Origin of the sequence: Syntrophus sp. (in: bacteria), assembly GCF_040768185.1 — a bacterium.
Classification (GTDB): domain Bacteria; phylum Desulfobacterota; class Syntrophia; order Syntrophales; family Syntrophaceae; genus Syntrophus; species Syntrophus buswellii.
Genome location: NZ_JAXGNC010000001.1, coordinates 288,358 through 345,015, shown reverse-complemented (window position 1 = coordinate 345,015; position 56,658 = coordinate 288,358). Strand labels below are relative to the sequence as shown.

General features: G+C 52.0%; 57 protein-coding genes and 1 tRNA gene (2 of these 58 cut by a window edge). 32 read left to right on the top strand and 26 right to left on the bottom strand.

The genetic code is table 11. From position 1 onward, the window contains the following. From AB3175_RS01655 to AB3175_RS01620, 8 genes are all read left to right on the top strand, one after another. Positions 1–561, top strand: the 3' portion of a protein-coding gene (locus tag AB3175_RS01655; protein WP_367359194.1) for a flagellar hook-basal body protein. The gene continues 156 nt to the left of window position 1, outside the view; only the last 561 of its 717 coding nucleotides appear in the window; its start codon lies off the left edge, out of view; the stop codon is at positions 559–561. A gap of 24 nt (positions 562–585) precedes the next feature. Beyond that, complete coding sequence (gene flgG, locus AB3175_RS01650) at positions 586–1,368, top strand: flagellar basal-body rod protein FlgG (RefSeq protein WP_367359193.1); 783 nt, start codon at positions 586–588, stop codon at positions 1,366–1,368. Between the two features lie 4 nt (positions 1,369–1,372). Continuing rightward, a complete protein-coding gene (gene flgA / locus AB3175_RS01645; RefSeq protein ID WP_367359192.1) occupies positions 1,373–2,110 on the top strand; it encodes a flagellar basal body P-ring formation chaperone FlgA in 738 nt (245 codons plus the stop codon). A 248-nt stretch (positions 2,111–2,358) separates the two neighbouring features. Then, a complete protein-coding gene (locus AB3175_RS01640; RefSeq protein WP_367359191.1) occupies positions 2,359–2,883 on the top strand; it encodes a flagellar basal body L-ring protein FlgH in 525 nt (174 codons plus the stop codon). Between the two features lie 69 nt (positions 2,884–2,952). Continuing rightward, complete coding sequence (locus AB3175_RS01635; protein WP_367359190.1) at positions 2,953–4,113, top strand: flagellar basal body P-ring protein FlgI; 1,161 nt, start codon at positions 2,953–2,955, stop codon at positions 4,111–4,113. Positions 4,114–4,156: 43 nt separating this feature from the next. Then, entirely contained in the window at positions 4,157–4,483 is a 327-nt protein-coding gene (locus AB3175_RS01630) for a rod-binding protein (RefSeq protein ID WP_367359189.1), read from the top strand. Between the two features lie 127 nt (positions 4,484–4,610). After that, positions 4,611–4,919 (top strand): flagellar biosynthesis anti-sigma factor FlgM, encoded by a 309-nt coding sequence (gene flgM / locus AB3175_RS01625; RefSeq protein ID WP_367359188.1) that lies wholly within the window; start codon positions 4,611–4,613, stop codon positions 4,917–4,919. Positions 4,920–5,092: 173 nt separating this feature from the next. Beyond that, the gene (locus AB3175_RS01620; RefSeq protein WP_367359187.1) at positions 5,093–5,647 is read left to right on the top strand and encodes a flagellar protein FlgN; all 555 of its coding nucleotides are present in this window, start codon (positions 5,093–5,095) and stop codon (positions 5,645–5,647) included. Positions 5,648–5,805: 158 nt separating this feature from the next. Here the strand turns inward: AB3175_RS01620 and AB3175_RS01615 are convergent, their stop codons facing one another. The 3 genes from AB3175_RS01615 to AB3175_RS01605 form a co-directional block, all read right to left on the bottom strand. Further along, a complete protein-coding gene (locus tag AB3175_RS01615; protein ID WP_367359186.1) occupies positions 5,806–6,045 on the bottom strand; it encodes a cytoplasmic protein in 240 nt (79 codons plus the stop codon). Positions 6,046–6,336: 291 nt separating this feature from the next. Continuing rightward, a complete protein-coding gene (locus AB3175_RS01610; protein ID WP_367359185.1) occupies positions 6,337–6,525 on the bottom strand; it encodes a hypothetical protein in 189 nt (62 codons plus the stop codon). 368 nt (positions 6,526–6,893) lie between these two features. After that, positions 6,894–8,462 carry a flavocytochrome c gene (locus tag AB3175_RS01605; RefSeq protein ID WP_367359184.1) on the bottom strand — a complete coding sequence of 523 codons (1,569 nt, stop codon included), beginning with the start codon at positions 8,460–8,462 and terminating at the stop codon, positions 6,894–6,896. 900 nt (positions 8,463–9,362) lie between these two features. Here AB3175_RS01605 and AB3175_RS01600 point away from each other — a divergent pair. Beyond that, positions 9,363–10,088: a hypothetical protein gene (locus AB3175_RS01600; RefSeq protein WP_367359183.1), complete on the top strand. Its 726-nt coding sequence runs from the start codon at positions 9,363–9,365 to the stop codon at positions 10,086–10,088. 53 nt (positions 10,089–10,141) lie between these two features. On the opposite strand, the gene AB3175_RS01595 is transcribed toward AB3175_RS01600, so the two are convergent. Further along, positions 10,142–10,217 (bottom strand) — tRNA-Lys (locus AB3175_RS01595). A 187-nt stretch (positions 10,218–10,404) separates the two neighbouring features. Here AB3175_RS01595 and dtd point away from each other — a divergent pair. The 5 genes from dtd (at position 10,405) to AB3175_RS01570 (ending at position 17,167) form a co-directional block, all read left to right on the top strand. Further along, a complete protein-coding gene (gene dtd / locus AB3175_RS01590) occupies positions 10,405–10,854 on the top strand; it encodes a D-aminoacyl-tRNA deacylase (protein WP_367359182.1) in 450 nt (149 codons plus the stop codon). Between the two features lie 15 nt (positions 10,855–10,869). Further along, positions 10,870–11,352 carry a DUF1285 domain-containing protein gene (locus tag AB3175_RS01585; RefSeq protein ID WP_367359181.1) on the top strand — a complete coding sequence of 161 codons (483 nt, stop codon included), beginning with the start codon at positions 10,870–10,872 and terminating at the stop codon, positions 11,350–11,352. Between the two features lie 143 nt (positions 11,353–11,495). Continuing rightward, complete coding sequence (gene guaB, locus AB3175_RS01580) at positions 11,496–12,956, top strand: IMP dehydrogenase (protein WP_367359180.1); 1,461 nt, start codon at positions 11,496–11,498, stop codon at positions 12,954–12,956. 27 nt (positions 12,957–12,983) lie between these two features. Then, complete coding sequence (locus AB3175_RS01575) at positions 12,984–16,448, top strand: DNA polymerase III subunit alpha (RefSeq protein ID WP_367359179.1); 3,465 nt, start codon at positions 12,984–12,986, stop codon at positions 16,446–16,448. Then, on the top strand, positions 16,448–17,167 hold the full coding sequence (locus AB3175_RS01570; protein WP_367359178.1) for a UPF0280 family protein: 720 nt from the start codon (positions 16,448–16,450) through the stop codon (positions 17,165–17,167). The genes AB3175_RS01575 and AB3175_RS01570 overlap by 1 nt, the downstream gene beginning before the upstream one ends. A 56-nt stretch (positions 17,168–17,223) precedes the next feature. Here AB3175_RS01570 and AB3175_RS01565 read toward each other — a convergent pair whose 3' ends face one another. The 5 genes from AB3175_RS01565 to AB3175_RS01545 all read right to left on the bottom strand — a co-directional run bounded on the left by AB3175_RS01565 (position 17,224) and on the right by AB3175_RS01545 (position 21,939). Beyond that, entirely contained in the window at positions 17,224–18,180 is a 957-nt protein-coding gene (locus AB3175_RS01565; RefSeq protein WP_367359177.1) for a DnaJ C-terminal domain-containing protein, read from the bottom strand. 133 nt (positions 18,181–18,313) lie between these two features. Beyond that, positions 18,314–18,988 (bottom strand): YfgM family protein, encoded by a 675-nt coding sequence (locus AB3175_RS01560; protein WP_367359176.1) that lies wholly within the window; start codon positions 18,986–18,988, stop codon positions 18,314–18,316. Then, a complete protein-coding gene (locus tag AB3175_RS01555) occupies positions 18,985–19,419 on the bottom strand; it encodes an acyl-CoA thioesterase (RefSeq protein WP_367359175.1) in 435 nt (144 codons plus the stop codon). The genes AB3175_RS01560 and AB3175_RS01555 overlap by 4 nt, the downstream gene beginning before the upstream one ends. Next, the gene (locus AB3175_RS01550; RefSeq protein WP_367359174.1) at positions 19,400–20,629 is read right to left on the bottom strand and encodes a cofactor-independent phosphoglycerate mutase; all 1,230 of its coding nucleotides are present in this window, start codon (positions 20,627–20,629) and stop codon (positions 19,400–19,402) included. Before AB3175_RS01550 ends, AB3175_RS01555 begins: the two co-directional genes overlap by 20 nt. Continuing rightward, positions 20,626–21,939, bottom strand: a complete 1,314-nt coding sequence (locus AB3175_RS01545) for a homoserine dehydrogenase (RefSeq protein WP_367359173.1) — start codon at positions 21,937–21,939, stop codon at positions 20,626–20,628. Before AB3175_RS01545 ends, AB3175_RS01550 begins: the two co-directional genes overlap by 4 nt. 261 nt (positions 21,940–22,200) lie before the next feature. On the opposite strand from AB3175_RS01545, the gene purM reads away from it, so the two are divergent. From purM to AB3175_RS01530, 3 genes are read left to right on the top strand one after another with little or no spacing between them, the layout of a single operon-like run. Further along, a complete protein-coding gene (purM, locus tag AB3175_RS01540; protein WP_367359172.1) occupies positions 22,201–23,244 on the top strand; it encodes a phosphoribosylformylglycinamidine cyclo-ligase in 1,044 nt (347 codons plus the stop codon). 21 nt (positions 23,245–23,265) lie between these two features. After that, entirely contained in the window at positions 23,266–23,931 is a 666-nt protein-coding gene (gene purN / locus AB3175_RS01535; RefSeq protein WP_367359171.1) for a phosphoribosylglycinamide formyltransferase, read from the top strand. Between the two features lie 52 nt (positions 23,932–23,983). Further along, a complete protein-coding gene (locus AB3175_RS01530) occupies positions 23,984–25,318 on the top strand; it encodes an ATP-dependent 6-phosphofructokinase (RefSeq protein ID WP_367359170.1) in 1,335 nt (444 codons plus the stop codon). Positions 25,319–25,320: 2 nt separating this feature from the next. Here AB3175_RS01530 and AB3175_RS01525 read toward each other — a convergent pair whose 3' ends face one another. Then, on the bottom strand, positions 25,321–26,427 hold the full coding sequence (locus tag AB3175_RS01525; RefSeq protein WP_367359169.1) for a 6-phosphofructokinase: 1,107 nt from the start codon (positions 26,425–26,427) through the stop codon (positions 25,321–25,323). A gap of 163 nt (positions 26,428–26,590) precedes the next feature. Between AB3175_RS01525 and rpmB the strand changes: the two genes are divergently transcribed. Beyond that, complete coding sequence (gene rpmB / locus AB3175_RS01520) at positions 26,591–26,788, top strand: 50S ribosomal protein L28 (RefSeq protein WP_367359168.1); 198 nt, start codon at positions 26,591–26,593, stop codon at positions 26,786–26,788. Here rpmB and AB3175_RS01515 read toward each other — a convergent pair. The 4 genes from AB3175_RS01515 to AB3175_RS01500 form a co-directional block, all read right to left on the bottom strand. Continuing rightward, the gene (locus tag AB3175_RS01515; protein ID WP_367359167.1) at positions 26,783–27,562 is read right to left on the bottom strand and encodes a hypothetical protein; all 780 of its coding nucleotides are present in this window, start codon (positions 27,560–27,562) and stop codon (positions 26,783–26,785) included. The genes rpmB and AB3175_RS01515 overlap by 6 nt on opposite strands. Before the next feature lie 70 nt (positions 27,563–27,632). Beyond that, a complete protein-coding gene (locus AB3175_RS01510; RefSeq protein ID WP_367359451.1) occupies positions 27,633–27,830 on the bottom strand; it encodes a DUF4911 domain-containing protein in 198 nt (65 codons plus the stop codon). A 25-nt stretch (positions 27,831–27,855) separates the two neighbouring features. Continuing rightward, a complete protein-coding gene (locus tag AB3175_RS01505; protein ID WP_367359166.1) occupies positions 27,856–29,796 on the bottom strand; it encodes a biotin/lipoyl-containing protein in 1,941 nt (646 codons plus the stop codon). A 15-nt stretch (positions 29,797–29,811) separates the two neighbouring features. Beyond that, complete coding sequence (locus AB3175_RS01500; RefSeq protein WP_367359165.1) at positions 29,812–31,272, bottom strand: acetyl/propionyl/methylcrotonyl-CoA carboxylase subunit alpha; 1,461 nt, start codon at positions 31,270–31,272, stop codon at positions 29,812–29,814. 356 nt (positions 31,273–31,628) lie between these two features. Here AB3175_RS01500 and fusA point away from each other — a divergent pair, with 356 nt between their 5' ends. Further along, complete coding sequence (gene fusA / locus AB3175_RS01495) at positions 31,629–33,704, top strand: elongation factor G (protein ID WP_367359164.1); 2,076 nt, start codon at positions 31,629–31,631, stop codon at positions 33,702–33,704. 6 nt (positions 33,705–33,710) lie between these two features. Then, positions 33,711–34,205, top strand: a complete 495-nt coding sequence (mog, locus tag AB3175_RS01490; RefSeq protein WP_367359163.1) for a molybdopterin adenylyltransferase — start codon at positions 33,711–33,713, stop codon at positions 34,203–34,205. On the opposite strand, the gene AB3175_RS01485 is transcribed toward mog, so the two are convergent. The 4 genes from AB3175_RS01485 to AB3175_RS01470 form a co-directional block, all read right to left on the bottom strand. Next, positions 34,171–34,659 carry a Mut7-C RNAse domain-containing protein gene (locus AB3175_RS01485; protein WP_367359162.1) on the bottom strand — a complete coding sequence of 163 codons (489 nt, stop codon included), beginning with the start codon at positions 34,657–34,659 and terminating at the stop codon, positions 34,171–34,173. The two genes, mog and AB3175_RS01485, sit on opposite strands and share 35 nt — an antisense overlap. A gap of 65 nt (positions 34,660–34,724) precedes the next feature. After that, a complete protein-coding gene (locus AB3175_RS01480; protein ID WP_367359161.1) occupies positions 34,725–35,045 on the bottom strand; it encodes a lipopolysaccharide assembly LapA domain-containing protein in 321 nt (106 codons plus the stop codon). Between the two features lies 1 nt (position 35,046). Then, a complete protein-coding gene (locus AB3175_RS01475) occupies positions 35,047–35,532 on the bottom strand; it encodes an HIT domain-containing protein (RefSeq protein WP_367359160.1) in 486 nt (161 codons plus the stop codon). A gap of 82 nt (positions 35,533–35,614) precedes the next feature. Beyond that, entirely contained in the window at positions 35,615–36,142 is a 528-nt protein-coding gene (locus AB3175_RS01470) for a metallophosphoesterase (RefSeq protein WP_367359159.1), read from the bottom strand. A 168-nt stretch (positions 36,143–36,310) separates the two neighbouring features. Here AB3175_RS01470 and AB3175_RS01465 point away from each other — a divergent pair, with 168 nt between their 5' ends. The 3 genes from AB3175_RS01465 to AB3175_RS01455 are packed head-to-tail and all read left to right on the top strand — an operon-like array spanning position 36,311 to position 38,886. Next, positions 36,311–36,586, top strand: coding sequence for a hypothetical protein (locus AB3175_RS01465; protein ID WP_367359158.1), 276 nt, complete (start codon positions 36,311–36,313; stop codon positions 36,584–36,586). Continuing rightward, positions 36,586–38,607, top strand: a complete 2,022-nt coding sequence (gene ligA / locus AB3175_RS01460) for an NAD-dependent DNA ligase LigA (protein ID WP_367359157.1) — start codon at positions 36,586–36,588, stop codon at positions 38,605–38,607. Before AB3175_RS01465 ends, ligA begins: the two co-directional genes overlap by 1 nt. Before the next feature lie 3 nt (positions 38,608–38,610). Further along, positions 38,611–38,886 (top strand): acylphosphatase, encoded by a 276-nt coding sequence (locus AB3175_RS01455; protein ID WP_367359156.1) that lies wholly within the window; start codon positions 38,611–38,613, stop codon positions 38,884–38,886. A gap of 39 nt (positions 38,887–38,925) precedes the next feature. Here the strand turns inward: AB3175_RS01455 and AB3175_RS01450 are convergent, their stop codons facing one another. Then, positions 38,926–40,113, bottom strand: coding sequence for a pyridoxal phosphate-dependent aminotransferase (locus AB3175_RS01450; protein WP_367359155.1), 1,188 nt, complete (start codon positions 40,111–40,113; stop codon positions 38,926–38,928). 256 nt (positions 40,114–40,369) lie between these two features. On the opposite strand from AB3175_RS01450, the gene AB3175_RS01445 reads away from it, so the two are divergent. The 5 genes from AB3175_RS01445 to hemW all read left to right on the top strand — a co-directional run bounded on the left by AB3175_RS01445 (position 40,370) and on the right by hemW (position 45,918). Then, positions 40,370–40,573: a zinc ribbon domain-containing protein gene (locus AB3175_RS01445; RefSeq protein WP_367359154.1), complete on the top strand. Its 204-nt coding sequence runs from the start codon at positions 40,370–40,372 to the stop codon at positions 40,571–40,573. Continuing rightward, complete coding sequence (locus AB3175_RS01440; protein WP_367359153.1) at positions 40,546–41,838, top strand: WG repeat-containing protein; 1,293 nt, start codon at positions 40,546–40,548, stop codon at positions 41,836–41,838. Before AB3175_RS01445 ends, AB3175_RS01440 begins: the two co-directional genes overlap by 28 nt. A 231-nt stretch (positions 41,839–42,069) precedes the next feature. Beyond that, positions 42,070–42,744 carry an adenylate kinase gene (locus AB3175_RS01435; RefSeq protein ID WP_367359152.1) on the top strand — a complete coding sequence of 225 codons (675 nt, stop codon included), beginning with the start codon at positions 42,070–42,072 and terminating at the stop codon, positions 42,742–42,744. A gap of 148 nt (positions 42,745–42,892) precedes the next feature. Beyond that, the gene (gene lepA / locus AB3175_RS01430) at positions 42,893–44,689 is read left to right on the top strand and encodes a translation elongation factor 4 (protein WP_367359151.1); all 1,797 of its coding nucleotides are present in this window, start codon (positions 42,893–42,895) and stop codon (positions 44,687–44,689) included. Positions 44,690–44,715: 26 nt separating this feature from the next. Continuing rightward, on the top strand, positions 44,716–45,918 hold the full coding sequence (hemW, locus tag AB3175_RS01425; RefSeq protein ID WP_367359150.1) for a radical SAM family heme chaperone HemW: 1,203 nt from the start codon (positions 44,716–44,718) through the stop codon (positions 45,916–45,918). A 32-nt stretch (positions 45,919–45,950) separates the two neighbouring features. Here hemW and AB3175_RS01420 read toward each other — a convergent pair whose 3' ends face one another. The 7 genes from AB3175_RS01420 to coaBC form a co-directional block, all read right to left on the bottom strand. Beyond that, positions 45,951–46,844 carry a diguanylate cyclase gene (locus tag AB3175_RS01420; RefSeq protein WP_367359149.1) on the bottom strand — a complete coding sequence of 298 codons (894 nt, stop codon included), beginning with the start codon at positions 46,842–46,844 and terminating at the stop codon, positions 45,951–45,953. 120 nt (positions 46,845–46,964) lie between these two features. Beyond that, entirely contained in the window at positions 46,965–47,579 is a 615-nt protein-coding gene (locus AB3175_RS01415) for a phosphoribosyltransferase (protein WP_367359450.1), read from the bottom strand. A 201-nt stretch (positions 47,580–47,780) separates the two neighbouring features. Then, complete coding sequence (locus AB3175_RS01410) at positions 47,781–48,476, bottom strand: MtnX-like HAD-IB family phosphatase (protein WP_367359148.1); 696 nt, start codon at positions 48,474–48,476, stop codon at positions 47,781–47,783. A 29-nt stretch (positions 48,477–48,505) separates the two neighbouring features. Next, complete coding sequence (locus AB3175_RS01405; protein ID WP_367359147.1) at positions 48,506–49,249, bottom strand: slipin family protein; 744 nt, start codon at positions 49,247–49,249, stop codon at positions 48,506–48,508. Positions 49,250–49,271: 22 nt separating this feature from the next. Then, complete coding sequence (locus AB3175_RS01400) at positions 49,272–50,564, bottom strand: nodulation protein NfeD (protein ID WP_367359146.1); 1,293 nt, start codon at positions 50,562–50,564, stop codon at positions 49,272–49,274. Further along, positions 50,554–51,339 carry a uracil-DNA glycosylase family protein gene (locus tag AB3175_RS01395; RefSeq protein ID WP_367359145.1) on the bottom strand — a complete coding sequence of 262 codons (786 nt, stop codon included), beginning with the start codon at positions 51,337–51,339 and terminating at the stop codon, positions 50,554–50,556. The genes AB3175_RS01400 and AB3175_RS01395 overlap by 11 nt, the downstream gene beginning before the upstream one ends. A 10-nt stretch (positions 51,340–51,349) precedes the next feature. Next, positions 51,350–52,621 (bottom strand): bifunctional phosphopantothenoylcysteine decarboxylase/phosphopantothenate--cysteine ligase CoaBC, encoded by a 1,272-nt coding sequence (coaBC, locus tag AB3175_RS01390; RefSeq protein WP_367359144.1) that lies wholly within the window; start codon positions 52,619–52,621, stop codon positions 51,350–51,352. Between the two features lie 407 nt (positions 52,622–53,028). Here coaBC and AB3175_RS01385 point away from each other — a divergent pair, with 407 nt between their 5' ends. From AB3175_RS01385 to AB3175_RS01370, 4 genes are all read left to right on the top strand, one after another. Further along, complete coding sequence (locus AB3175_RS01385) at positions 53,029–54,411, top strand: radical SAM protein (protein WP_367359143.1); 1,383 nt, start codon at positions 53,029–53,031, stop codon at positions 54,409–54,411. 179 nt (positions 54,412–54,590) lie between these two features. Beyond that, entirely contained in the window at positions 54,591–54,821 is a 231-nt protein-coding gene (locus AB3175_RS01380; protein ID WP_367359142.1) for a hypothetical protein, read from the top strand. After that, the gene (locus AB3175_RS01375) at positions 54,814–56,331 is read left to right on the top strand and encodes a M16 family metallopeptidase (protein WP_367359449.1); all 1,518 of its coding nucleotides are present in this window, start codon (positions 54,814–54,816) and stop codon (positions 56,329–56,331) included. Before AB3175_RS01380 ends, AB3175_RS01375 begins: the two co-directional genes overlap by 8 nt. An 18-nt stretch (positions 56,332–56,349) precedes the next feature. Continuing rightward, positions 56,350–56,658 carry the beginning of a M16 family metallopeptidase gene (locus AB3175_RS01370; RefSeq protein ID WP_367359141.1) on the top strand. It continues 1,122 nt past the right edge of the window, so only the first 309 of its 1,431 coding nucleotides appear in the window; it begins with the start codon at positions 56,350–56,352; its stop codon lies beyond the right edge, outside the window.

Genomic DNA, 56,658 nt, shown 5'->3' with positions numbered 1-56,658 from the left:
GATCAGGTGCCCCCCTATACGGAATCCGTCTTTACGGATTATTCACAGGGCACCCTCCAGAAAACGGATAATCCCCTGGATTTTGCCCTTCAAGGAGACGGCTTTTTTACCCTGCAAACCGATCAGGGCATCGTGTACACAAGAAAGGGAGATTTCACCATCAATTCACGGAGTGAACTGGTTACAAAGTCCGGTGATTATGTTCTGGGCAGAACAGGAAAAATCATTCTCGAGGGCAAAGACATCCGGGTTGATGAATCGGGAAACATCATGATGGATGGAAACCAGGCGGACATGCTGAGCATCGTCAGTTTCGAGAATCCGGAAGCCCTGGTTCATGTGGGAGGCGGCGCTTTTAAGGACAATGGAAACGGAGTGCTCAAAAAGGATTTCGCCCCGCATGTTGTGAATGAATCGCTTGAAAGTTCAAATGTCAGTGCGATCAAGGAAATGATTCAAATGATTGACCTTCAGAGAACCTTCGAAACCTACCAAAAGCTTATCCACACCATGAGCGATCAGGATAAACTTTCAACAGGCCGAATTGGGAAACTCGTCTAAACTTAACGTAAGGAGGAATTCGCGATGATCAGATCGCTTTGGACCGCAGCGACTGGAATGCAGGCTCAGCAGCTCGAACAGGATGTAGTGGCGAACAATCTTGCCAATGTCAACACCGTCGGATTCAAGAAATCCAGAGCGGATTTCCAGGATCTCATGTATCAGCTCTCATCAAAGGCAGGATCGGAAACATCATCGGGAAATCAAATGACCGTTGGCATAGAAGTGGGAATGGGCGTCAAACCCGTTGCAACGCAAAAAATGTTTTCTCAGGGCGATTATCAATCCACCGGCAATCCCTTCGACTGGGCCATTGAAGGGGACGGTTTTTTCCAATTGGATAACAACGGGGAAACGGTTTACACACGGGCCGGCAATTTCAAGATCAACAAGGACGGGGTCGTCTGCACCACCGAAGGGCTGAAATTGATTCCTGAGGTCAGCGTCCCGGCGGACACCGTAACCTTCACCCTGGACAGCGGTGGAACCTGGACCGCCTCTGATGCAAACGGAAAAGCCCTGGCCACCGGTAGGCTTGAACTGGCAAAATTCATTAATCCTGCAGGCTTGACGGGCATGGGGCGGAACCTTTTCGCCCAGACGGAAGCCTCCGGCGAAGCGGTGACAGGCAATCCGGGAGAGAATGGCATGGGAACCACTTCCCAGAGTTTTCTTGAAATGTCCAATGTGAATGTGGTCGATGAGATGGTCAAGATGATCGTCGGGCAGAGGGCCTACGAAATCAACTCAAAAGCGATTACGACGGCGGACAACATGCTTGAAGTAACGAACAACCTCAAGAGATAACGCAATGAAGAGAAAGATACTTTGGACCCCTCTCTTTCAGATGCTTCTTTTTTGCGGCTTTTTTCTCCTGTTAGCCGCTGCCTCCCTTTATGCCTCTGATCCGACAATTCTTGAGAAGTCACTCGTTAAAGCTGCCGTAAGATGCCATATCGAAAAACATATGCCATGGCCAAAGGGGGCGGTCAGGATGTTTTTTCCATCCGATCTAAAGGAAATGGTCCTTCCTTCCAGGAATTTCAAATTGGAGGTCAAGGAAAACAAAAACGACGAATATATCGGCCATAAGCTTTATCGCGTAAACGTACGGCATAAAGATCATGATTACAAACAGATCTTCGTTCCAGTTCGGATCGAGGTCTTCATGGAAGTCGCCCTTAGCGCAAAACTTCTCAGAAAAGGGGAAACTGTCTCTGCACAGGACATTGCCCTTTCGGAAAAATGGTTCAGCCGGTTGCCTAAAGACCTCATTGACGATCCGCAGACCGTCATAGGAAGGAGAATGCTTCGCTCCGTTAATGCCCAGACGCCATTGACGTCGAGTATGATCGGCGATCCCGTCATGTTTAAGAAAGGGAAGATCGTCAAAATCGTCTGCATTCATGATACGCTGAATATCTCGACGCTTGGCGTTGCCGAGGAAGAGGGGATCTTCGGGACCACGGTAAAAGTCAGAAACATTTCCTCGAACAAGGTCATTCATGGCAGGGTCATCGGCGATTCCATCGTGAAGGTTGACATATGACGGATCATCAAACAAAGGCAGAAGAATTTCAGAAAAATATTGTAAATGATCGAGCGTAACGAACGGGAGAAACGGGTATGTATCGTCGACTTTCAATATTATGCACATTTTGGGTGATTGTTTTGCTGTTCCCGGGCTGTATGAGCAAACCGGATTATTTTCCGCCAGGGCCGCCTCTTCAGACACCGACTCCCCCAAGAGAAGAGCCGGCAAGGGGCTCCATCTGGCCTGGTGAAAGTTCGGCCAACATGCTCTTTTCCGACAAAAAAGCCAGGTTTGTCAATGATATCGTGACGATTCTCATTAGTGAATCCTCTCTCGGAACCAATAAAGCCACGACAAACACCAGCAGAGATTCAAGTGCCTCGGCCGGAATCGACGCCTTTCTGGGTCTGGATCATTCGATTTTGAGCCGCAACGCCGGCATGGGGTCAAAAATAGAAATCGGGGGAAGCGCGGTTTCCAATCTGAAGGGGGAGGGGAATACCTCCCGCGGTGGTCAGCTTGTGGCCACTTTAAGCGCGCGTGTTACGAAAGTGCTGGACAACGGCAATCTCGTTATTGAAGGGAAGCGTCAGCTATCCGTAAACAACGAGGATCAGTATATCATTCTCACCGGGATCGTCCGGCCCGAAGATATCAGATCGGACAACAGCATCTATTCACAGTATATCGCCGATGCCAGAATGGTCTATACCGGCCATGGAGTCATCAACGACAAGATGAAGCCCGGTTGGATGACGAGAGTTGTCGATTGGGTATGGCCATTTTAAGCTCTCCTTCAAAATGGGTCTTTAAGGAATGTTTCCTGCTTGAGGAACGTTATGAAAAGTATAAAGGCAATGACACTCATAATCCTTATGGTGATCGCCCTGACCGGCATGTTTACCCGGCCGGGATTTTCCGCCCGATTGAAGGATATTGCCTCCATCAGCGGGGTGAGAGACAACCAGCTCATCGGGTATGGCCTTGTTGTCGGGCTGGCCGGAACGGGTGACGATATCAAAAACGGATTCACCAGCGAGTCTCTATCCAACATGCTCCACAGGCAGGGCATATTCATGAAGGGCAAGACTCTGAAATCCGACAATGTGGCCGCTGTGATGGTTACGGCAACACTGCCCGCCTTCGCAAAAACCGGCTCAAAGATCGATGCCATTGTTTCATCCATCGGGGACGCAACAAGCCTTCATGGCGGGACTCTGCTGATGACCCCACTGAAAGGGGCGGATGGAGCCATCTATGCCGTTGCGCAAGGTCCGGTAATTCTAGGCGGATACGCCTTCGGCGGAGCAAACAGCAATGCCGGGAAAAATCATGCCAGCGCAGGCAGGATCGTCAACGGTGCCCTCGTTGAAAGGGAGCTCAACTACGATTTAGGCCAGCTCCGTTCATTGACGCTTAATCTCTTGCACCCCGATTTTTCAACCTCCAGTCATTTGACCCACGTCGTTAATAAGGAATTGGGAAAATATGTCCAGGCGAGCCAGGTAGACGCCTTCTCTGTAAACGTCAGGATGAGAGAAACAGACCCTATGAATATGATGCAGCTTATTTCATTAATGGAGAATCTTGAAGTTCCAGTAGATTCGAGGGCTGTGGTGGTCATGAACGAAAAAACCGGAACGATCGTCATGGGTGAGAATGTCCGGATCGCAACCGTGGCCGTGGCGCATGGCAATTTAAGTATTCAGATCAAGGAGGATGTGCTGGTTTCTCAGCCCCTTCCTTTCTCGCCTCCTCCGACGAAAGGAGACTCTCCCGTCAAGGATCGTAAAAGCGGAACGATCCTGGCCCCGGGGGGGCACACGGTTGTAACCAAGGATACCAATGTCGGCGTGGCGGAGGAGAAAAACAAGGTCATGGTCGTATCCAAGGGGGTAACGATTCAGGATGTCGTCAGGGCGCTCAACGCGATCGGGGTATCGCCCCGAGACCTTATCACCATCATGCAGACGATCAAGGCGGCGGGGGCATTGCAGGCCGAGCTGAAAATCATCTGACATTGCACATCGAATTTTTTTCGATGGATCGGGGGTTACACAGATGAATGACAACGGGATGAACATCAGCACGCTGCATAGAAAATTCACCTCTCCAACGAATGCCGAAAACCAGATGAAGAATAAAGAGGACCATCAGCTTAAAAAAGTATGTGCTGACTTCGAATCCCTTTTTGTCTATAATTTGCTGCAGACGATGAGAAAAACAATACCTGCGGGAAGTCCTGTCACGCACTCCTTCGGCAAAGATACCTACAACATGATGTTCGATCAGAAGATCGCCGAAGAATTATCCCACAAGGGAAGCGGAATGGGCCTGCAGACGATCCTGTATCATCAACTGAAAAAACAGGATATCAAGAATAAATAGAGCAGCTTTTTATGTTTCCTGAGCCGGATTTTTTTTGTAAATTCAGATTTGGGGAGAACAATCATTAAAGACTTTGTAGATTATACCGATGAATAATAATAAACAAAGCCAATGATGGAGACGCACGATGAACATCAACAATTCGAATGGAATATCACCGAAAGATATTCAACAGTATCTGTTGAATGAGACACTTGGGAAAGGCAGGGAGTTGCCTGAAGAAAAATCCTCGGCCATTCCGCAAGAAAAAGTGGATATTTCCAATAAGGCGAGAGAAATACAGCAAATAAGCAGCGCAATGACTGACGTTCAGAGCATTCGGGAGGATAAGGTCGCGGCAATAAAATCACAGATTGAAGATGGGACCTACAACGTAAGCGGTGAAGAAGTGGCTAATAAAATGTTAGGCGAATACTTCCTGGATATTTTTGCCTGATCCCCGAATTTAGGGTCATTTCAAGATTGCCGTTGCGTGATTATTTACGTTCTCAAGAGATAGGCACCGCTCTTTTTGTGCGTCGGGCTTTTTGTGAACACACAAAGCTGGAGTCCATGCACCGAACTTAATCAACTTTACTCATCAGAAGATCCCGGAATACTTTTCAGGATATGAACAACGCGAGAATAACGCCTCCCTTTGCCGAACCTTCAGCCACTGCATTCAATGCCCCTGTCCACTCTTTCATAAAGAATCTTCAGGCTGAAACGAATTTTTACAGGGAATTAGTTCAACTGATCGAACGGGAACGAGAGATCTTACGACACCCCTCTCTTGTAGATTTACGCACCAACCATTCGAGAATGGAAGCATGTCTTCTCAACGTCCAGATCTGCAGAAACGAGAAGGAGAAAATTCTTAAATCGTTCAATAAAACGGTTTATCCCGGCTGTGACGATGAACAGACACTTTATTCCATCGCCGAACATGCGGATGACCATCTCAGGAATCAACTACTGGAATGCCTGGACAAACGCTGCCGACTGATCGAGGCCGTCAAGAACCGTATCTCAAGAAATGTGACCCTGCTGGGGAGTTCCCTGTCACAAATCGGATCAACGTTGATGTTTTTGCAGAAAACGATCTCCGGCTCAACGAACTATATGCCGTCAGGCCGCATGTGTACGACAATGTCCAACGGAACGTTTTTCAACAGACGAGGATAGAGAGAATGCTCATGAGATGATCCCGAATGCCTTCAGCTGCCATCCTGCGGCGGATGAAGACCATCGATTTCACTTTCGTGCATTCTCTTTTTTTGACGGGAAAGCGGATGTCTCTTCCTTAAATAGATTAAAAGCCCAAACCTGCCCCTTTTCTGAAATCAGGATAATACTTCACTCAATTTATAGGATTTCTCAAGAAACCTGTTATAGACCTCATGGGATAGACCGTCAAAATCAGCAGATTCGATCCCATTTTCTTCAAATTCCCTGAGCATGTCCGGTACCGAATAATATTCCCTCACGACGGGTTCAACTTCGCCTATTTTTACGACAAATCGATCCGTGTTAAAGGTAATTTTCACGTAATTTATCTGTTCTTCCGTTAACTTCAGCAACACTTTTTATTCTCCTTCTTTTTTGGATCAAGCTTGTACCCTTTATTTTTCCAATTATTAAACATTTCTTTTCTCAAATGTCCATCCAAAACAGAATATCCCGTTCATTACCAAACAGAGATTTTTTGCACGGCGGAGGCTTCCTGACTCGGATGTGACCAGCATAAGCAATACCGCAAAATCTTTGGATACTGAGGACTACCGCTGTTTACAAAACAGATTGCTCGGTAGAGGCTCATATGCTGAAAAGCCAGGCAAAAGACAGAAACAGTTATCTGTTACCAGTGAACCATATCACGCAGAGCGCATGACTTCTTCCCCCTTCTCATCCTCGTTTCCCAAATACTGCTTGGCTAAGAACCTGCAGGCCTTTTCGTCTCCAGCCATTGCAGCATTCCATATCCTTTTCCGGTTTTCCAGTTCACGAAGCATCTCTTTTTGTCGTTCTTCCATCCGCTTCATTTTTCTTTCTTTGGACTTCATCTTATTCCTCTATAGTTGTCATTCGATTTTTCCAGCAGCTCGATCTCTAGATTCACAAAGCTTTTGTTTGAATCGGATTGTTGATCGTCTTATTAATAATAATGCCTCTTTCGTAATAAGCAATACGGCCTGGGTACTGAATATATACCAGATAATATCTGATATCATCGGCGGAAGAAACGGACTGGCCTTCTCAACGATGTTTTATCTATTTTCGATCTGTATTGGAGGCACTCCAGAGATTCTAAAAATTCGGAAGGGAAGGGAAGTTGGAAATTATTTCTGAATGAAATGTCTTCTTCTGATGAAATCCGTCATTTTTCAAGGGTGGGGGGGTGATGCCCCATTCCCCCCCACCTCTTTGAGCTTTACACCGTCGGTTTTTCCTTGCCGGCATTGACGCCTGCGATGCGCCCGAAGACTACGCAATCGGTTGTCGCGTTTGTGCCAAGTCTGTTCGACCCATGTATTCCTCCTGTAACCTCACCCGCAGCATACAATTTCGGAACAACAGCTCCGAACACATCGATGACCTGGGCATTCGTGTTAATTCTTAGACCGCCCATGGTGTGATGGACCGCAGGCCACTGCGGGAGGGCATAAAAGGGGCCCTTGTCCAGGGGTAGCATGGCCTTTGATATCGGCTTGTTGAATTCAGGATCCTTTCCCTCCTGAAGATAGCGATTGTGGTCGGTGACTGTCTTCACAAGGGCATCGACCGGAATGCCGATCTTTTCTGCAAGGCTGGCTATTGTATCCGCCTCTGTAAACCGGCCTTTTTTCAGCCCGGCATTCAGGCTTTCCTGCGTTTCCCCGATAAGAGGAACCATGGCGGCATTGAAAATGGTGTAGGTAGGCTTCATCTTGTCACCCATATTGATCTGGGCAAAGGCACAGACATCCCTGCGCTCCAATTCGCTTACAAAGCGCTTACCAAGTTTGTTGACATAAATGCATCCGCGACCCGGAGCGCTGAAAGCATAAACGGCCGGATTGTCCAGAGTTCCCGATGCTGGCTCCGCAAACGGGTACAGTTGGATGAAATTCATCTGAACCGTATCGGCTCCGATGGCCTGGGCGTAGCGAATCATCTCCCCGGTGGCGCCTTTGTGGTTGGTGCAGTTAAACTCTGCCACCAGCTTCGGATAATGGGCCATCCGCATCTTTACGTCTCTGCTGAAGCCTCCCGATGCAACCACGACGGCTTTGCTGGCCTTGATATTTAAAACCCTTCTGCCCCGCTTGATTTCCAATCCAAGCACCGGGCTTTTCGGGTCCGCATCCTTCCGCCACATCCAGGTCACTTCAGAATTGAGAACAATTTTAGCGCCGTATTTCTCGGCGATTTTTCTGAGGGCTTCCGTGTAGTCGCGCCCCCAACTGGTTTTTGAAAAATGTGCCCGATAGGCGCTATGCCCGCCAGCTCTGTTCACCGCCTGGCGAATCTCAAGGCCGCCCTCATCCATCATCCAGTTCAGGGCATCCGGGGCACCGTTGACAAGAACCTCAACCAGCTCGGGAATGTTGTAGTAATCGCCCCCTTTTAGGGTGTCTTCCAGATGCTGCTTCGGACTGTCATTCCCAAGATTAAGTTTTTCCCGGAGATTCAGCTTATCGTTCCAGGCTGCATATCCGCCGCCATTTATAGTGGAATTGCCGCCATATGTAGGCATTTTCTCGAGAATAACCACCTTGGCCCCTGCCTTCGCCGCCTCCGCCGCTGCGGCCAGCCCGGCAAATCCGGAGCCGATAATCACGACGTCCCATGTCTCGTCCCATTTTTGTGGAAGTTTTCGAGCCATGGCCTCCGCTGTTCCCGGTGTGGCCATGTTGAGAGCCAGGCCGCTTCCCATGGCCGCACCCATGGCAATGGCCCCTTTGAGCACGGAACGCCTACTCATACCACTGCATGACAACGGATCTTTTTCTGTTTTCATGGAGCACCTCCTTAAGATGATCGATAGTGACTAAAGATTTGTCGAAACAAAGACCACATTTCTGGTTCAAACAAAAAGCTCTTCCTGAAAACAAAAAAATCTTGCCCCCTTAATTAGAAGCAACATTTTAATCATCTCTCCAAGGGATGCCTTTTCAAAATAAGATAAAAGGATGATATTCATCAAACGCTTGAAACTATCTAATATGTCTGCAATTTTCTGCCTTTAATTTATTTGAATGTCAAGAAATAATTTATTTGAGGGCCAATACATGCCATCGTCCAACCTGATACAGGTCTTCTGACCTATCCGATGAACCATCATGGGCCTCATGACGGCTCTCATACGCAGTGCCTCTCTCGGCATACTGAAAGAACAGCCGCCTATCCCGCCAGCTCGAAGAACACATTAATCCTCAGGCTGGTCCGGATAGGGTCATTATTATTCCACCATCAGGATTTGGATGATTACCCGTCATGAATAGACCGGATTGTAAGACAAGACATCCTGGTGTATGTTAGTTCCAGGTAATATCTGATTGACAACAGATCGGCCTGTTACTCAAAGATCCGTAAATAGTTTGACCGGATGTCATCAATAAGGATGACTATTTCGGGATCAGCATCGATTTTAACCCTATTTTTTCAATGCTTTAATCGGTGTTCCCGATATGGGTCATGTAATCGCCGAATCGTTCATCTTAACAATAACGTTAAATATTCTTCTGCTTGTAAGAAGGGGGTGAAGCCTCACCAATCAATCCATGGGCACTATTGATCAAAAGGCGGGCAAAACATCTTGAAAGGATCTCATTTACGGCAGCTAAGCTGGGAAGTATCCTTAATAAAGAGGTACCAAAAGTCGAATTTTCTAAATACACCACCAAAGGAGGGCAAGCAGATGAAAAAGCTATTGCTTACAATTACGTTTTCGGTGCTCCTTATTTTCTCTTCACTGACGGCGAATGCTCGTTTGGCCATCTTTGATGATTTATGGGATGTCAGCCAGGGAACTTCCGTGAGCGCAAGCAGCGGCGCCTTGGCAGGAGGATGGTGGTCAGACCCACGGAACATGTTCGGGGGTGCCTATGGCACGAATTCTGATACCAAAAATAACACTATCTTCAAAGACTACCAGCCTCAAGGTTATGTTCATTGGGTGAATTGGCAGACGTCAGCCCCTGTTACCCTGCAGAGCTTCAACTTGGTCGCTATTCATGACTATGGCCTGAACATGGGTGAATACCGAAACATCAATCATCGAGGAATCAGCAGGTTCAAATTATTCTCCAGCACCGAATTGTCGGGACCATGGGCATTACTGTATGACTATACGGTCAATCCCGTGCTGGACTCAAATTGGCAACCCGTGTACGGCGGGGGAACGAATTACTCAGGATTAAATTATCTTGAACTTTTTGCAGATGTGCCGCTGACGACAGCCCAATACTTTAGAGCTGAATTTACTCAATACGGCACAGGTTCGTGGGTATATGGTGACGCTCAGGGACCAAGAATCTATGAACTTGACGGATATGGGCCGACTGTTCCCATCCCGGCCACGTTGCTTCTCTTGGGACCTGGTCTGATAGGGCTTTTGACACTCAAGAAAAAGTTTAACAGATAAACTCCTATTTAATGATGAAGGCAGGATCAAACGGTTCTGCCTTTTTCTTGTTTTGGTGAGACCTGTCGGGATCGAACCGACAACCTACTGATTAAGAGTCAGTTGCTCTACCAGCTGAGCTAAGGGCCCATAATACGAATTGTAACTTAATATTGCGGCATCCGTTCAAGACCGAAGTCGCTTTGAGATGCAGTCATATATAGGCATTTTTTTTTGTTGTCAACTGATTTTAGCAGGAATTGAAGTTGGAGAAAATACTTGATGGCTGTTTTTATAATTGCTAACATGCGACCCCATCAGAAATTAAGGGTGCTTTATGCGGGTTGTCGTTCAGCGAGTCGAGAAGGCCAGCGTGAGAGTAAACCATCGACTTGTTTCTGAAATTTCAAAGGGTCTGCTGTTATTTCTTGGTGTTGAGAAAGGCGACGGCTATCCCGACGCGAACTACCTTGTGGACAAAGTCATTCATTTGAGGATCTTTGAAGATGATGCAGGCAAGATGAACCGTTCTCTTATGGATGTTTCCGGAGAAATGCTCATCGTTTCACAGTTTACGCTCCTGGGAGATTGCCGCAAGGGCAGGAGGCCTGCTTTTACATGTGCTGAGGAACCAGATCGTTCAAATATGCTTTATAATTATTTTATCAGTTCAGCCAAGGAGAAGATTCCTGTCGTCAAGTCCGGAATTTTTCAGGCAATGATGAAGGTCGAGCTTATTAATGACGGGCCGGTTACACTGCTGGTTGACAGCAAAAAGCTTTTTTAAGGCAAGGAGAGGTGCATGACTGAAAATGAAAAATACGAGATTCCCTCCATCGACATCCGGATAGATAAAGAAGGTGTCTGGTATTACGAAGGGAATGAAATGTTCCGCAAGGATATTCTTTCCACGTTCTTTGAGGAACTGGAGAGGGACTCAACGGGAAGATATGTCATTCGGCACAATGAACAGATCTTTGCCATCACGGTTGAAGATGTCCCCTTTGCGGTCAAGTCCATCGAGCCTTCGCAGGATGAGCAGGGCAGGGAAGGGCATTTCAATATTCTGCTGACGGATGACAGTGTGGAAACATTGGATCCTGCGACACTGCGGATGGGAGATGACAATGTCCTGTACTGCGCTGTAAAAGATAAACGCTTTGAAGCCCGATTTACGAGAAATAGTTATTATCAGTTTGCCGAACACATCCAATATGATTCGGACAAAAATATGTATTATATAAAACTCAACGACACCATTTATGAAATTTCACCTAAAGGTTAGTCAGCATTGGCAATTCCTGCATCTTCCGCCATGACATTTTCAGTTAGATACCTAGAAAAGAAGTGATGCCCGCGTCCAGGGCTACTGATTTTAAATAGATTTAAACAGGCTATAACCCGCCTTTTTCAATGTGGAGGTTTGACATGTTGGATGAGTACATCAAGGAATCGTTAACGTTTGATGACGTTCTTCTTCAGCCGGCGGAATCGCATATACTCCCCCGGGATGCGAATGTTTCAACATGGCTTACAAATCGAATATCCCTGAATATTCCCATTGTGGCAGCCGCAATGGATACCGTCACCGAATCCGCCACGGCCATTTGCCTCGCCCGGGAGGGGGGTGTTGGAATCATTCATCGCAATATGAGCATTGAAAGGCAGGTCCTCGAAGTCGACAAGGTTAAAAAATCAGAAAGCGGAATGATCGTGGACCCCATCACGATGGAACCCGAACAGAAGGTCCGCGAAGCCCTTGATTTAATGCACCGGTACAAAATATCCGGCGTCCCGGTGGTCAAGAATAAGAAGCTCGTAGGCATCCTTACCAACAGGGATCTTCGTTTTGAAGAAAACCTGGATCAGCCGGTTTCTCAGGTCATGACAAAGGATAATCTGATCACCGTATCCGCCAACATCACCCTTGAAGAATCCAAAAAACTGCTACACAGGCATCGCATCGAAAAGCTGCTGGTTGTGGATGAATCCTATAATCTCAAGGGCTTGATCACTATCAAGGACATTGAGAAGATCAGAAAATATCCCAACGCCTGCAAGGATTCCCTGGGCCGGTTGCGTGCCGGGGCCGCGGTGGGGATTCTCGATCGGGAAGCCCGGGTGGACGCGCTGCTCAATGCCGGCGCCGATGTCATCGTCATCGATACGTCTCACGGCCATTCAAAAGGGGTTATTGATGCCGTAAGGGATACGAAGAAGAATTTTCCGAATTGCGAGCTGGTGGCGGGAAATGTGGCCACAGCCGAAGGAGCCCAGGCGCTGATCGATGCCGGAGTCGATGCCGTAAAAGTAGGCGTGGGTCCGGGCTCCATCTGTACGACCCGGGTCATCGCCGGTGTCGGAGTCCCGCAGATCACAGCCATAGCCGAGGCTTATAAAATCTGTGCCCGTTATGACATCCCCGTCATTGCCGACGGCGGAATCAAGTATTCAGGCGATATCGTCAAGGCCCTTGCCGCAGGCGCCCACACGGTCATGATCGGTGGCCTTTTTGCGGGAACCGAAGAAAGCCCGGGAGAAACCATCCTGTTCCAGGGCCGAAGCTACAAAGTCTACCGCGGCATGGGTTCGCTGGAAGCCATGAAAATGGGAAGCCGTGACCGTTATTATCAGGACGACATGGAAAGTCACCTGAAACTCGTTCCCGAAGGCATAGAGGGAAGGGTACCCTTTCGCGGCTCCCTGTCGGCGAGCATTCACCAGCTGAAAGGCGGACTTCTCGCCGGCATGGGTTATTTGGGATGTCGTACGATTCAGGAGCTCCGCGAAAAGGCTCGTTTTACGAAAATAACCTCTGCAGGCCTTCGTGAAAGCCACGTTCATGACGTGATCATCACCAAGGAAGCCCCCAATTACTGGCTCGATTAAAGGTATTTCAAATAGCGTATATCCATCATGTCCATTGATCAGTTTGTACACCTTCATGTCCATACCCAGTACAGTCTTCTGGATGGCACCATCCGGATACGTGACCTGATTGCCAAGGCAAAGGAATTCGGCATGCCGGCTGTTGCCATGACAGACCACGGCAACATGTTCGGAACCATCGATTTCTACCAGACGGCCATGAAAGAGGGAATCAAGCCCATCATCGGCTGTGAACTGTATGTGGCCCCGAGCACGCGTTTCGACAAAACGGGCGGCGGAATCAGCGACATCTCCAGGCATCTCCTGGTTCTGGCCAAGGACGAACAGGGTTATGCCAATCTCATGAAGCTGTCCTCGTTGGGATACCTGGAAGGATTTTACTATCGGCCGCGGATTGATAAAGACATTTTACAGAAATATCACGAGGGTCTCATCGGGTTAAGCGCCTGTCTCCACGGAGAGATTGCTGATCTGATCTTAAAAAATCAGATGAACAACGCCATGCAATCAGCCGAGATCTATAGGAATATCTTCGGAGATGGAAACTTCTATCTCGAGATTATGGAGAACGGCTTGCCTGAACAGAAAAAGGCAAACGAGGGTCTTCTGGAGATTTCCAGACAGCTTTCGATCCCCTTGGTCGCAACAAACGACTGCCATTACCTGAATCGCGAGGATGCCGAATCCCATGAAGTCCTGTTGTGCATCCAGACAGGCAAAACGCTTGATGATAAAGACCGGATGCGATTTTCCACCGATGCCTTCTATTTCCGGTCTCCCGGTGAGATGAAGCAATTGTTTAACTATTGCCCTGAGGCGATTGATAATACGATAGATATCGCAAATGAATGCAATCTGTCTTTCCAATTTGGTCAGTTTTACCTGCCCAAATTCGAGATCCGCAGCGATGAAACCCTGGAAGATCGCCTGGAGAGCGTTGCCATCCAGGGGCTTGCGGAGCGTATGCCCCTCATCATCAAAGAGCAGGGAAAGGACGTTCAGGAGATTTACGAAAAACGGCTTGCCGAGGAGCTGAAAATCATCAAATCCATGGGATTTGCCGGCTACTTCCTGATCGTTTCCGATTTTGTGGCCTACGCCAAGAAAAAGAACATCCCTGTCGGACCGGGGCGCGGTTCCGCCGCCGGCAGCTTGGTTGCCTTTGCCCTGACCATCACGGACATCGATCCGATCCGGTATGACCTCTTTTTTGAACGATTTCTCAATCCGGATCGAATCAGTATGCCCGATATCGACATCGATTTCTGCCCCGAAGGCCGAAACGAGATTATCCGCTATGTGACCGAAAAATACGGTGAGGATAAGGTTTCCCAGATCATCACCTTCGGTAAGATGCAGGCCAGGGCTGTGATCCGTGATGTCGGAAGAGCACTGAACATACCCTACGGCGAAGTTGACGCCATCGCGAAGCTGGTTCCCAACATCCTGAACATCTCGCTCGCGGATGCCATGAACATGGAGCCGCGACTCCAGGAAGTCTCGAAACGGGACGAAAAGATCCGCCGGTTGCTCACCCTTTCCAGATCGCTTGAGGGATTGAATCGACATGCCTCCGTGCATGCCGCTGGAGTCGTGATCTCGGACGTGCCTCTCGTAGAGAGAGTGCCACTGTACAAGAGCCCAAAGGATGATGTTACGACCCAGTTTTCCATGAACGACCTTTCCACGGCGGGCTTGACCAAGTTTGATTTTCTCGGGCTGAAAACACTGACCGTCATCAAGAACGCCCTTGAATTCATCAACAACGGCCGAGATGTCCCTCTGGATCTGAAAAGTCTCCCCTTGAACGATGAGGGGACCTACAAGCTTCTCAGCAAGGGCGAAACGGACGGAGTCTTTCAGCTTGAAAGCGAAGGGATGAAGGACATCCTCGTGCGCATGAAGCCGGACTGTATCGAAGACCTCATCGCCCTTATCGCCCTCTATCGCCCCGGACCAATGAAAATGGTTCCGGAATTCATCGATCGAAAACAGGGGAAGACCCCGATCGTATACGAAGTTCAGCAGCTTGCTAAGATTTTGAAGGAAACCTATGGCGTGATCCTCTATCAGGAGCAGGTCATGCAGATTGCCAGCGTCATCGGTCAATATTCCATGTCTGAAGCGGATACGCTTCGGAAGGTGATGAGTAAAAAAGACACCGCGAAAATGGAAAAAGAAAGGCCGAAGTTTCTCGAAGGCGCAAAAAAGAACGGCATTCCGGAACAGAAGGCCGCAAAAATCTGGGAGCAGATGGAAACCTTCGCTGAGTACGGTTTCAACAAGTCGCACAGTACCGCATACGCGATGATTACCTACCAGACGGCCTATCTCAAAGCGCATTATCCAGTGGAGTTTATGGCCGCCCTGCTGACCAGTGAAAAAGACAACAGGGACAAGATCATCAAATACATCCATGTCTGCAAGGAAATGGGGATACCGATTCTTCCCCCGGACATCAATGAATCCCTCCGCGATTTCAGCGTAGCCGGAGACACGATTCGATTCGGTCTGGCCGCCATAAAAAATGTCGGGGTAGGGGCCATCGAAGCCATGATATCGGCCCGGCAGGAGGGGGGGCCTTTCTTCTCCCTTGAGGATTTCTGCAACCGGGCCGACCTCAGGAAGATCAACAAAAGGGTCCTTGAAAGTCTGATCAAATGCGGCGCCTTTGACTCGACGGGACAAACGCGCCGGCAGCTCCTATCGGACTTCGAAACGATCATCGAACGGTCGCAGAAGCGTCTTCGGGATAAGGCAAGCAGGCAGACCAGTTTCTTTGATGACCTTGAAGATCAGGGAGGGGTTGAACAGGATACTTCCCGAAAATCGGCCCGTTCAGATATTGCGGAATGGGATCCCAAAGAGCTGCTGGCCTATGAAAAGGAATTTCTTGGATTTTATATTACCGGCCATCCCCTTGAAGGTTTTGCATCGAAAATCAGCATGGTGACCAGTGGGGATTCCCTTTCCATTCTTGAGAAGGCAGACAAGGAATCGGTGGCCATTGCGGGAATCGTTGCCGGCATCCGCGAGGTTTTCACCAAGAAAAAGGAAATCATGGCCTACGTCAGCCTCGAGGATCTCAAGGGGGCCACGGACGTGATCTTCTTTCCCGAGATTTACAAAAAGGTCCGCGATATCCTCCATGGAGAGGCGCCGGTTTTTGTGAAGGGGGTCCTGGATGTGGCGGAGGAAAACGTTAAGGTCCTGGCTGAAGAGGCCTCTCTGTTGTCGGAAACGGAATACAATCCCTTCTCAAGCGTCCATTTCTCGATTGACGCCCGGAAAAAAGGTTCGGAAAACCTGATCGACGCACTCCATCGATTAGGCGAAACCTATAAGGGGAAGTATGATGCCTACCTCCACATCCTGAATTCATCCTGTGAAACCCTGGTCTATCTCGGCGATCAGGCGAAATTTACCATTTCTCCTGAATTGAAGAGGGAGGCGGATCGAATTCTCGGGGAAGGGGTCATGACGTTCATGTGATGGAGTATGTTCAAAGAACCTACCGCAATCTTGTCCAGGACAATTTCCTGAAGAGCTTTCATGTCTGCGAAGAGCAGACAGACCTCTTCATCCAGGCGGATCACGATTTAACGGGACCGGCCAACTCTTCCGTTCATCTGCACCGGGTTTCCCTTAAAAATTATATTTTAACCCACCCCCGATTCCTGACCTCCCTGAATCCACTCCCCGACGATCCTCTTGCCCCCCCCATTGTTAAAGCGATGCTTCAAGCAAGCCGTCTCGCAGGTGTCGGCCCCATGGCCGCCGTGGCCGGCGCCATGGCCGAGTTTGTGGGAAAGAATTTATTAAAGCATTCCTTGAATGTCATCATTGAAAACGGCGGGGACCTTTATCTCAAGGCAACCCGGGCATTGAACATCGCCGTCTTCGCCGGCAAATCCCCCTTGAGTTACCGCGTCGCCCTGAAAATCCGTCCGGAGGACACCCCGCTTGGCATTTGCACTTCTTCGGCAACGGTGGGGCATTCCCTGAGCCTGGGCATTGCGGATGCGGTGTGTGTCAAGGCAAAGTCAGCCGCTCTTGCGGATGCCGCAGCTACGGCCATCGGCAACACCGTTCAAAATCAGCGTGAAATAAAAAAGGCCCTGGAGGCGGGCAGGAAGATTCAAGGCGTTCTGGGCGTTCTGATCATTGTGGAAAAGTCGATGGGGGTCATTGGGAATATGGAGCTGAATTGAAGACAGGATCGCTTGGTTTACATAATATATCTTATAAGACGTACAGAATCAGATTTCTACAGGCCTTCTTCTGCAAGGGACCGAATTAAGTTCGCCTGAGCCTCTGAAAGTTTCTTGGGAATACTCACCGAAATCTTGACGTACTGATCTCCCTTTGTACCTCCCTTGAGGCCGGGAACGCCATAACCCTTCATTCGAATTCGCGTGTTGTTTTGAGTTCCCGGGGGAACCTTGATCCGCTTGGTAGAACCGTCGATCGTGGCGACTTCAATGGTGGTTCCCAGAACCGCCTGAGTGTAATTGATCGTTTTTTCGATATAGATATCGTTTCCCTCCCGCGCAAAGAGAGGATGCGGCAATACGGTGATGTTCAAATACAGGTCGCCCGGAGGCCCGCCGTCGATTCCTGGATTTCCCTTTCCAGTCACTCGGAGTTTCTTTCCCGTGCTGATTCCTTTGGGAATTTTTATATTGATTTCATCGATTTTATCGGCTTTTTGCAGAGCAATTTTCTTTTCGGTGCCAAAGACCGACTCTTCAAGGCTGATAGAAAGATTGTACTGAAGATCCTGACCCTTTTGAGGGATCTTCGCGTATTGCGATGATCCTCCGAAGAGTTCGGCAAAGGGGTCATATCCTCCCTGCGTGGCATAGGGCCCGGTTCTTCTTCCGGCAGTCGTTCGATAGGTACGGGCACCAGCCGAACGGCCCCCCATACCTCCAAATCCAAATTCACGGAGAATCGAATTCAGGTCCACATTTCTGAAGATGTCTTCCTGCGAATACCGCTGGCTGAAGGTATCGGAGCCGAAGCTGTCGTACTGTTTGCGCTTTTCCGCATCGCTCAGAACGGCGTAAGCCTCGCTTATTTTTTTGAACTGCTCTTCAGCTTCCTTGTTGTTCGGATTTTTGTCCGGATGATATTTCAAGGCGAGCTTTCGGTAAGCTTTTTTGATCTCATCACTGCTTGCAGTTTTTTCCAATCCCAGAATTTTATAATAGTCTTCCGCCATAGGCCCGAATCGTAATCATCCTGCTAACGTATTTCTTTTGAATCAGGGTTAAATACTGTCATTACCCTAAAAATAGAAACGAGATTGCCATTGTCAAGGTTGCAGATAAAAAAGAGTCCCTATGATAAGGCACTTAAGAAAGAAGCGCTATTTTCCGCTTGATGAACATCGTAAATGTCGGATCCGCCGACTGCTCCAGGGCTTTTTGATAACTTTTCAGGGCTTCTTTTGAATTGCCCATCTTTTCGTAGATTCTTCCCATATCCCGATAAACAAAAGTTTCCAGGCTTCTCACAGCTTCGATTTTTTCTGCCTGCTGCAAGGCCTGCAGGGCTTTTTGAAAATCTTTCTTCGCCTCATGGCAGTAAGAGAGCCCGCTGTAGGCAAGCACTTTCAGTTCATTTTGATCTGAAGCGTTCGCCAGAAAGGTCTCGTAGGAAGAAATCGACGCGTCGAGATCGTTCTGATCGAAATAGAGATTTCCCAGCCGATAATAGCTGAGATTGGCAGCCTGGCTGTCGGGGTAATTCGAAATGACACGTTTGTAGTTTTTGATCAGTTCATTCGCCGGGTTGGATGAGGATTCCTTAACGGCTGTTCCTTCAATTTTGACATACTGCTCCCAAGCATGCTTCTGATAATAATGTCGATAGGTGCCCCACGCAACAACAACAGCCAGGAGCCCCATGACCGCACCGGCCATCAACAGAACTTTTTTCCTGTTCAGTGCATAATAGTCAAGAAGCTTATTGAAAAATACTTGAAACTGATCCGGTTTCTTCAGCTCTTCCACGTCTTTTTTACTCATGAATTTCTCCTGGCTCCTTCTTCGGGCGGCGCATGAACCCTCAGTATTTCTAGAATATGCTTCGGGAGTCGAACGATCTTCTTTTCCCGTGTCGTGCAGGCGTGGATCGTGTAGCCTTCAACGAAGGCCTTCTCTCCCTGCTCATCGAGAATACGATAATTAAATCTTAAACTTGCCCTGTTGACATAGGCGATTTCCGTTTCAATGCGGAGGATCTGGTCATAAACGGCGGGCAGAAGATATTGGCAGTACACTTCGGTCAGCGGGAGGTTGAATCCCTCCTCTTCCATTCGAGAATACAGGACACCGATTTCTCGAAGGAATTCAGACCGGCCGATCTCAAACCATTTGATATAGTTCGTGTGATAAACGATCCCCATAGCGTCCGTATCCGCGTACATGACACGAACTTTAGCTATGTTTTTTTTCAACGAAAGCCCCCCAGCTCCTCATGAACAATTCCATCAAGTGATACCCAGGCGAGATCAGCAAGCCGCTTTTTTGGGCCGAAGATTCGCAGAAAGACAGACCCTGGCAAAGATTTTCTTCTTTTTTCGACGAGAAAACGGCAAAGGGGCTTGGATCCGCTGCGTGGGTTCGAAGGCTTATCGGCGTAGGATGATCACTGAGGATCATGACCCGGTAATCATGAAAATCCCGGATCCCCTGGAGGATCGTGCCCAGGACCTTTTCGTCGATATCCTCGATCGCACGAATCTTTCCTGCAACAGAGCCTTCGTGCCCCATTTCATCCGGCGCTTCGACGTGGATAAATACGAAATCCAGTTCCTTTAATGCGGCCAGGGCCTTGCTGGCCTTCCCGAGGTAATTGGTATCTGTGTAGCCAGTGGCGCCTTCAACAGGAATGATTTCAAGGCCGGCGTAGATGCCGATTCCATTGAGCAGGTCAACGGCGGAGATCATGCCGCCCTTTATTGAATACTGGTCCGTGAGCGGAACAATGTTCGGCGCCCTTCCCTGCCCCCACAGCCAGATGGAATTTGCCGGTTTCAAGCCGGACTCCACGCGCCTCCGATTTACAGGATGGCTTTTCAGAACCTGCCGGGAACGCTGCATCAGTTCGAGGATCTTCCCGGCTGCTTCGCCCTCCGGAAGATAGCCTTGAACCGATCTGCCGGTAATATCGTGAGGTGGGGTCAGCTTGACGGCATTCCTGCCTGACCGCCAGATCATCAAATTCCTGTAACCCACACCGGGGAAGAACCGTATGTTCTCACTGCCCAGTTCGCGATTAAGATCGGCGAGAATTTCCTTTGACTCTGCCGAACTGATATGCCCCGAGGTAAAATCCACCATGACCGGGTCTTCCCCCGGTCCGAGAGTCACAAGATTGCAGCGGAAGGCTACATCATCGGGACCCAGAACCAGCCCCATGCTCGCGGCCTCCAGAGGCCCCCTTCCTGAATAGGTCTTTTCCGGATCATAGCCCAGAACGGAGAGATTGGCCACATCGCTTCCCGGCAACAGGCCTTGCGGAATCGTATCGACCAGCCCCAGGGTCCCCTCTGAAGCCATTCGATCCATAAAAGGGGTGACGGCGGCGTCCAGGGGCGTTCTGCCGTCCAGTTCAGCTATGGGATAATCCGCCATTCCATCCCCTAAAATAATGACGTATTTCATGGCAGCCTGTCGTCCTCGATCCGGATCAATACGGTTTGTCCCTGAACAATATCCAGACGGTCAATCTGTTCGAGTGCCCTGCGGACATTCTGTTCAGTGGATTTGTGCGTTGTCATGACAATGGGTACAGCCTGCCCTTTTTTTCTCCCTTTTTGGATGACCGTGGCGATGCTGATGTTTTCCTCGGCAAGAATGCCGGCTATCCGCGAGAGAACCCCAGGTCGATCCAATGCCGAAAAACGGAAATAATAATGGGTCATGATATTCTCAACGGGCATCAGGTTGATATCCTCAATGGTCTCTTCCTGAAAGGATCTTGCCGGTACGCGCCACGAAACGCCCTTCAGGATATCACGGGAAATGTCGATCACATCGCTGATGACGGCGCTGGCCGTCGGCATCATGCCCGCCCCCTGGCCGTAGAGAAAGACGGAGTCCGAAGCATCGCCGATGATGTGAAAGGCGTTGTAATTTCCATTGACATTGGCCAGGAGGTGATGAAAGGGAACCATCGTCGGATGAATCCGCGCCTCAATAAGCTCATCGTGCTGCCTTGCAATAGCCAGCAGCTTGATGTGATACCCCAGCTCCCCGGCGAATTCGACATCCTGCTGACTGATGCCTGAAATTCCCTCCCGGTAGAGATCGTCAAGGGGAACTCTCCTGCCATAGGCCAGCGTCAGAACCAGCGCCAGTTTATGCGCCGCGTCCACTCCCTCGACATCAAAGGTCGGATCCGCTTCAGCAAAACCCAGTTCCTGCGCCTCTTTCAGAACGGTTTCAAAATCCTCCCGATCTGTGGTCATTTTCGTCAGGATGTAATTGGACGTGCCGTTCATGATGCCTAGCACAGACCTGATCCGGTTGGCCACCAGACCTTCCCGGATCGTTTTGATAATCGGTATTGTCCCCCCGACACTGGCCTCAAAGCAGATGTTCCGCTGCTTTTTCGCCGCCAGTTGAAAGAGGTCGTTCCCATAGGTCGCCAGCAGCGCCTTGTTGGCCGTAACCACGTGCTTCCCGTTGTTCAGCGCGTCCGAGATGAATTTCAGAGCCGGTTGATAGCCCCCCACAAGCTCAATGACAATATCGATCTCTGGATCATTGAGGATCGCGTCGGCGTCTGTTGACAGAAGCTGCGGTTCCACGGCAGTCAGACGCGGCGATGCGATATCGATATCCACGATTTTTTTCAGAACAAGCTTTGTTCCCAGGCGTTTTTCCAGGATATCGGCATTGTCTCTCAACAGCTTCACAACACCGGTTCCAATATTCCCGAAGCCGATCAGCCCCAAGTGAATATGTCTCATCTACAAAAGTCTCCTTCTACTTCGAGGATTCCAGGCGGCAGGATGTCAAGCCTCATCGAAAAGGAACCCTTCGAACCAATACGTTTTCACCGATAAAACACGTTGATTCTGCGATATAATTGTAAATCCGGAGAAACGTATTGCTAACAAATATTCAGGATTAGCGCAAGGAAAGATTTGACTTTTGGAACGATGTAAAATAAAGGATGAAGATTACGACGGCTGTTTACAAGATCATTACATTCCGGTCAGGGAGCCTCTATGGACGAAAAGGCATCATATAAAGATGCGGGTGTTGACATCGATCAAGCCAACCTCTTTATAACGAAGATTCTTCCCCTCATTAAACAGACCTCAAGAAAAGAGGTCATGAACAGTATTGGAGGATTTGGCGGACTTTTTCATCTGGATCTGAAAAAAATCAAGGATCCCGTGCTGGTTGCCTCGACCGATGGCGTCGGGACAAAGATCAAAATCGCCCAGATGATGGACAAGCACGATACGGTGGGCATCGACCTCGTCGCCATGTCGGTCAACGACATTGTTGTTCAGGGTGCCGAACCTCTTTTTTTCCTGGATTACATCGCCATTGGCCGGATGGATGTCGAACGCAATGTGAAACTGATTGAAGGGGTCGTGGCAGGCTGCCAGGAAGCCGGCTGCTCCCTGATCGGCGGCGAAACAGCCGAAATGCCGGGAATATACGGTGAGAACGAATACGATCTGGCGGGCTTCTGCGTTGGCGTTGTGGAAAATGGCAGGATTATCGACGGATCGGACATCAGTGTCGGCGATACGGTCATCGGGATCGCCTCAAACGGGATTCACAGCAACGGCTATTCCCTGGTTCGCAACGTGTTATTTGAAAAAGCCGGGCTGACGGTTCAGGACCAGCTGGACGGATTGGAGCAATCTCTTGGAGAAGAACTCCTTCGACCCACTCGAATCTATGTCAAACCCGTCTTAAATTTACTCAAGAATTTCAGCATTAGGGGAATTGTTCACATCACAGGCGGCGGTTTTTTTGACAACATACCCAGGATTGTTCCCCGCCAGTGCTGCACGGTAATCAAGAGAGACAGCTGGCCGGTCCCGGAGATTTTCCGCAGGATTCAGGAAATCGGCCATGTCGACCTGGATGAAATGTTCCGTGTCTTTAACATGGGTATCGGCATGATGCTTGTTGTTTCCGAAAAGGAGGCCGCCGATATTCTGGAACGCCTGAATATCCTGGGAGAAAAGGCCTATATGATCGGTTCAATTGAAAAAGCAGCCTCGGATCAACCTTCCGTTTCCTTTATCTAATCCGTTTAGCTTTAGCTCCCTATGAAAAAAAAACTGCCCATTGGAGTTCTTGTCTCGGGAAGCGGTTCCAATCTTCAAGCCATCATCGATTCGATTGACCGGGGCCGGCTGAATGCAGACATCAAGGCCGTGATCAGCAACGTTCCGGACGCCTACGCCTTGACGCGTGCCCGGAACCACTCCCTTCCGACGTTTGTCATTCCTCACGAGAAGTTTCAGAAGCGTGAAGCCTTTGATGAAGAAGTCGTTCATATCTTAAACGAGAGCGGCGTGGAACTTGTCGTCATGGCCGGCTTCATGCGCATTATTACCGCTGTTCTACTCGACGCCTATCCCGGCAGGATTGTGAACATCCATCCCGCGCTGCTTCCGTCGTTTCGCGGGATGCATGCCCAGCGCCAGGCTGTCGATTACGGCGTGAAATTTTCCGGTTGCACCGTTCATATCGTCGATTCCGGAGTTGACTCCGGTCCCATCATCATCCAAGCCGTGGTTCCTGTTCTAGAGAGCGATACGGAAGAGACTCTTTCTGCCCGGATATTACAAGAGGAACACCGGATATACCCCCAGGCCATCCAGTTTTTCGCCTCAGAAAGAATCCATCTCAAAAACCGTAAAGTGATCATTTCTGAAGGACTCTGTGAGGAGCATTCATCTCTTCACAACCCAAACCTTTCCGGCTTTTAAGTCAGACAGGAGTGCATATTAACGCCCGACTGGCAGGAGGAAACAAAAGGCCATGAATAAGGATTCCGTTACGGATTACACCATACAGACCCTGGGCAGATGCAACATCCAGACTCCCGTATTGGTGAATTACTATACATCGGACAATAAGCGTCTTCTGCTTCAGAATTATCTGGATGATCAGGCCCCGGCAAAGGCAAAAACGACCAGGGGCAGAAGGGAGTGCTCATCTTCAGTGGAGTTGGCAGGGCCTCGGGAAAAACTATTCTTCGATCCCCCCAAGACCAAAGCGGCCATTGTCACCTGCGGAGGCTTATGCCCCGGCATCAATGATGTGATCCGAGCCATTGTGATGGAATCGCATCACCGCTATGGAGTTCGCAATATTATCGGCATCAAGTACGGGTTTCAGGGGCTCATCCCGTCTTTTGGCCATGAGATTGCCGAGCTGACCCCTGAAGTCGTAGAGAACATTCATCGTGAAGGAGGAAGCATTCTATCCTCCTCTCGTGGTCAGCAGAACATCGGGGAAATGGTGGACGCCCTTGTCCGGATGAATGTCTCCATTCTTTTCTGCATCGGCGGTGATGGAACCATGAGGGCGGCCGAACGTATCACGGAGGAGATCACCAGGCGGCAATTGAGCATCAGTGTGGTTGGAATCCCGAAGACGATTGACAATGACCTGAATTTTGTTCAAAAGACGTTCGGTTTTGACACGGCAATCGCTGAATCCGTAAAGGCGATCGCCTGCGCCCATACCGAAGCCAGGGGTGCACCCATGGGAGTCGGCCTCGTGAAGATCATGGGCCGACTGTCCGGACAAATTGCCGTCGGCGCCGCACTGGCACAAAACGACGTCAATTTTGTCCTTGTCCCGGAGGTCCCCTTCTGCCTGGAAGGGGAACATGGCCTGCTCAAGTCTCTGGAAGCCCGGCTGAAAGCAAGGAAACACTGCGTGATTCTTGTTGCGGAAGGCGCAGGCCAGGAATTGATGCGCAACGACAAGATGGTTCAGGAAACCGATGCTTCCGGAAATGTCCGCCTGCTGGATATCGGATTTTTCCTGAAAGTCCGGATTGAAGAATATTTCAAAAAAACCGGCCTTGAGATCAACCTCAAGTACATAGACCCCAGTTACATGATCCGCAGTGTCCCTGCAAACGCAAGCGACTGCATCTATTGCTCCGCCCTGGGACAATACGCCGTTCATGCCGGCATGGCAGGCAAAACCGGAATGTTGGTCGCCCTGATGAAAGATGAATATGTCCACCTGCCCATCAGGGTTGTCACCTCCGGAAAACAGATCGATCCGGAGGGAAATCTTTGGATGCGGGTTCTTGAATCAACGGGGCAGCCCACCACCATGATGGATGATCCATGCTGACGTCAGCCGATGATGGAACGCCTTCCGTTGTACCGATCTTTGTCGTAATTTTTTTCAATATCGACAAGTTTTAATTTACCGATACATTCCTTCAGGGGGGCGCTGGTGATTTCTCCCCTCTGGAGGCTGGCCATCCGTCCGAAATCTTCATTAATGATCATGTCCACGGCGGCAATGCCGTACCATCTCGCCATCAAACGATCGTGGGCTGATGGTGTTCCTCCCCGCTGCAAATGGCTCAGAGTCAAATGGCGGGTTTCAAAGCTTGTTCTGGCTTCAATTTCCTCCGCAACATACTTGGCGATTCCTCCAAGAGCGACATGCCCGAATTCGTCCATCTTGCCACTCTGGATGAATTCGTCCCGGCCCGCCACCTTGGCGCCCTCGGCCACGACGATAATGGCGTAGCGGATCTCCCTGCCTTTCCTCTCCTGCAGCAGATGGGCGACTTCATCCAGATTGAAGGGATATTCGGGAATGAGGATAATGTAAGCGCCACTGCATTCCCCCCCATGGAGAGCCAGCCATCCGGCATGACGTCCCATGGTCTCCACAACGAAGATACGGCTGTGGGAACCTGCCGTTGTCCGCAACCGGTCAATTTCTTCCATGATCACGTTGACGGCCGTATCGAATCCCAGCGAATAATCGGTCCCCATCAGGTCGTTATCAATGGTCTTGGGGATGCCGACCGTTTTAACGCCCAGTTTGTGAAGGCGGTAGGCCGCGCCCAGGGTATCCTCCCCTCCGATGGCCACCACCACATCGACCCCGAGTTTCTTGATGTTGTCAAGCAGGATTTCCGACCGGTCATTTTTCGGATTGAAAGGATTGGTCCGCGAGGTCCCGAGATTCGTTCCGCCGTAGCGGTCCCACGTTCGCACGGTTTCCTCATCCAAGGGCCTTATGTATTTTTCCAGGCTTTTCGGGTCCTCCGGATTCACATCAACAAGACCCCGCCATCCCTCTGTAACCCCTATTACTTCAAAGTTTATGGAGCGCTTTGAACTCAACCATGAGTCCATGGCACTTTTAGTGACCCACTTAACGGCACCATTGAGACCCGGACAGTCACCACCACCCGTCAACACGGCAAGTTTCATCTTCATTTTTCTTCTCCACCCTGGGAAATTTAACGTATCTCTTAGAAATATGATACCATATTCGATAAGCAAATTGTATACATGGTAATGCGCTTTGACATAAATAAAGCTTGCAAAATGATCCGTTCTGGTTTAGTAACCAACGCATTCTTTTGAAGGGAGAAGAGACATGTCTAGAATTTGTGACGTTTGTGGCAAAGGGCCCGTCGTTGGAAACAATGTCAGCCACGCGAACAATAAAACGAAAAAAGTATGGTACCCGAATCTTCAGAAGATCCGGTGCATAGACAGCAAGACGGGCACTGTCAAGAGGGTGAAGGTCTGTACCCGTTGCCTGCGTTCCGGATTTGTGAAGAAGGCCTTATAAAAAGCAGGGAATACTTGAATTTTTTATCGCGCAAAGGGTAGGACTCAGAAACGCGTCAAAATCGTCAACCAGGCGCATCGCCTGAAGCAGAAGCGCCCTGGTTCCTTCCCAAGCGGCATCGTCATCGCGATCCAGGCCGAACCGGTCGATATAAAAGCCGATTCGGCCTTCAATATCCTTGAGGCTCTTGATTCTTTCCAAGGTGCCTGAACTCAATCCTTTCTCAAGTGCCTGCCGAATCACCGCCGCTTCCACACCAAAAAACCAGTCAAGGGTCTCGCAGAGCTCATCCATTTTTTTGTCTACCGTATGATCGACCGCCTCACTGAACAATTCGTACAACCTCACCTCCCCCGCTTCCTGTACAAGCCGCAGATCAAAGGTCAGTTCAATGATGGTGTGGGCCCGATAAGCGGCCGTCCTGCGATCGACGTCCATTCCCATCCTCTGCTGAAATTCCAGAATCGGCTCTATCAGCGATTGGCCGCGCCGGTAGGCATACCCCTGGGAGTTTGGATTAAAGCCGCAGACAGGATCGGTATGAATCTGACCATGGTGGGCCATGTCATCCACCAGGAGATGAAAAAGCACATAGGCGGCCTTCTGATGTTGCGGGGGGTAGAAAAAACGCCGTGGAATTCCATGGGTAAATTCAGCGGTAATGCCCTTTTGGATCGGCAGCAGATCCGGACAGACATTATAAACGTAGAGATCCAGAGACTCTCGGAAATTCGAACCGAGAAACTCTTTAAGGATCCAGGTATGAGTCATCATGAACATTGTTGGGCCTCTGGAAAACGAAAGAAAGATCGCCTTTTTTCTGCGTTCTTAAAGGAGCGCTTTGTCAGTTCCCTGGAAGCAATGGCTCATGAAATTCAATTTCTGTTTTCAGCCGGCAAAGGATCTCCGAGACCGTGTCTTCAAAACCCGGCATCGCCGAGATTTGAAGCAGTGCAATCCGCGGATCTATCGTAGAGACGGAGCAGACGCCTTCATACCCTTCAAGCAGAAATTGAAGACAGGCGATATCCCATCTGTTTATACGGAGGATGATTCTCTTGATCGCCTTATTCCTTCTTGATCATGAGCAGGGGAGTGCCAACCTCGACCTTGTCTCCCGGCCCGACAAAGATTTCTGACACCTGGCCGTTCAGGTCGGAAACGACATTGTTCAGCATCTTCATCGCCTCCAGGATGACGAGAATTTGCCCCGTGGAAACTTCATCTCCTTCCGAGACGGGAATTTCATTCACAGTCCCCGTAATGTGCGAACGAATATCACCGGACAAGGCCAAGGCGTCAATCTCCTTCGGAGTCAACTGCAATTTTCTTTCCTTCGCCGTGCCCTCGATTTCCATTTCCGTCAAAATGGGTTGCGAATGGTGATCGATGAGCATATAGGTCACGGCATCGCCCGTTTTGGTCTTCCGCTGTGTCCCGATTTCGATGATGTGCAGTTTTCCGAAGACATCGAGGATTTCAAACTTTTCTCCCAGGTTGAAGCCGCCCTTTTTAAACCAGATCCGGGGCGGCAGGACCCAGGTTTTTCCAAATTTTGCTTCAAACTTGAAAAAATCCACCGCATCGTTGGGATGCTGCAGATAAAGGACCAGTTCATCCTCCGAAGCTTCGCGCCCCAGGCGATGCTCCAGCACTTTTTTCTCAACGCTCAGATCGATATCGTCCACTTTTTGAATTCCGTATTCCTCATCCACCATCCGTTTCCAATCCGGCCCGAAAACGGACTCGTAGATGTCATCGGAGGGCCGATAGAAGGGAAACTCTCCATAGCGCCCCAGCATGAGATTTTTCAGATCGTCCGTAGCGTCCTTATAGCGCTTCCCTTTCAGGACATTGTTTGCCGCGGTCGTCCAGAGGATCTGCGAACCGGGCGTAACGCTCCACCAGTTTCCCAGTTCGACGTGCACCCGCGGCAGTTCCGTCTGAAGAATTTCCGGCATGCGATGCAGAAAACCGCCTTTCAGGGCCTGTTCGAAGCTTGATCCTGTGGCCCCGCCGGGAAGTTTGTGAGTCTGGACGGTTGGGTCAAAGCCGAGAAACTGCGATTCAAAATCGCGATAGTATTCCCTCTCAGGCCGGAGTTTATTGGAAGTCTCTATCACAGCCTGACGATCGAGCCCCGCTGCGTGGTATCCCAGGTCATCCAGGATGTCGATCACGGAAAGGAGTGGCGGCGGGCCGTAAAAACCGGTGAAGGCGTGATCTCCGGCATTCACGATTTTCGCCCCGTTCTGAACGGCTTCCACAATCCGTCCGATATCCGCCCCATCGGTGTTGTGGCCGTGGTAATGGACAATAAGCTCCGGATGGGCATTCAATATGGCCTTTACCAGCCTTCCGATGCGCCTCGGGGTTCCCAGGCCCCCGTGGTTCTTGATTCCCAGCAAAATTTCCGGGCCGGTCACCTCAAGAATTTCGCCTACCTTCTTCACATAGAAGTCATCGGTATGCTCCGGACCCGTGGAAAAGCAGATGGCCGGTTCCAGGAGGCATCCCGCCTTTTGGACCTCTTCGAAGATGGGCACCATGTTCGGAACGAAATTCAGGAAGTCAAAAACCCGCCATACATGGACATATCGCGCAAAGGACCGAACCGTCAAGCGGATCACATTCTCCGGGTATGGTCTGTAGCCAAAAAGGTTGATTCCCCGGCAAAGGGTCTGAAAAAGCGTATCGGGCATGTTTGCGCTCAACACTTCCAGTTTCTCCAGGGGATTCATCTGCTTGCGCAGCATATCCACATGAATGGAAGCCCCTCCGGTGATCTCGATGGAAAAATAGCCCGCGTCGTTTCTTTCCTTGGCCACAAGAAGCTGGGTGTGGGGCATGACCCGGTTCTTGAAATCGGACTGGGAAAGATCCCGTTCGGTGTTGGTTAGGTAGTAGCCGGCAGTCCGCCGGATCTTCTCAAGGACAAAGGACACCCCCCTTTCCTTCAGATCTCTCGGCGATATTCTCTCTTCAAGCAGTTTTTCGGGTATCTTCATAAGTTGCTTCTTCTTTCAATAAGCATACGGATTGATCTTCTTTGCGTGCGTCTCCGCGATCAACCTGGATAGTTTTGCAATCTCCCGCTCACCTTCCGGATAATTGAAGATCTCTGGATGGGTTTCGAGGTAGCCGGTATCGAAAGTTCCCGCCAGGAAATCCGGTTCGTCACAAATCGCCATATAGAACGGGATCGTACTTTTCGGGCCAACGATGAGAAATCCCTGAAGGGCCCTTTTCAACCGCTGGATTGTCTGCTCCCAGTTAAACCCCCGGATGGTCATCTTCACCATCAGCGAATCGTACTCCGTGGGAATTTTATAACCCTGGTAAACCAGACCATCCAGGCGGACTCCCGGCCCGCCGGGAGACTGGTAAACTTCGAGGCGCTTGCCGCCTTCCGGGAGAAAATTGTTTTTCGGATCTTCCGCATTGATCCGGACCTGAACGGCTTTGCCCAGCAGATGAATCCTTTCCATGGGGATCCTCAGGTGTTCCCCTTCGGCAATTCTGATCTGTTCGCGGACTATGTCCACCCCTGTCAGTTCCTCCGTGACGGTATGTTCCACCTGGAGCCGGGTGTTCATCTCCATAAACCAGAATTCATTGGTCTTTGAATCCACGAGAAATTCCACGGTTCCGGCATTTACATAACCCGCCACACGGGCCGCTTCAATGGCGGCCTGGTACATGGCGTTCATGACCTCCGCAGGCAGGTCGGCAGGGGCAATTTCCAGGAGTTTCTGATGGCGCCGCTGAATGGAACAGTCCCGGGATCCCAGGTGGATAATATGGCCGTATTGATCGGCCAGAATCTGTATTTCGATATGCCGCGGCGCTTCGATGCATTTTTCAACATAGACGCTTTCATCGCCGAAGGCGGAAAGGGCCTCGGCCCGAGCCAGGGGAAGCTGAACCTCAAGATCCGCCTCTCCCGTCACCTTTCGTATGCCCCGGCCGCCTCCACCTGAAGAAGCCTTCAGCATGACGGGGTAGCCGTATTTTCGCCCGAAGGCAATGGCCTCGCGAAGTCCGGCATCACCGCGGTACAGATCCTTCGTTCCCGGTATAAAGGGAATATTGGCCTTCTGCATGATGTCCCGGGCGATAACTTTATTGCCAAGACTCCGGATGACATCCGGCGGCGGGCCAATGAACACAATTCCGGCCCGTTCGCATTCCGCAGAAAATTCGGGAATTTCAGATAAAAATCCGTAACCTGGATGAATGGCATCGGAACCGCTTTTCCGGGCCGCCCAGAGAATTTTTTCGATATCCAGATAATCCTTTCGGGGACCATCACCGATCATGATGGCATCGTCCGCCAGTCGGATGTAATAAGCTTCACTGTCCTGTTTCTCGTAGATCACGACGCTATCCATGGAAAGCTCCTTCACGGTGCGCAGGATGCGCAGCGCGATCTCGCCCCTGTTGGCGATGAGAACCTTCCGGATCTTTTTCTTCTGGTTACCCATGTTTGTTCTTCCTCATTTAGTGTTCAGCTGCCCTGCCTGTGCGGATGGTCAAACCGCCCGCGCGCTGGCCCTTCATCCCTTAGATATTTGGAATATGCGACGGATGTGTGCAACAGGAGGGTATCTATTGAGAGCGTGATGATTCTTCAGAATGAGAATTTATATCGGGTTCCCGGGATGCTGTCAATCAGATTGTGACGTTCCGGAGCCTGCCGGGAATATCTCCGCGGAATCCAGGACAGATTGTTTGTAAGAGCCAAATTTGACTTGACTTTAAAGGAAATAATACGCTAAACAGCCGCTGCATCATAGAGCGTCTTCATGACAGGAATGGATATCTACGGAAAGGAGTTTTCATGGCAAAATACGAATCAAAAAATTTGAGAAATGTCGTAATCGTAGGGCATGGTGGCACCGGAAAAACCACGCTCTGCGAATCCTTTCTCTTTGTCAGCGGAAAAAATGAAAGAGCCGGCCGGGTGGATGAAGGCACTTCCTCTTTCGACTACGAGCCTGAAGAACAGAGGAAGCACATCTCGATTTCTTCTGCGACCAATTTTGTTGACTGGGACAAGCACAAAGTGAATATCGTGGACACTCCCGGGGATTCAAATTTTGCCTATGATACGAGAAGCTGTCTTCGCGCCGCCGATGCAGCGGTGATTCTGGTCGACGCCGTGAGCGGCGTTGAGTTCCAGACGGAGAAAGTCTGGGAATATGCCGACAGATATAAACTTCCCCGTGTGGTATTCATTAATCGAATGGATCGGGAACGGGCTCACTTTTTTAATGCCGTGGAGAGCGTTAAATCCAGGATTAAAAAAATTACGCCGATTTTTCTTCCCATCGGTTCCGAAGACGCCTTCAAGGGCGTGATCGATCTTCTTGCCATGAAGGCCTATGTCTTTGATGACCCCAAAGGCGGATATAAAACCGTCGATGTCCCGGAGGACATGAAAAATGAGGCGGAAGGCATGCGGGAAACGATGATGGAGGACATCGCCGAATCTGACGAGAACCTGATGGAAAAGTACCTGGAGGATGGGGAAATCAGTGCGGAAGACATGAAGGCGGGCTTGCGGGCCGGCGTGATCTCCGGATCCATCGTTCCGGCGATGTGCGGCTCTGCGTTGAAGCACATCGGAATCGGTCCCCTGATGGACGTGATTGTCCGTTACCTCCCATCTCCCCTGGACCGCGGCCCTGCTGTCGGCACTAAGCCGGGCACCGACGAGGTGGAAGAGCGTCTCCCCGATGAAAGCGCCCCTTTCTCAGCCTATGTTTTCAAGACCATTGCGGATCCCTATGCCGGCCGCCTGACTCTCTTCCGCGTCTATTCAGGAACGTTGAAATCCGATACGCTCGTCTACAACCCGTCACACAAATCAAGCGAGCGCTTCGGAAACGTTTTCTACCTGGAAGGCAAGAGTCAGAAGCCTGCCGAACTCCTCGTTCCCGGAGACATCGCCGCCGTCGCCAAACTCAAGGAAGCGGTGACCGGCGACACGTTCTGCGCCGAGAAGTTCCCTATTGCTTTCGAGAAGGTAGAGCCCCCGCCCACGGTCATGTCCTTTGCCATCGAGCCGAAGACGAGGGGCGACGAAGAGAAGATCGTGTCATCCATCCTTCGCCTCAGCGAAGAGGATCCAACCCTCACCTTCAGCCGCAACGAGGAAACCAAAGAGATGATCCTCTCGGGAATGGGACAGGTTCACATTGAAGTCAATGTGGAAAAAATGAAGCGGAAATTCGGCGTGGATGTTCTGCTCAAGCAGCCCAAAGTTCCTTACCGGGAAACTATCAAGAGCAAAACAAACATTCAGGGCCGCTACAAGAAACAGTCCGGCGGTCGGGGGCAGTTCGGTGACTGCTGGATCGATATCGAACCCATGCCTCGTGGGAACGGGTTTGAATTCGCAGACAAGATTGTCGGCGGCGTGATTCCCCAGCAGTATCGGCCCGCGGTGGAAAAGGGCATCGTCGAGGCCATGGCGGACGGCGTCATTGCCGGTTATCCCGTCGTCGACCTCAAGGTTTCTCTTGTTGACGGTTCCTACCACACCGTGGACTCCTCTGAAATGGCCTTTAAAATTGCCGGCTCCATGGCCTTTAAAAAGGGCGTCATGCTCTGCCAGCCGATCCTGCTGGAACCGATCGTCAACATCGAGATCGAGATTCCCGATGAATACATGGGGGACGTCATTGGCGATCTGAACAGTCGCCGCGGAAAGGTCCTGGGTATGGACAGTAAAGGCCATCACCAGATTGTCAAGGCGCAGGTTCCCCTTGCGGAAATCCTAAAGTATGCGCCGGATCTTACTTCCATGACGAGCGGCCGCGGGACATTCACCTATTCGCATTCCCACTATGAAGAGGTGCCGGCCCACCTGGCTGAAAAAATCATTGCGGAATCCAAAAAGGAAGAGGCCTGATAACTGATGGAATTTCGAGCGGGGGTTGTGACCGTCAGCGACAAGGGCTCCCGGGGTGAGCGGGAAGATCTGAGCGGAAAAGAGGTCATTCGAATGCTTCAGGAGCTTTCCATACTGGTCACTGAAAAGGTTATCATCCCCGATGAAAAGGATCGGATCCGCCAGACCCTGACGGATCTTTCCGACGAGAAGGCATTGGATCTGATTGTTACAACGGGCGGAACGGGCGTCACCCCACGGGATCTGACGCCCGACGCCACGCTGGAAGTGATTGACAGGGCCCTCCCGGGAATGGCCGAAGCCATGCGGCAGGAAAGCCTGAAAATCACCCCACATGCCATGATCTCCCGGGCGGTTGCCGGCATTCGAGGCCGGACCTTGATTATCAATCTCCCCGGAAGCCCCAGGGGCGTGCGGGAAAATCTGGCTGTCGTCCTTCCTGCCCTGAAGCATGCCATGGAAAAGATCAAAGGCGACGAAACGGAATGCGCAGTGCCCTGATCCGATTCCGGATGTTTTCGCTGTGCGTTCCCGGCCAGAAGACCCCTCCGCACGCCGGGCAGGTCATGAACCGGGCGTGGTGCTCGAACACATAAGGAGACACCCGATCCTGAACCTCCTGCCTGGAGACCTCTTTCAGCGGGACATTACATCTCAGGCACCGGCTGAAGCACCGGTCCGGCGAGAGCTCCAGGCCAAGTTTTTCGAAGACCTCTTCCACCTGCCTTTCCACCCGATCGTTTTCGATGACGATGAGCATTCCCGGGAACGCCCGCTTTGCCAGATCCCCTTTCCGCGTCAAGATGACCCGGTTTTCTCCCTTTGCCTTCCTTAAAAAGGCGTGATCCGCCCTTCCCCGATACAGAACTGCGTCATAGCCGAGGATTCTCAGCCATTTGGAAAGGCGCCCGAGGTTTATATCGGCCAGAAATGTTGCGTTCTCTTCAATCGTCATCCCAACCGGTTGTGCCTCAGTGCCGTTTCAGGGATGTCCCGGCGGCGGAAGTCATCATCGGGCGATCAGACCGGCCGCTCCGATTCGGTTGTTTTTGTCTCATCGAGAACGACGGGAGGTTCATTCTCCCGCACATCCCTCTTCAAATCCCTCACCATGCGATTCAGGCGATTGATGGTTCGATTCAGCCGATAGCGTTCCACAATGCCCATCAATCCGGCAAAGACCAATCCTATGATGAACACGATAAAGATCAGCATGTAAACAGGCAGCACAACATCCAGCACATCATAGTATACCAGGTGCACAGAAAGGGTATTCTGCAGGGAAAAGGTCACCACGAAGAGAATTAAGGCAACGATAATAACGGTATAAATAATTTTCATTTCATTCCTCCTGCCGGTATTTGCTGAAATATCCCTTGAGTTCTTCGCAGCTTTTCAAGATATCATCTGGAATGACGCGGATGTCTCCCACAACGCTCATGAAATTTGTATCGCCGTTCCATCTCGGGACAACATGAATGTGAAGATGATCATCGATCCCTGCCCCCGCCGCCCTTCCAAGGTTGATTCCGATATTGAAGCCGTCGGGGTTCAGAGCCTCCTTTAAAACCCGGACGGAAAAATCCAGGAGAGAAAAAATCTCCAGTCTCTCCTCCTGATCCAGGTCTTCCAGTCTGCTGAGGTGGCGAAAGGGAATGATCATCAAATGACCGTTCGTATAGGGATAGGCATTCATCATGACAAAGGCCGTTTTTCCATCCAGGAGAACGTAGGATTCATCACGGAGCGATTCCCTGCAGAACACGCATCCCGCCGCTTTCCCGCTTTTTATATAGGCCATGCGCCAAGGGGCATAGATTGATTTCATAACCTTTTGTCCTTTCCCGTCCTGATGAGGATGGCTGCTCATGCTTCTTCCCTCGTGAAGCCTCCATTATCTCTTACGGTATTCATGGCTCTTTTTCAATTTCAATTTTAAGGATCTTCCCTGTGATGGTGTCTCCCACGTCCAGAATTCCAACGGTGGTGTCCGTGGCAAAGCGTTTGTCCAGGGCGGAACCGGGATTGAAAAAGAGCACACCATTCCTTCTCCAATTGGCCGGATAATGCGTATGGCCATAGATGACGCAGTCCACTGGCCCCAGGAGCGCGAGGATTTTCTCTTCAAGATGCCCGGCGCTTCCCCATCCGTGCATCACTCCCAGACGGAATCCCTGGATTTCAAGAATGAAACGATCCGGCAGCATCCTTCTGACGGAGGCCGGATCCATGTTCCCGCATACGGCCTGAAAGGGCTTGCTTCCAAACGCCTCCAGAACGTCGAGATTCACGAGATCCCCCGCATGGACAATCAAGTCCGCATCGAGGAAATATCGGTCAACGATCTTCCTCAACGTTTCATTGCAGGCCGGCAGATGGGTATCCGAAATGACGCCGATGCGCACAGGCGAACCCTCCTTGATTCGTGAAAGCAGCACCCGGCTTATATCCGATATACGTCAGCCAAATACAAGCATTATATGCCGGGAAACGATCAAGGCCGATTCTGAGGGCTTGAAGAAAACAGACGTAGAGACTCTTTAAAATTGACAATCCGTTTCCGTCTGTTTTACATTAAGGACAAAGACGCTTCCTGGAGATTGATCATGCTGGATTCATCACTGGATAAAATAGCGGAAAAAATTCTGAGCCTGGATGAGGCCTCCCTTTCCAGCCTCTGGGAAAAGTACAAATACCGGATGGAGCACTTTGAAACGTCAAAGGAATGGGAAAAATCCGTCATCATTTTCTTTATTATCAACGCCGTCCGGGTGAAGAACCGGATCTTCAACGACCAGATTCTGCTTATGCAGCGCCAGAGCGAGGAACAGGAAAAACCGGTTGCCTCGAAAGGCAGGCCGATGCTCCGCCGGATCAAGTGATGGATGCTGAAACCGCATGGAAGAACATTGAAGACCTGAAAGCCCGGATTGAATACCACAATCGCCGCTATTACCAGCTGGATGATCCCGTCATTTCGGACGCAGAATATGACCTTCTTCTCCGGGAGCTCATCCGCCTGGAAGATCAGTTCCCTCAGTGGCGTACGGGGGATTCTCCCAGTCAGCGAATCGGAGCGGCCCCGCTGAGCAAGTTTGCCCCTGCCGCGCACCGGACGCCCATGCTGAGCCTCGCCAACGCCTTCTCAGAAGGTGAAATTCTGCAATTTCAGGAGCGGTTGAATCGCTTTCTCGGCAACACGGCAAGCCTCTCCTTTGTCGTTGAGCCGAAGATTGACGGCGTCGCCGTCAATCTGACCTACCTCGACGGCTTTCTCACCAGCGGCGCCACCCGCGGTGACGGAGCTACCGGAGAGGATGTCACCCGGAACATCCGCACGATACATTCCATCCCCCTGAGGATCCTGTCGACGCCTGAAAGCACGGCGCCGGAAGAGATCGAGATCCGCGGAGAAATCTACATTGAATCCGAATCGTTTCGCATGTTGAACGAACGCCGCCTTGCCGGGAATGAGGCCCCCTTCGCCAATCCGCGCAATGCCGCCGCCGGATCTCTGAGGCAACTGGACTCCTCAATAACTGCCCAAAGGCCCCTGAAAATGTTCTGTTACGCCGTGGGGCTCGTCAAAGGGCGAATCTTTACCCATCACCACGAAGTGCTTGGCGCCCTGAACCATTGGGGGTTTCCCGTCAATCCCCTGATCCGGCGGGTCGACGGCATTTCAGGCTGCATCGATTTCTATCGGGAACTTCAGGATCGGAGAAAGGACCTTCCCTACGAGATCGACGGGATGGTGATCAAGGTGGACGACCTGGCCCTTCAGGAACGCCTCGGAGCCGTATCACGCAGCCCGCGCTGGGCGCTGGCCTGCAAGTTTGCCGCGACACAGGCAACGACCCGGATTGAAGACATCCTCGTCAACGTAGGAAGAACCGGCGCCCTGACCCCCGTCGCCCTCATGGCCCCCGTTCTGGTCGGCGGCGTCACCGTCAGCCGGGCGACGCTTCACAATCAGGATGAAATCGACAAAAAAGATATCCGCATCGGTGATACGGTTCTCGTTCAGCGCGCGGGCGATGTCATCCCCGAGGTTGTCGTGGTGGTCAAGGAAAAACGGACCGGCAGGGAAAGACTCTTCAAGATGCCAGCCCACTGCCCGGAATGCGGGTCAGAGGTTGTCAGAATCGAAGGCGAGGCCGCCCATCGCTGCATCGGCATTTCCTGCCCGGCCCAGATTCGTGGACACATCATTCATTTCGCCTCCCGTGGTGGAATGGATATCGAAGGCCTTGGAGAAAAGCTTGTTTTGAACCTGGTGGATTCGGGGCTCATCCGCGATCCCGCAGATCTCTATTTCCTTAAGCGTGACAGCTTGCTGAACCTGGAGCGCATGGCGGAAAAGTCCGTAACGAATCTCCTTGCCGCCATTGAGCGGTCCAAATCCCCCCCCCTGGACAAGCTCATTTATGCGCTGGGAATCCGCCATGTCGGGGAGCATCTCTCGAAGATCCTGGCACGGAACTATCAGACTCTTGACGCCTTGATGGATGCCTCGGAAGAGGATCTTCTGTCCATCCCGAACATTGGATCTGAAGTCGGCAGCAGTATTTTTCAGTTTTTCCGCAACGAGTCAAACCGCCGGGTGCTTGAAAAGCTCAAGGACGCCGGGGTGACCCCAGTGGAGAGCCCCTCCGAATCGCCTCTCTCCGCGCCCCTTACGGGAAAAAATTTCGTCTTCACGGGGGCATTGACCCGGATGACACGGATCGAGGCCAAACAGATCGTTGAATCCCTTGGCGGCCAGGCATTGAGTTCCCTTACGAAAAATACCGATTACGTGGTTGCAGGCGCTGCAGCCGGCTCCAAACTCAAAAAGGCTCAGGAATCGGGCATTCCCGTCCTCAGCGAGGAGGAATTCCTGGCCATGGCCGGCAGAGGATAAATCATGAAGCGTGTCCGCGTCTTTGTCAAAGGGAGGGTTCAGGGGGTTTTCTTTCGTGCCCACACCCGAGGGGCAGCCCTCGGATTTCATGTCCATGGCTGGGTTCGCAATCTGCCCAACGGACAGGTCGAGGCGCTCTTCGAGGGAAAGCGGCAGAATGTGGACGCTTTGGTCGACTGGTGCCGCCGCGGCCCTCCCCATGCCGTCGTGGAGGAGCTCAGCGTTCTCGATGAACCCTACACCGGAGAATTCAGCGATTTCAGCATCCGTTACGAATAACCGCCATCCCGAAAGCGGAAGGCGCCGGCGTCAACGGGGCTAGCGTCCTCCGGATTCCATCATCGTTTCCGCAAAGCCCGGCAGGGCGTTGCGGATCGTGGCATCATCAACACAATAGGCGATGCGGAAATAGCCCGGCCCCCCGAATCCGACCCCGGGCGTCGTGAGAATTCCGCGCTTTTGAAGTGCGCGGACATACGCCACATCGTCGTCCACAGGCGATCGGACAAAGAGATAGAAAGTGCCCTCCGGCTTGGCAAAGGAGTAGCCGCAAGATCTTAATCCCTCGCAGAGCAGATCCCTCTTCCGCTGATACTCGCCAACGTTGACCTGCACCCCCTGAATCCGTGAGATAACCCGCTGCATCAGGGCCGGGGCATTGATAAACCCCAGAATCCGGTTGCAGAAGATCATTCCGCCAAGGACATCCTTCAATTCGGCAAGCTCCGGATGAAGGGCGAGGTACCCGATGCGCTCACCCGGCACCGACAGGCATTTGGAATAGGAATAGGCAATGATGCTGTTCCTGCAGAACTCCATGATGCTGGGAAGCTCGACGCCGTCGTAGACGATTTCGTTATAGGGCTCATCGGAAACCAGATAGACGGCCCGGTTGTAAAGCCTCTCCTTTTCCTCGAGAATGGCGGCGAGTCCGCGGATGGTTTCCGCGTCATAGACCCGTCCCGTGGGGTTGTTCGGCGAATTGATCAGCACGGCCCTGGTTCTCTCAGTAAAGGCCGATCGAATCGCCTCCAGGTCCAGGCCGAAATCCTCCTTCGTGGGGACCAGGCGGGCGACTCCCCCGGCATTGTCCACATAAAACCCGTATTCGACAAAATACGGCGTCGGGATAATGACTTCGTCTCCCGGATCGAGAATCGTTTTCATGGTCACATTCAATGCGCCCGCCGCGCCGCAGGTCATGATGATGTGCTCAAAGGTGAGGGGCACCTTGAATTTACGGCCCAGATAGCCGGCGATCGCCTCACGCGTTTCAGGGTAGCCGGCGTTCGGCATGTACCCATGCTGGCCGGGAAGAGTCTGGCCGGCCACGTCCCTCAAGGCGGAATCAAACTCGGTCGGTGGCGGCACGTTGGGATTCCCGAGACTGAAATCGAACACGTTCTCAGGCCCCAGTTTCTGTCTAAGAAGCAGACCCTCCTCAAACATCTTTCGAATCCAAGATGAACGCGAAAGCATTCCCTGAATCTTCTTCGAAACCGGCATATCCCCTTCCCTCCCAAGGCTCTCAGCGATAATTTGTATTTTGAGGAAACATATCTCTACGGCTGACGATGTAGTTAACACAGCCCCTGGATGTCGTCAACAGGACATTCATCGGCCTCCCGAAGGATTGGCCGGATTGTCTTGACAAAGGGACAACAGGTTATTTATAGAATTGAGAAGCATTTTCAGGCGGCCTTTGCGCGGGACGGTGGTGGAAATCCTGACCCGTGTCTTTTTTGTTTCCGGAGGAATTTTTATGCCGATTTATGAATTTCGCTGCAAATCTTGCGGGAAGGACTTCGAAGTCCTCTTTTTCTCCATTTCAGAAAAACGGGAAGTCCTTTGTCCGGACTGCAACTCGGACGAGGTTGAAAAACTCATGTCCGTCTTCGGAGGAACTTCCGGGAGCACCTCCTCCTCCAGCTGCTCCACATGCTCCTCTTCTTCCTGCTCGACGTGATCGACCTGACGGATGCGGCAGGCTGCCGCAGCTTCTCGTGGGCCCTCTTTCAACGGGGGATCATGACCCGGGTCTTTTCATCCCCGGGCGGTCTGCCATCGGAGCGCCCGCCTTCATCCAATCGTGTCCGGCAGCCCCTCAGGGCCGTGATCGCCGGAAATTTCGAGCCCATGAAGAAAATCCTCTTCGTCATCCTTTTTTTTCTTTCGGGATGTTCAATGCCCGTTCAGGAGAACCGTTCCTGGACGCCATTCTGGAATGAGGATTCAACGCTGATGGGATTTAAGGATTCTGAGGGTCGCATAAGAATCGCCCCCAGATATGCGCACTTTTCAACGGCCCGAACATTCGAAAAGATTCTCGCCGTCATGGAGCAGAAAAACGGCGGGTTCGAGACATCCTATCTGACGAAATCCGGAAAAGTCGTCGGACGGGGCAATGTCTATATGATCGACAACGGACCGGACTGCGAAAGTGAAGGCTTTATCCGATTCCGGGATCGCACAACGGGCAAGGCGGGTCTCTATGACAGCCAGGGAAATGTGGCGATCCCCGCGGAATATGACGATCTTACCAATGTCCGGAATGGACTGGTCGCGGCCCTGAAAGGCGCAGAGAAGAAATACTGGGATGGCGACGACATCCGTGGGTGTGGTCACTACAGCTGGGCTGGAGGAAAAGAAATTCTTGTCAATACACATGATCACATCCTGATCGATCCCTTCAACCTTGATCCGCACCTGGACTTTTTCTCATTGAGAATCACAGATCATCCTCTCGAGGACCCCAATCAACGAACCTTCCTTGGTGTGGACGGCCGATATTACTCCTTTCTCGACTACAAGAAGGAATTTTCTTCATGGCTCAACGATTTGATACGAAACGGCCTTTCCAGAAAGGCGCTCCTGGATTGTTCATACGGAACCATTTATTTCTGGAAAGAACCGGATGGCTGGACATCTGAAAGGAGCCCCCAATTTGTCGAAAGAAACTTCGAGCTCATCAGGGGCCGACTTTCGGACATTCTTCGTGAAAAGGCCGATTATTTCATTTCAATGGACGGCCTGAATCCCTTTATTTTTGAAGGGGCTGAATTTGCAGGCTACTTCAACAACTGCGGGGAACCGAAGCCGTGGCGGTATCCGGTGATGAGTGTCGTCATCAATCGCAACAGGGAAGGGAATTTCCGGCAGGACCATTTTGATTTCTTAAGGACGGAAAAGGGGTACAAACTGATCAGCGTGTCGCTGGGAAATGAACAATGACCACGATGCCGGAAAATCGGCATGCCGGAGTCCTTCCCGCCAATCCGGCCCCGTATTCTAACCGATTCCTCTTAAGGTTCCTGTCCGGGAAAGAACTGGACGTCCCCCTACGTCATTACGCACCGCATTGAGGCGGATCATGATTTTATCGTTGCCAAAAGAAATTTTATCCATTATAAGGGGGCAGTTTTCTGACAAATTGCATTTTCACATGAAAGGAGCTTCAGGGGCATGAATATTCTCATTTTTGGACCCAATGGGAGTGGTAAAGGAACGCAGGGCGCGATCGTACAGAAGAAATTTAATGTTCCCCATATTGAAACCGGGGTTATTTTCAGGGAGAACATCTCCAAGGGAACGGACTTGGGAAAAGAGGCCAAGGCCTATATCGACCGCGGGGACCTGGTTCCAGACAGCATCACCATCCCCATGATCCTCAACCGGATCAAACAGGACGACTGCAAGAGCGGCTGGCTGCTTGACGGTTTCCCCCGCAACCTGGCCCAGGCCGAAGCCATGTGGGATGCCATGCAGAAGGAAGGAATCAATCTGGACAATGTCATTGAAATCGTTCTCGACCGGCAGACATCGAAGAACAGGATCATGGGACGAAGGCTCTGCGCCGTTGACAACAACCATCCCAACAACATCTTCATCGACGCCATCAAGCCGGTTGAAAAAGACGGCAAAATGGTCTGCCGGGTCTGCGGCAGCGACAAGTTGACGACCCGCGCCGACGATCAGGACGAGGAAGCCATCGGCAAACGGCATGACATTTATTATGACCCCAAAACGGGCACCCTGGCTGCGGTGAATTTCTTCAAGGAGAGGGTCAAGGTCATCGAAGTTGACGGTCTTCCTGGAGTGAAGGAAGTATCCGAGGATCTGCTCAGTAAACTTTCCTGAGGTTCATCTTCTCTCTTTTTTGCTAAAAAAAAGCCTTCCAGATATTCCGGAAGGCTTTTTTATCTGAAGCCGGCGCAAAAGGGGCTATCGGACAGGATTGTTAAGCGTTATACGTAAATCAACCTTCAAGGACGAATCAGAATTAGAGATGGATTATATACGCAATTTCAGCATCATAGCCCATATCGATCACGGAAAGTCCACGCTGGCAGACCGTTTGATCCAGTTTACCGGCGTCTCCGACGAACGGACCTTCAAGGACCAGATGCTCGACAATATGGACATAGAACGGGAACGGGGAATCACGATCAAGAGCCAGGCCATTACCCTACCCTATAAGGCAAGGGACGGCAGAACCTACAGCCTGAACCTCATTGATACGCCGGGGCATGTGGATTTTTCCTACGAGGTTTCCCGTGCCCTGGCCTCCTGCGAAGGCGTCCTGCTGCTTATTGACGCGGCCCAGGGGGTTCAGGCTCAGACGGTGGCCAATCTCTATCTTGCCATGGAACACGATCTGGAAATCATCCCGGTAATCAACAAGATCGATCTGCCCTCGGCCGATGTGGAGCGGGTGATCGAGCAGATTGACGATGAACTCGGGCTGGATTCCGAAGGGCATCTGAAATGTTCCGCCAAGGCGGGAACCGGCATTGAGGAAATCCTGGAAGCCATCGTTCATCGCATTCCGCCGCCGAAAGGAAATCCTGAAGCCCCCTTGGCGGCTTTGATCTTCGATGCCCATTACGATGCCTTCCGCGGGACGATCATCCACTGCCGGATCATGGACGGCACGGTGAAAAGCGGCGACACCATCCGCTTTATGTCCAACTCGGCCACCTATCGGGTGGAGGAAACGGGTCATTTCCTGCTTCAGAGAGAAAAACGACAGGCCCTGTGCGCCGGTGAAGTGGGATACATCATTGCCGGGGTCAAGACCGTCTCCGATGTTCGCACGGGGGACACGATTACCCTGGATGAAAATCCCTGCTCCCATCCTCTTCCGGGTTTCCGCGAGGTCAAGCCGGTGGTTTTCGCCTCCATCTATCCCATTGCCTCCGACGACTATGAAGATCTCAAGACCGCCCTGGAAAAATACCAGCTGAACGACGCCTCATTCATCTACACGAAGGATTCTTCCGCCGCTCTTGGGCAGGGATTCCGCTGCGGGTTCCTCGGCCTTCTTCATCTCGAAGTGGTCCAGGAAAGGCTGGAACGGGAATACGACCAGTCGATCATTCTTTCCGTCCCCAGTGTCCGCTATCGATTTACCCTGAAGGACGGGTCCGTCTTCTATGTAGACAATCCGGCCCACTATCCGGGAAGCTCTTCCATCGAGCTGTCCGAAGAACCCTATATCCGCGCCACCTTGATGCTGCCGGAACGGTACCTCGGTGCGGTGATGAAATTATGCATGGAAAAACGGGGGACGAACTCGACGCTGAACTATCCAAGCCCCGGCCGGGTCGAACTGATTTACGAACTGCCTCTTGCCGAGGTGATCTACGATTTTTATGACCGCTTCAAATCCGTTACCCAGGGATACGGCTCCTTCGACTATGAAGTGATCGACTACCGGGAAGGCCAACTGGTCCTGCTGGATATCCTGGTCAACGGGGAACGGGTGGATGCCCTGTCGCAGATTGTCCACCGGGACCGCGCCCGCGCCCGCGGTCTGCAGGCCTGCGAACGGCTCAGGGAGGAGATCCCGCGCCAGATGTTCAAGATCGCCATCCAGGGGGCCATCGGGGGGGAAATCATTTCCCGGACCACCATCTCAGCTTTTCGCAAGGACGTCATCGCCAAATGTTACGGGGGAGATATCTCCCGGAAGCGCAAGCTTCTGGAAAAGCAGAAAAAAGGCAAGAAGCGCATGAAGATGATCGGACAGGTCAGCATTCCCCAGAGCGCCTTTCTCTCCGTATTGAAGTCGGACGCCGACTGAGAGCCCATCAGGAAGGTAAACGCACCATGCAGAAACGGGTCCTGAGATCGCCGCCGGTGCAGGCTGGGAAAATCAAGGAGGGAAATGCCCATCGCGGACGCACAGAGGAGCAGCGCCCCGGCCTTTATCTGCACATCCCCTTCTGCACAGCCAAGTGCCGTTACTGCAACTTCTTTTCCGTCACGAAGGTCTCCGAGATCCCCCGCTTCCTGAAGGCGCTGTTCAAAGAAGCCCTCCTCCAGGGGGGGGGGATCGGCTCCTTCGACACCCTTTATATCGGCGGCGGCACCCCCTCCCTTCTTGCCCCCTTCCAGCTGTCCGAACTTTTTTCCCATCTGCGGAAGACCTATGACATCTGTGAAGACGCCGAAGTGACCATGGAAGTCAATCCAGCGGATGTGGGGTTGCCTGTGCTCGCCCAGATGCGCGCCCTGGGAATCAACCGACTGAACATCGGGGTGCAGTCCTTCGACGATACCCTTCTTGCCTTCCTCGGACGAAGGCACGACGGCAACCAGGCGATTCAGTCCATCATGGCGGCCCGGCAGGCCGGGTTCGATCATGTCGGCATCGACCTGATCTATGGAATACCGGGACAGACGCGTCAGGCCTGGAAGAAGGCTTTGGAGTATGCGGCATCCCTGAACATTCCCCATCTTTCCTGCTACCAGCTCACCCTGGAGCAGGACACGCCCCTCGGCAAAAGCTGCGCTCAGGGCCTGTTCAAAATTCCCGATGACGATGAACTCTTTGAATTTTTCATGGACACCTCCGAATTTCTCGAATCATCGGGATACACCCACTATGAGGTTTCCAACTTCGCCCTCGGTGAGTCCTTCGTTTCCCGCCATAATTCAAAATACTGGCGGCACATCCCCTATCTCGGGCTGGGCCCGGCGGCCCACTCCTTTGACGGGTGTAAACGTTGGGAAAATGTCCGCTCCCTGGAATGCTACCTCCAGCGACTGGAGAGAGGCGAGCTTCCCGTTGAAAGCTGCGAGGAGCTGACGAACGAGGAGCTGCAGCTTGAGACCCTTTTTCTGGGCTTTCGAACCAAGGCGGGCATCGACCTTCGAGCCTTTTCCGAGAGGTTCGGGGTTGATCTTCGGGCGAGCAAAAAAGATTTTTTGAAGCCGCTTCTTTCTGCGGGTCATCTTCGAATCGCCGATGGCCGGCTGCAGCCGACTCGGACAGGCATGGCCCTGGCCGATGCCCTTGCACTGCTTTAAACGATACCCCTACCCTGAAAGGCGGGGGGCCTTCATGCGGACACCGAAGAATCGGCAATGCGAAACGGTTTCCTGCCGCTCTTCTTGGCGGTATGCATGGCCTCTTCAGCCCGCTTGATCAGCGCCTCCATTTCGGCGCCGTCATCCGGATACAGGGAGATCCCGATACTGGCGCCTCCGACGATGGTCCTGTTCCTCTTGAAAAGGATTGGCTGGGAGATGAGGGCATGGACTCGCTCAACAATCTTCTCCGCATTCCCGAGGTCATGAATCCCCGAAGCAATAATGAGAAATTCGTCCCCCCCGACGCGGGCCACCGTATCGCTTTCGCGAACACAGGCAAGGAGCCTCTGCCCCGTTCTGATCAGGATGTAATCTCCCGCTTCATGGCCGAGGCTCTCGTTGATGGCCTTGAATCCATCAAGATCTAAAAACATCACCGCAACGGCTGTTTTATTCCGCCGAGCCAGGCTGATGGCCATTCCAAGACGATCCCTGGCCAGCAGGAGTGTCGGAAGATCCGTCAAGGCATCATGGGTCGCCAGGTGCGCTATCTCTTCCTCCGCCCGTTTCCGCTCGATGACCAGCCCCAGGTAATTGGCCGCGATATCGAGCATCTTGACTTCTTCCTGCAGAAAAGGAGCATCGCCGTCTTCCGGGGGTTCCTGCCGGTAATTCACCTCGATGATCCCCGATACGCTGTCCTTCACCTTGATGTCAGCTTCCAGGCGCCATTTGCTCTCCTGATAATCCGCCGTCTCGTAAGGATGACCCTCCAGGAGAATTCGCGCACAGGCCATGGAAGGATACCGGAAAGCGGAAGGCAGGAGTTGAACCGTTTCCTGGAGAATCTCCTCCATGAAAATGCCCGGCGTATCGATCAGGTTACAGATGCCATAGATGCAATTCAATTCTTTTCCAGCCACCTGCGGGTTCCTCCTCCATCCAAACGCTGCGGATTGATTCTTCTTCGAAGAATTCTGTCGTCATTCCATCCCTCATCGGACGGCCTCTTCGGCAGATACGTTTCAACGCCGCTGAAGTGGTCATCCGATCATCGAACTAATTTCCCGGAGCGTCTGGATCGGCAGATCGATACGATATTTTTCCTTCATGCTCCGCCTCAGATGCTCCTCATCGCAGATGCCCCCGGCTTTGAGCTTTTTAATGAGCTCCGTCAGATCTTCCCGGGTATGCCAAGGGAAAATGACCCATCGCCACTTTATGATTTTTCTGAGATAGTAATGGGGAATCACCGTGGAGCAGGTCTTGTGTATCAGGACAGCGGTCCGTATCTCCCGCGGCTGAAGAGCTTCCAGGTGCTGGAGTGATACCCGGAGGGTGTCGCCGGTGTCCGTCACGTCATCGACCAGCAGGACCTTCATGCCCCGAATCTCGGCGCAGAGCGGATACTTGACGAAGGCCTTCTCGTTCATGACCGCAGTTCCCCAATGTTCGACCTTTATCGACGCAAGGTCATGAACGAGAAGGCAGTCGCAGAGAATCCGGGCAGGAACATAGCCGCCTCTGCCGATGGCGACGACGATCTCGGGACAATATCCCGAATCCCTTATGATACGCGAGAGCTTCTGTGAATCCTTGATGATCCTACCCCACGAGAGGAGATCGCATCGAAATTTTTCTTCAGCAGGCAACGGCATCGTTTTCCTCACCGCCTGTATCCCTTTACTTATCCAAAGGGAGCAGGTCATTTTCCGGCGCAAATTCTATGGACGTACCGGAAGAAATATTTTTCCCGTCCAGAGGGACAGTCGGAATGGTGACGGCCTTCTTGGCCAATCAGGGCGAACCGCTGCCTTCACCGACGAACGAAGGGGGCCTGCCGGGACGGGCCTCCTGAGTCACCGACGGCGCCTTGGCGAACTTCCCGCAGCATCTTCCGGATCCGCCAGTATTCCGTCAAGGATTTCACCCACATCCCGGAAATTCTCATAGGCGATGCAGGCCTTCCCCCTCTTCCTGCATTTCTCTGAGAGGATCGGTTTTGCAAAGACCAGGTCGGCCTTCTGGGACGGGCATACATCGGAATAACCGTCGCCTACGTAAATGATCAAATCGTAGGCCTCCCGATGGGCTTCGAGTATCGTGCTCTTGCAGGTCCCGCAAAGATCGCATCCGTTTCGGGGTGACGGAAACTCGATGGACACGGTGGCATCGTCCCGGAAGACAACCCTGTTCGAGTAAAATTCTATCTCCTGCAATCCGTGCTTTTGAAGAATGGAGGAAATATAAAAGTCCAGGCCGTCCGAAAGGATCTTCAGATCGATGCCCTTTTCTCTGCAGGAAGCATAGAAGGACAGAAAATAGGGGTCCAGCTTCTCCTCCCCCAGGGCGTAATCGACCATCTCCCTTTTTGTCCCCTTGAACAGCGGCTGAATCTGCAGGTAGGCAAGCCGTGAACCGATGACATTGGTGTAATAGGACCGGTCAATCTCCCGCCATCCCTCGGCAAAGCGGTTCATGATCGTATTGCCCATGTCATTGCTGCACGTTGTTCCGTCAAAATCACACAAGATCAGGATCCGGTTTCTGTCCATTCCTGAGGCACCGTTCACTCTCTTCCCTTTTATTCCTTTTCCTTTATAAAATGGCTGAACATTTCAATGGGAACCGGGAAAACCGTCGTCGAGTTGTTCTCCGAGGCGATCTGACTCAGGGTCTGAAGATAACGCAGCTGGACGGAGATCGGTTGGGTCCTCATCAGAGCCGCCGCCTCAATGAGCTTCTGGGCCGCCTGAAATTCTCCTTCCGCGGAGATGATCTTTGCCCGCCGCTCCCGTTCCGCTTCAGCCTGCTTGGCCATGGCCCGTTTCATCTCTTCAGGCAGATCGATATGCTTGACCTCCACAAGGGAGACCTTGATTCCCCAGGGGTCCGTGCTGCGGTCCAGAAATTCCTGCAGCTGAAGATTGATCTTTTCCCTCTCCGACAGCAGCTCATCCAGTTCGACCTGTCCGCAGACGCTCCGAAGGGTGGTCTGTGAAAGCTGAGAGGTGGCATAGAGGTAGTTCTCCACCTGAATAACCGCGGAGTTGGCGTCCATCACCCGGAAATAAACGACGGCATTCACCTTGATCGATACATTGTCCCGCGTAATGACGTCCTGCGGCGGCACGTCCATGGTGATGGTCCGCATGTCAACCTTGACCATCCGGTCGATAACGGGAATGAGAATAATAAGCCCCGGACCCTTGACGTTGAGAATCCGCCCAAGCCGGAAGATCACTCCCCGTTCGTATTCATTGAGAACACGAATGGCCGATGCCAGAAACATCACCACCAGAACGACAAGAACGATTGGCACGTACATGATTCACCCTCCCTTTTTTTGGTTATATTTCCCTGACCTGCATCTTCATCCCTTCAATGCCCTCTACCGTGACTTTTTTCCCTTTCGCCACAGGCTTCTCACTCCATGCGTCCCAGTATTCCCCCCTTATAAAGGTCTTGCCGGCATGGTGAATGTCCGTCACAGCAACGCCCTCCGCACCGATCAGTTCTTCGTAACCGGTGTGCTTTTTCCCCATCTGTGCCTTGACAACCAGACTGACAACAAAGACAAAAAAAGCGGAAACAATCACCAGAGTGGGGATCATGACCTTGAAAGATACCCGCAAGGCCGGTTCAGGAGAGTCAAAAAGCAGAAGCGAACCCAGCAGCAGGGAAATGACGCCGCCCACCGACAGGAGCCCGTGACTGATGATCTTGATTTCCGCGATAAAGAGAATCAGGGCAAAAAGGATCAGGGCAATGCCCGCATAATTCACAGGAAGGGTCTGCATGGCGAAAAAAGACATGATCAGGGAGATGCCGCCGATCACGCCAGGAAGAATCGCCCCTGGCTGCGCCAGTTCAAAGTAAAGGCCGGCGACACCGAGAAGAAACAGGAGATAGGCGATATTGGGATCACTGAGGGTCGTGAGGACCTTTTGCCGAAGGTTCATCGGAATTTCCCGGAGCATGGCCCCTTTTGTTTCCAGAACCCGCACATTTTCGCCAACCCGGACTTCTCGGCCGGAAAGCTGCTCGAGCAGCTCGGTCAAATCCTTGGCAACCAGATCAACGACCCGCGCCTGGAGAGCCTGATCGGCTGGAATCGATTCGCTCTTGCGCACCGCCCTTTCCACCCATTCCTCGTTTCTCCCCTTCTGCCTGGCAATGCTGATCGCATAGGCAACGGCATCGTTTTCCACCTTTTCCATCATGACCTTGTCGCCTCCCCCCCCGATGCCGATGCCGACAGGATGCGCCGCGCCGATGTTGGTACCAGGGGCCATGGCCGACACATGGGCCGCCATCGTGATGATCATCCCCGCTGATGCGGCCCTGGCTCCCGAGGGTGAAACATACACAATGACGGGGATCGGCGCCCCCAGAAGGCCTTTTACAATGTCCCGCATCGCGAGGTCCAGTCCGCCGGGAGTATCCAGAAGAACAACCAGTCCATTTGATCCGGATTTTGCCGCCCCGTCGATGCCCTGCAGAATGTAATCGGCAACAGGAGGCGTAATGGCGGAATCGATGCGAATAACGTCATAGACAGGCTGCCTTTCCGCGGCAGACAGGAAACCCGTCCCTCCCAGGATCAGCCACAGGATCAAAAAAAACCGTGCTTTATGTTTCACCTGAGTTCTCCTCTCCGAGGACTTTCATGATCTTTTGCACATCTTCCCACGCCTGCTTTTTGGCCGCCGGATTCCGCAGAAGATAGGCGGGATGGTAGGTCGGCATCAGTGGGATTCCGTGATAATCATGGAAGCGACCACGCAGCACGGTAATGGGCGTGCCTTTCTTTTTCAGCAGTGTCTGGGCCGCGAAGGTTCCCAGGGCACAGATAACCCGGGGGCGGATAGCCTCCAGCTGCTGCACCAGATGGGGCTCACAGGCCGCGATTTCCTCCGGCAGGGGGTTCCGGTTTCCCGGAGGGCGGCATTTCAGGATGTTGCAGATGTAGACGTTTTCCCGCTTCAGCCCCATGGCATCGATAATCCGGGTCAGAAGCTTTCCGGCACGTCCGACAAAGGGCCTTCCCTGCAGATCCTCTTCAGCGCCCGGCGCCTCCCCCACGAAGACCAGCTCCGCGCAGGGACTCCCCTCTCCGAAGACGAGATTCCTTCTTGTTTTTCCCAAAGAACAGAGGGAGCAGTGTTCCACATCCCGGAAAATCTCATCGAGAGATCGACCGTTTTGAGCTGATCCTTCCCCGATGCTCAATGCACCCGGCACTGCAGACGTTTCTTTTTCGGGAACAGGAGGCTCTTTCCCGGGCGGCGTCGTTTTCTCTGCCCCCACGGCCAGCCATGACAGGGGGCGATGCAGATCCCGCTCAAGCTCAAGCTGGCTCCTGAGTGAGCGGACGAGCGTCAACAGCTCCTCTCTTAAACGATCGGTTTCCATCATTAAAATGATCTTATTGAAGCCTGTTTTTCCCGCCGGCGGTCTTCCAGAGAGACAATAAGGACTCCGTCTTCTGTTCGGGTTGACTGCGGCGGCGTTCCCGAATTTCCCGGACTTTGTCCAGGATGACTCCAGCCGCCTCCATCTTATCCATTAGCGGCAGCTCCTGCATCTCCCCATCCCGGTCCAGAATCGTGATGATATTGGTATCTCCCTGAAAGCCGGCCCCCTCTTTCGTGACGTCATTGGCCACGATGAAGTCCATGTTCTTGGCCACCATCTTTCCAATGGCGTGTTCAACAAGATGTTCGGACTCCATGGCAAATCCGACCAGGATCCGGTCCTCCTTCTTTGCTCCGATTTCATGAATGATATCGGGGTTTCGTTCCAGCTTCACGGTCAAGTCTTCATTTTTTTTCTTGATTTTCTGATCCTGCCTGACCGCCGGCCTGTAATCGGCCACCGCTGCGGCCTTGATCACCACCGTCGCTTCCGGAAGGGCAGCCATTACGGCATCCCGCATTTCCCTTGCCGACGAGACGGAGACATGGAAAACTCCGGCAGGAATAGGCAGCTGCACCGGGCCGCTGACGAGGGTCACGGTTGCCCCCCTCCGACGGGCCATTGTGGCGACCGCATAGCCCATTTTTCCGGAAGAGTAGTTGGTAATGAAGCGGACGGGATCAAAAGGTTCCCGGGTAGGCCCTGCCGTGACCAGGACATGCTCATCGACCATATCCTTGACCGTCAACAGAGATTCGATTTCCTCCAGGATTTTCGGAATTTCCGGAAGTCTGCCCTTTCCCGATGTGCCGCAGGCCAATTCGCCTGCCGCGGGCTCCAGGACATGATATCCGTACCCGGCCAGCTTCCGGACCTGCTCCTGGACGATGGCGTTCTCATACATGTTGACATTCATGGCCGGACAGATCAAGACCGGCGACCTTGTGGCCATGACCGTCGTTGTCAGGAGGTCATCGGCGATTCCCGAGGCGATCTTCCCGATCACATTGGCCGTTGCCGGAACGATGACCAAAAGATCCGCATAATCGGCTAGGGCGATGTGCGCAATCTCATAATCTTTAATGGTATCAAACATATCCAGAAACACGGGGCCTCCCGACAGGGTCTGCATCGTGAGCGGAGTGATGAATTCCCGGGCATGGCGGGTCATGACAACCTTGACTTCCGCTCCCCCCTTCACCAGCTGCCTGGTCAGCTCCGCAGCTTTATAGGCTGCGATTCCCCCGGTTATTCCCAGTATGATTTTCCTGTTTTTCAGCATTTTTGTCGATCCCTCTAATAAGTACCCGTAATTACGTATATTTACAGAAATCAGACTATAGCAGTTCTAGGTGGCAAGTTCAAGGAATTATTCGCCTGATCACCGACGCGTCTCGTTCTGTAAAGGGATCCGCCGGTTCAACCAATCCGGATCTCGAACCGCCTTCGTTACGTGAACTCACTCCTGTACCCGATCGGCTTCGATTCGAACCAGAAGGGACATTTTCATCTTGTCCTCAGGCAGTCGGTTATGCTTAAATCACGCCTTATCTTCTTCAAGGGATCTGATGGTCATGGGGTGTTCATCCCGGTCTTCCTGAGTTTCGGAACCGGGGTGCGCCGACATCGGGAATAAGACATGAAACAAAAACCGTCATCTTCTATAACGTTTCCTCCAAAACCGACGTCATGAGAAACGCAAACGTCCTGCTGATCAACCCCTGGATCTATGACTTTGCCGCCTATGACTTCTGGAGCAAGCCGCTGGGTCTCTTGTACCTGGCCGGCATCCTGCGGAAAAATTCCATTTCTGTCCAGCTCATCGACTGCCTGAATCCGCTCCATCCAGGATTGAGTGACGACAGCGGTATCAGGAAACCGAAAAGAAAAGGCTTCGGACAGGGTCAGTATCCCAGGGAGGTCATCGCCAAACCCGACCCCCTGCAGGGCATACCGCGCAACTATCACCGCTATGGCATTTCACCGCGTCTTTTAAGGCAGGAGCTGCATTCCTGCGCCTCTCCCGATCTGATTCTGGTCTCCTCCATGATGACGTACTGGTATCCGGGGGTGTTCGATGTCATCAGGATTGTCAAGGAACTTCTTCCCGGAGTTCCCGTTCTCCTCGGTGGCAACTATGCCACCCTCTGTCCGGAGCATGCGTTGCGTTCGGGTGCCGATCACGTCCTTCCAGGAGAAGGGGAGCAGCATCTTCGATTCATCATTGAGGAACTGCTTCGACAGGAGATCACATTCCTCCCGGATCCGGCCGACCTGGACACGCTGCCCTATCCCGCTTTCGATTTGCTGCCTTACAAAGGCCAGCTTCCCATCATGACATCCCGGGGATGCCCGTTCCGCTGCGTGTATTGCGCCTCCCACATCCTGAACAGCGGCTTCCGGCGGCGCTCCCCCGGACGGGTGGCCGAGGAAATCGCTTTCTGGAACCGTCGATTCGGGATTTCACACTTTTCCTTTTATGACGACGCCTTTCTGATGGATCCTGAGGAAATGGCCGTTCCCCTGATGGAAGAGCTGATCCGAATGGGGCTGTCCTGCCAGTTCCATTGCCCGAACGGCCTTCACCTGCGCAGTATCGATGAGAAAATCGGCAGGTTGATGCTCCGCTCGGGTTTCCGCACCCTCCGCTTCGGCTTCGAAACGTCCGACGCCGGTCAGCAGGTTCGAACCGGGGGGAAAGTATCGAACGCACATCTGGAGAGGGCCGTGTCCTGCCTCAAGCAAGCCGGGTACAAGGCTTCAGAGATCGGGATGTATCTCCTCTGCGGACTGCCGGGGCAGACAGCCCAGGAGGTGGAGGAAAGCATCCGTTTTGTTCTTTCCTACGGTGCGAAGCCCATACTGGCTGAATTCTCGCCGATTCCCGGAACCGGTTTATGGAACCGATCCGTTTCCGCCTCGCCTTACGATCTCGTCAACGAACCCCTCTTTCACAACAACACCCTTCTTCCCTGCCGCCATGAACACTTTACCTATGACGACTACCGAAGGCTGAAATCCATGATTCGGTCCTACGGGAAGACGGTTTCTCCGCCTCTTGCCGCCCTGTGATCCTTCGCTGAAAGGATTGCTCCTGTTTCCCTTCATTTTTCCTGTTGCTCTTGAACAAAATCCCGGATAGTATACGCGATTTATGATATGCGGCAACGAACAACAGGAAGGAGTCCCGCGGAAAAGCATCTCCAAGGGAAAGGGGAGCGTTTACGGGCTATTTTGGAGACAATCGTCCCATGCTGACCTTTTGGCTGAAAACGGTGTGCGTCGGCTGTGCTTCACTGTTTTTTTTCCTCATGGGAATAGACAATCTGATCCATGCCTATTCGTTGACAAATCCGCACATGTTTATTGTATACTTTTTCTCGTCGAACCTGATTATCCTGATCAGCTTCACCGGCCTGCTTTTTTCCGTTTTCCGCATTGTCACCTTCATCAAAAAAAGGGGATCAAACCGTGATGAATAGAATCGCCCGAACCCGTCTTTACAGCTTCCTCTTTTCCGCCGTGGTTTGCTACCCGGCGCTTCTTCTTTGTCTTTCTGATTCTTCCTGCGCCTACGACCTCGAAAAGCAGGTTAAAACATATACCCTGGAAAACGGCCTGAGGATTTTGATGGTGAAAAGGGATTTCAGCCCCACCGTCTCCTTGTACATCCGCCATAAGGTCGGGGCCGCTGACGAGCAGAGCGGAAAGACAGGGACCGCCCATTTCCTGGAGCACATGCTTTTCAAGGGCACCCGCACCATAGGCACGAAGAATTACGGGCGCGAAAAACGCATCCTCGATGAAATCGCCCGGACCGGAGACGCCCTGGACCAGGAGAGAAGAAAGGGAGAAAAGGGGGACCCTTCCAAGATGAACTCTTTTCAGGCCCGACTGGACGAGCTTGAGAATGAGCAGCGGACCCTTGTCCTTTCCAACGAGATAGACCGGCTCTACTCCGAAAACGGCGCTGAGGCGCTTAATGCTTCGACAAGCCAGGACGTCACGACCTACCAGGTAAGTTTACCGGCCAATAAACTGGAGCTCTGGGCCAGGATCGAATCGGAACGGATGATGGCGCCGGTGTTTCGGGAGTTCTACGCCGAGCGGAAGGTCATCATGGAAGAGCGCCGGCAGAGCATCGAGTCCGACCCCGACGGAAAGCTCATGGAGCAGTTTCTCGCAGCAGCCTTTATAGCCCATCCCTATGGGCGTCCGATTCTGGGCTGGCCTTACGACATGAGCTATCTGAGTATCAAAGATCTGGATGGTTTCCTGAAACAATACCATACTCCCAGCAACACCGTCATTGCCGTCGTCGGAAATATTCACCATCAGGATGTCCTGCGGCTGATTACAAACTATTTCGGGCCGATCCCCGCCGGGGAACCACCCGAATCACGGATTACGGAGGAGCCCCCGCAACTGGGGGAACGAAGAATCGCCGTTTCATTTGACGCCAATCCAAGACTGGTCATGGGATTTCACAAACCCACCCTTCCGTCGCATGATGATTATGTCTTCGACGTGATCCAGGCACTTCTGACCGATGGAAGGGTCTCTCGGCTCCACAAGGTCCTGGTGGAGGAAAAGGCTGTGGCGGAAAGTGTCCGTTCGGCAAGCAGCATGCCGGGAACCCGCTATCCGAATCTATTTACACTGTTCGCCACGCCTCGTCATCCCCATTCCCTCGCTGAACTGGAGGAGGCCTTGATGATCGAACTGGAGCGGCTGAAAAAGGAACCGGTTTCAGACCGCGAACTGGAGCGTATTAAAAATTCCCTCAAAGCCTCATTTGTGCGCAGCCTGGATTCGAATGCGGAACTGGCCAGCATGCTCTCCTATTTCGAAACGGTTGCCGGAGACTATCGCTACATTGTTGAGCACCTGAAGATCATAGACAAAATCACACCGGATGACCTGATGAGAGTGGCCAGGCAGTATTTTACGCAGAACAACAAAACCATCGCCTTGCTTTCAAAAACCCCTTAGAATGAAAAACCTTCAGCCATGAAAACACTCTTACTGATCCTGAACATGATATTCGTAATCACCTTTACCTGCCATGGCGTCGCCCCGGCCTCGTCCGCCGAGCCCGACACTCTGATTCCCCCGGAGCGTCTGCACTATGCGCCTCTCAAGTTTCAGATTCCCCGGGCGGAAATAGCGGCGCTGGCCAACGGCATCCCCCTTTACATCGCCGAGGATCATGAGCTGCCTCTCGTAAAACTGACGGCCCTGGTCAGGGCTGGAATCGCTCACGATCCGTCGGGGAAGGAAGGTCTTGCCGATCTCGTGGGCGGTGTGCTGCTGACGGGC

What these genes read in the sequence shown, in the direction of transcription:
- mog (WP_367359163.1), top strand. Translation starts at nt 33,711, where the DNA reads ATGGAATTTCGAGCGGGGGTTGTGACCGTCAGCGACAAGGGCTCCCGG.
- AB3175_RS01480 (WP_367359161.1), bottom strand. Translation starts at nt 35,045, where the DNA reads ATGAAAATTATTTATACCGTTATTATCGTTGCCTTAATTCTCTTCGTG.
- AB3175_RS01450 (WP_367359155.1), bottom strand. Translation starts at nt 40,113, where the DNA reads ATGCCGGTTTCGAAGAAGATTCAGGGAATGCTTTCGCGTTCATCTTGG.
- AB3175_RS01440 (WP_367359153.1), top strand. Translation starts at nt 40,546, where the DNA reads ATGCTCCTCTTCTTCCTGCTCGACGTGATCGACCTGACGGATGCGGCA.
- AB3175_RS01385 (WP_367359143.1), top strand. Translation starts at nt 53,029, where the DNA reads ATGAGAAACGCAAACGTCCTGCTGATCAACCCCTGGATCTATGACTTT.
- AB3175_RS01560 (WP_367359176.1), bottom strand. Translation starts at nt 18,988, where the DNA reads ATGAGTAAAAAAGACGTGGAAGAGCTGAAGAAACCGGATCAGTTTCAA.
- AB3175_RS01500 (WP_367359165.1), bottom strand. Translation starts at nt 31,272, where the DNA reads ATGGGTAACCAGAAGAAAAAGATCCGGAAGGTTCTCATCGCCAACAGG.
- flgA (WP_367359192.1), top strand. Translation starts at nt 1,373, where the DNA reads ATGAAGAGAAAGATACTTTGGACCCCTCTCTTTCAGATGCTTCTTTTT.
- purN (WP_367359171.1), top strand. Translation starts at nt 23,266, where the DNA reads ATGAAAAAAAAACTGCCCATTGGAGTTCTTGTCTCGGGAAGCGGTTCC.
- dtd (WP_367359182.1), top strand. Translation starts at nt 10,405, where the DNA reads ATGCGGGTTGTCGTTCAGCGAGTCGAGAAGGCCAGCGTGAGAGTAAAC.
- AB3175_RS01410 (WP_367359148.1), bottom strand. Translation starts at nt 48,476, where the DNA reads ATGGACAGAAACCGGATCCTGATCTTGTGTGATTTTGACGGAACAACG.
- lepA (WP_367359151.1), top strand. Translation starts at nt 42,893, where the DNA reads ATGGATTATATACGCAATTTCAGCATCATAGCCCATATCGATCACGGA.
- guaB (WP_367359180.1), top strand. Translation starts at nt 11,496, where the DNA reads ATGTTGGATGAGTACATCAAGGAATCGTTAACGTTTGATGACGTTCTT.
- AB3175_RS01505 (WP_367359166.1), bottom strand. Translation starts at nt 29,796, where the DNA reads ATGAAGATACCCGAAAAACTGCTTGAAGAGAGAATATCGCCGAGAGAT.
- AB3175_RS01515 (WP_367359167.1), bottom strand. Translation starts at nt 27,562, where the DNA reads ATGATGACTCATACCTGGATCCTTAAAGAGTTTCTCGGTTCGAATTTC.
- flgM (WP_367359188.1), top strand. Translation starts at nt 4,611, where the DNA reads ATGAACATCAACAATTCGAATGGAATATCACCGAAAGATATTCAACAG.
- AB3175_RS01630 (WP_367359189.1), top strand. Translation starts at nt 4,157, where the DNA reads ATGAATGACAACGGGATGAACATCAGCACGCTGCATAGAAAATTCACC.
- AB3175_RS01395 (WP_367359145.1), bottom strand. Translation starts at nt 51,339, where the DNA reads ATGATGGAAACCGATCGTTTAAGAGAGGAGCTGTTGACGCTCGTCCGC.
- AB3175_RS01380 (WP_367359142.1), top strand. Translation starts at nt 54,591, where the DNA reads ATGCTGACCTTTTGGCTGAAAACGGTGTGCGTCGGCTGTGCTTCACTG.
- purM (WP_367359172.1), top strand. Translation starts at nt 22,201, where the DNA reads ATGGACGAAAAGGCATCATATAAAGATGCGGGTGTTGACATCGATCAA.
- AB3175_RS01435 (WP_367359152.1), top strand. Translation starts at nt 42,070, where the DNA reads ATGAATATTCTCATTTTTGGACCCAATGGGAGTGGTAAAGGAACGCAG.
- hemW (WP_367359150.1), top strand. Translation starts at nt 44,716, where the DNA reads ATGCAGAAACGGGTCCTGAGATCGCCGCCGGTGCAGGCTGGGAAAATC.
- AB3175_RS01610 (WP_367359185.1), bottom strand. Translation starts at nt 6,525, where the DNA reads ATGAAGTCCAAAGAAAGAAAAATGAAGCGGATGGAAGAACGACAAAAA.
- AB3175_RS01445 (WP_367359154.1), top strand. Translation starts at nt 40,370, where the DNA reads ATGCCGATTTATGAATTTCGCTGCAAATCTTGCGGGAAGGACTTCGAA.
- flgG (WP_367359193.1), top strand. Translation starts at nt 586, where the DNA reads ATGATCAGATCGCTTTGGACCGCAGCGACTGGAATGCAGGCTCAGCAG.
- AB3175_RS01525 (WP_367359169.1), bottom strand. Translation starts at nt 26,427, where the DNA reads ATGAAGATGAAACTTGCCGTGTTGACGGGTGGTGGTGACTGTCCGGGT.
- AB3175_RS01550 (WP_367359174.1), bottom strand. Translation starts at nt 20,629, where the DNA reads ATGAAATACGTCATTATTTTAGGGGATGGAATGGCGGATTATCCCATA.
- ligA (WP_367359157.1), top strand. Translation starts at nt 36,586, where the DNA reads ATGGATGCTGAAACCGCATGGAAGAACATTGAAGACCTGAAAGCCCGG.
- AB3175_RS01375 (WP_367359449.1), top strand. Translation starts at nt 54,814, where the DNA reads ATGAATAGAATCGCCCGAACCCGTCTTTACAGCTTCCTCTTTTCCGCC.
- AB3175_RS01640 (WP_367359191.1), top strand. Translation starts at nt 2,359, where the DNA reads ATGCTCTTTTCCGACAAAAAAGCCAGGTTTGTCAATGATATCGTGACG.
- AB3175_RS01405 (WP_367359147.1), bottom strand. Translation starts at nt 49,249, where the DNA reads ATGTACGTGCCAATCGTTCTTGTCGTTCTGGTGGTGATGTTTCTGGCA.
- AB3175_RS01600 (WP_367359183.1), top strand. Translation starts at nt 9,363, where the DNA reads ATGAAAAAGCTATTGCTTACAATTACGTTTTCGGTGCTCCTTATTTTC.
- AB3175_RS01635 (WP_367359190.1), top strand. Translation starts at nt 2,953, where the DNA reads ATGACACTCATAATCCTTATGGTGATCGCCCTGACCGGCATGTTTACC.
- AB3175_RS01570 (WP_367359178.1), top strand. Translation starts at nt 16,448, where the DNA reads ATGGAGTATGTTCAAAGAACCTACCGCAATCTTGTCCAGGACAATTTC.
- AB3175_RS01545 (WP_367359173.1), bottom strand. Translation starts at nt 21,939, where the DNA reads ATGAGACATATTCACTTGGGGCTGATCGGCTTCGGGAATATTGGAACC.
- AB3175_RS01585 (WP_367359181.1), top strand. Translation starts at nt 10,870, where the DNA reads ATGACTGAAAATGAAAAATACGAGATTCCCTCCATCGACATCCGGATA.
- rpmB (WP_367359168.1), top strand. Translation starts at nt 26,591, where the DNA reads ATGTCTAGAATTTGTGACGTTTGTGGCAAAGGGCCCGTCGTTGGAAAC.
- AB3175_RS01605 (WP_367359184.1), bottom strand. Translation starts at nt 8,462, where the DNA reads ATGAAAACAGAAAAAGATCCGTTGTCATGCAGTGGTATGAGTAGGCGT.
- AB3175_RS01575 (WP_367359179.1), top strand. Translation starts at nt 12,984, where the DNA reads ATGTCCATTGATCAGTTTGTACACCTTCATGTCCATACCCAGTACAGT.
- AB3175_RS01485 (WP_367359162.1), bottom strand. Translation starts at nt 34,659, where the DNA reads ATGACGATTGAAGAGAACGCAACATTTCTGGCCGATATAAACCTCGGG.
- coaBC (WP_367359144.1), bottom strand. Translation starts at nt 52,621, where the DNA reads ATGCTGAAAAACAGGAAAATCATACTGGGAATAACCGGGGGAATCGCA.
- AB3175_RS01620 (WP_367359187.1), top strand. Translation starts at nt 5,093, where the DNA reads ATGAACAACGCGAGAATAACGCCTCCCTTTGCCGAACCTTCAGCCACT.
- AB3175_RS01465 (WP_367359158.1), top strand. Translation starts at nt 36,311, where the DNA reads ATGCTGGATTCATCACTGGATAAAATAGCGGAAAAAATTCTGAGCCTG.
- AB3175_RS01455 (WP_367359156.1), top strand. Translation starts at nt 38,611, where the DNA reads ATGAAGCGTGTCCGCGTCTTTGTCAAAGGGAGGGTTCAGGGGGTTTTC.
- fusA (WP_367359164.1), top strand. Translation starts at nt 31,629, where the DNA reads ATGGCAAAATACGAATCAAAAAATTTGAGAAATGTCGTAATCGTAGGG.
- AB3175_RS01475 (WP_367359160.1), bottom strand. Translation starts at nt 35,532, where the DNA reads ATGAAATCAATCTATGCCCCTTGGCGCATGGCCTATATAAAAAGCGGG.
- AB3175_RS01415 (WP_367359450.1), bottom strand. Translation starts at nt 47,579, where the DNA reads ATGCCGTTGCCTGCTGAAGAAAAATTTCGATGCGATCTCCTCTCGTGG.
- AB3175_RS01530 (WP_367359170.1), top strand. Translation starts at nt 23,984, where the DNA reads ATGAATAAGGATTCCGTTACGGATTACACCATACAGACCCTGGGCAGA.
- AB3175_RS01565 (WP_367359177.1), bottom strand. Translation starts at nt 18,180, where the DNA reads ATGGCGGAAGACTATTATAAAATTCTGGGATTGGAAAAAACTGCAAGC.